At 67.3% G+C, this 57671-nt stretch carries 39 protein-coding genes (1 of these 39 running past the window's edge); 28 read left to right on the forward strand and 11 right to left on the reverse strand.

Going from position 1 to position 57671, the window contains the following annotated elements:
* The first annotated feature begins 237 nt into the window (after positions 1 to 237).
* Complete coding sequence (locus JOD27_RS00005) at positions 238 to 2637, forward strand: GIY-YIG nuclease family protein (protein WP_204760028.1); 2400 nt, start codon at positions 238 to 240, stop codon at positions 2635 to 2637.
* A gap of 236 nt (positions 2638 to 2873) precedes the next feature.
* On the opposite strand, the gene JOD27_RS00010 is transcribed toward JOD27_RS00005, so the two are convergent.
* Positions 2874 to 4661: a DUF262 domain-containing protein gene (locus tag JOD27_RS00010; RefSeq protein ID WP_204760029.1), complete on the reverse strand. Its 1788-nt coding sequence runs from the start codon at positions 4659 to 4661 to the stop codon at positions 2874 to 2876.
* Positions 4662 to 5138: 477 nt separating this feature from the next.
* Here JOD27_RS00010 and JOD27_RS00015 point away from each other — a divergent pair, with 477 nt between their 5' ends.
* The 8 genes from JOD27_RS00015 (at position 5139) to JOD27_RS00050 (ending at position 18285) form a co-directional block, all read left to right on the forward strand.
* Positions 5139 to 5654 (forward strand): hypothetical protein, encoded by a 516-nt coding sequence (locus JOD27_RS00015; RefSeq protein WP_204760030.1) that lies wholly within the window; start codon positions 5139 to 5141, stop codon positions 5652 to 5654.
* On the forward strand, positions 5651 to 6331 hold the full coding sequence (locus tag JOD27_RS00020) for a hypothetical protein (RefSeq protein WP_204760031.1): 681 nt from the start codon (positions 5651 to 5653) through the stop codon (positions 6329 to 6331). Before JOD27_RS00015 ends, JOD27_RS00020 begins: the two co-directional genes overlap by 4 nt.
* Before the next feature lie 436 nt (positions 6332 to 6767).
* Positions 6768 to 7448 (forward strand): vWA domain-containing protein, encoded by a 681-nt coding sequence (locus JOD27_RS00025; RefSeq protein WP_204760032.1) that lies wholly within the window; start codon positions 6768 to 6770, stop codon positions 7446 to 7448.
* 55 nt (positions 7449 to 7503) lie between these two features.
* Positions 7504 to 8880: a protein kinase domain-containing protein gene (locus JOD27_RS00030; protein WP_204760033.1), complete on the forward strand. Its 1377-nt coding sequence runs from the start codon at positions 7504 to 7506 to the stop codon at positions 8878 to 8880.
* On the forward strand, positions 8877 to 12293 hold the full coding sequence (locus JOD27_RS00035) for a DEAD/DEAH box helicase (RefSeq protein ID WP_204760034.1): 3417 nt from the start codon (positions 8877 to 8879) through the stop codon (positions 12291 to 12293). Before JOD27_RS00030 ends, JOD27_RS00035 begins: the two co-directional genes overlap by 4 nt.
* Positions 12294 to 12351: 58 nt before the next feature.
* Complete coding sequence (locus tag JOD27_RS00040) at positions 12352 to 13854, forward strand: hypothetical protein (RefSeq protein WP_204760035.1); 1503 nt, start codon at positions 12352 to 12354, stop codon at positions 13852 to 13854.
* Positions 13855 to 13871: 17 nt separating this feature from the next.
* Positions 13872 to 16217 carry an AAA family ATPase gene (locus tag JOD27_RS46340; RefSeq protein WP_204760036.1) on the forward strand — a complete coding sequence of 782 codons (2346 nt, stop codon included), beginning with the start codon at positions 13872 to 13874 and terminating at the stop codon, positions 16215 to 16217.
* A 277-nt stretch (positions 16218 to 16494) separates the two neighbouring features.
* Complete coding sequence (locus JOD27_RS00050; protein ID WP_204760037.1) at positions 16495 to 18285, forward strand: DUF2357 domain-containing protein; 1791 nt, start codon at positions 16495 to 16497, stop codon at positions 18283 to 18285.
* A 724-nt stretch (positions 18286 to 19009) separates the two neighbouring features.
* On the opposite strand, the gene JOD27_RS00055 is transcribed toward JOD27_RS00050, so the two are convergent.
* Positions 19010 to 19921 (reverse strand): AfsR/SARP family transcriptional regulator, encoded by a 912-nt coding sequence (locus tag JOD27_RS00055; RefSeq protein ID WP_204760038.1) that lies wholly within the window; start codon positions 19919 to 19921, stop codon positions 19010 to 19012.
* Between the two features lie 146 nt (positions 19922 to 20067).
* Here JOD27_RS00055 and JOD27_RS00060 point away from each other — a divergent pair, with 146 nt between their 5' ends.
* Positions 20068 to 20511 (forward strand): hypothetical protein, encoded by a 444-nt coding sequence (locus JOD27_RS00060; protein ID WP_204760039.1) that lies wholly within the window; start codon positions 20068 to 20070, stop codon positions 20509 to 20511.
* 842 nt (positions 20512 to 21353) lie between these two features.
* Here the strand turns inward: JOD27_RS00060 and JOD27_RS00065 are convergent.
* Entirely contained in the window at positions 21354 to 21965 is a 612-nt protein-coding gene (locus JOD27_RS00065) for a MarR family winged helix-turn-helix transcriptional regulator (RefSeq protein WP_204760040.1), read from the reverse strand.
* A 98-nt stretch (positions 21966 to 22063) separates the two neighbouring features.
* Positions 22064 to 22195 (reverse strand): hypothetical protein, encoded by a 132-nt coding sequence (locus JOD27_RS45740; protein WP_275591539.1) that lies wholly within the window; start codon positions 22193 to 22195, stop codon positions 22064 to 22066.
* Positions 22196 to 22603: 408 nt separating this feature from the next.
* Here JOD27_RS45740 and JOD27_RS00070 point away from each other — a divergent pair, with 408 nt between their 5' ends.
* From JOD27_RS00070 to JOD27_RS00090, 5 genes are all read left to right on the forward strand, one after another.
* Positions 22604 to 24058 (forward strand): family 43 glycosylhydrolase, encoded by a 1455-nt coding sequence (locus JOD27_RS00070; protein WP_204760041.1) that lies wholly within the window; start codon positions 22604 to 22606, stop codon positions 24056 to 24058.
* Between the two features lie 150 nt (positions 24059 to 24208).
* Positions 24209 to 25690 carry a family 43 glycosylhydrolase gene (locus JOD27_RS00075; protein WP_204760042.1) on the forward strand — a complete coding sequence of 494 codons (1482 nt, stop codon included), beginning with the start codon at positions 24209 to 24211 and terminating at the stop codon, positions 25688 to 25690.
* 38 nt (positions 25691 to 25728) lie between these two features.
* A complete protein-coding gene (locus JOD27_RS00080) occupies positions 25729 to 27108 on the forward strand; it encodes a glycoside hydrolase family 43 protein (protein ID WP_204760043.1) in 1380 nt (459 codons plus the stop codon).
* A 200-nt stretch (positions 27109 to 27308) separates the two neighbouring features.
* Positions 27309 to 27662: a hypothetical protein gene (locus JOD27_RS00085; protein WP_204760044.1), complete on the forward strand. Its 354-nt coding sequence runs from the start codon at positions 27309 to 27311 to the stop codon at positions 27660 to 27662.
* A 106-nt stretch (positions 27663 to 27768) separates the two neighbouring features.
* Positions 27769 to 27990: a hypothetical protein gene (locus JOD27_RS00090; RefSeq protein WP_204760045.1), complete on the forward strand. Its 222-nt coding sequence runs from the start codon at positions 27769 to 27771 to the stop codon at positions 27988 to 27990.
* On the opposite strand, the gene JOD27_RS00095 is transcribed toward JOD27_RS00090, so the two are convergent.
* Both JOD27_RS00095 and JOD27_RS00100 read right to left on the reverse strand, forming a co-directional pair.
* Positions 27959 to 29014 (reverse strand): TOTE conflict system archaeo-eukaryotic primase domain-containing protein, encoded by a 1056-nt coding sequence (locus JOD27_RS00095; protein ID WP_204760046.1) that lies wholly within the window; start codon positions 29012 to 29014, stop codon positions 27959 to 27961. The genes JOD27_RS00090 and JOD27_RS00095 overlap by 32 nt on opposite strands.
* A gap of 190 nt (positions 29015 to 29204) precedes the next feature.
* The gene (locus JOD27_RS00100) at positions 29205 to 29477 is read right to left on the reverse strand and encodes a hypothetical protein (RefSeq protein ID WP_204760047.1); all 273 of its coding nucleotides are present in this window, start codon (positions 29475 to 29477) and stop codon (positions 29205 to 29207) included.
* A 391-nt stretch (positions 29478 to 29868) separates the two neighbouring features.
* Between JOD27_RS00100 and JOD27_RS00105 the strand changes: the two genes are divergently transcribed.
* Together JOD27_RS00105 and JOD27_RS47085 are read left to right on the forward strand one after the other, a co-directional pair.
* Positions 29869 to 34938, forward strand: coding sequence for a PDDEXK-like endonuclease domain-containing protein (locus JOD27_RS00105; RefSeq protein ID WP_307829766.1), 5070 nt, complete (start codon positions 29869 to 29871; stop codon positions 34936 to 34938).
* Positions 34939 to 35502: 564 nt separating this feature from the next.
* The gene (locus JOD27_RS47085; RefSeq protein ID WP_372441667.1) at positions 35503 to 35925 is read left to right on the forward strand and encodes a TetR/AcrR family transcriptional regulator; all 423 of its coding nucleotides are present in this window, start codon (positions 35503 to 35505) and stop codon (positions 35923 to 35925) included.
* Positions 35926 to 36063: 138 nt separating this feature from the next.
* Here JOD27_RS47085 and JOD27_RS00115 read toward each other — a convergent pair whose 3' ends face one another.
* Positions 36064 to 37032 carry a hypothetical protein gene (locus tag JOD27_RS00115; protein WP_204760050.1) on the reverse strand — a complete coding sequence of 323 codons (969 nt, stop codon included), beginning with the start codon at positions 37030 to 37032 and terminating at the stop codon, positions 36064 to 36066.
* Positions 37033 to 37859: 827 nt separating this feature from the next.
* On the opposite strand from JOD27_RS00115, the gene JOD27_RS00120 reads away from it, so the two are divergent.
* From JOD27_RS00120 to JOD27_RS00165, 10 genes are all read left to right on the forward strand, one after another.
* The gene (locus JOD27_RS00120) at positions 37860 to 38075 is read left to right on the forward strand and encodes a hypothetical protein (protein WP_204761199.1); all 216 of its coding nucleotides are present in this window, start codon (positions 37860 to 37862) and stop codon (positions 38073 to 38075) included.
* Positions 38076 to 38185: 110 nt separating this feature from the next.
* Positions 38186 to 40645 (forward strand): TIR domain-containing protein, encoded by a 2460-nt coding sequence (locus JOD27_RS00125; protein ID WP_204760051.1) that lies wholly within the window; start codon positions 38186 to 38188, stop codon positions 40643 to 40645.
* On the forward strand, positions 40642 to 43266 hold the full coding sequence (locus JOD27_RS00130; RefSeq protein ID WP_204760052.1) for an ESF1 family protein: 2625 nt from the start codon (positions 40642 to 40644) through the stop codon (positions 43264 to 43266). Before JOD27_RS00125 ends, JOD27_RS00130 begins: the two co-directional genes overlap by 4 nt.
* Positions 43267 to 43269: 3 nt before the next feature.
* Positions 43270 to 43713 carry a J domain-containing protein gene (locus JOD27_RS00135; RefSeq protein ID WP_204760053.1) on the forward strand — a complete coding sequence of 148 codons (444 nt, stop codon included), beginning with the start codon at positions 43270 to 43272 and terminating at the stop codon, positions 43711 to 43713.
* On the forward strand, positions 43713 to 44324 hold the full coding sequence (grpE, locus tag JOD27_RS00140; protein WP_204760054.1) for a nucleotide exchange factor GrpE: 612 nt from the start codon (positions 43713 to 43715) through the stop codon (positions 44322 to 44324). The genes JOD27_RS00135 and grpE overlap by 1 nt, the downstream gene beginning before the upstream one ends.
* A gap of 11 nt (positions 44325 to 44335) precedes the next feature.
* Positions 44336 to 46273 (forward strand): Hsp70 family protein, encoded by a 1938-nt coding sequence (locus tag JOD27_RS00145; RefSeq protein ID WP_204760055.1) that lies wholly within the window; start codon positions 44336 to 44338, stop codon positions 46271 to 46273.
* Positions 46274 to 46299: 26 nt separating this feature from the next.
* A complete protein-coding gene (locus tag JOD27_RS00150) occupies positions 46300 to 47697 on the forward strand; it encodes a serine/threonine-protein kinase (protein ID WP_204760056.1) in 1398 nt (465 codons plus the stop codon).
* On the forward strand, positions 47664 to 49577 hold the full coding sequence (locus JOD27_RS00155) for a tetratricopeptide repeat protein (RefSeq protein ID WP_204760057.1): 1914 nt from the start codon (positions 47664 to 47666) through the stop codon (positions 49575 to 49577). Before JOD27_RS00150 ends, JOD27_RS00155 begins: the two co-directional genes overlap by 34 nt.
* Positions 49578 to 49582: 5 nt before the next feature.
* The gene (locus tag JOD27_RS00160) at positions 49583 to 49801 is read left to right on the forward strand and encodes a hypothetical protein (protein ID WP_204760058.1); all 219 of its coding nucleotides are present in this window, start codon (positions 49583 to 49585) and stop codon (positions 49799 to 49801) included.
* Positions 49794 to 51353, forward strand: a complete 1560-nt coding sequence (locus JOD27_RS00165) for a tetratricopeptide repeat protein (protein ID WP_204760059.1) — start codon at positions 49794 to 49796, stop codon at positions 51351 to 51353. Before JOD27_RS00160 ends, JOD27_RS00165 begins: the two co-directional genes overlap by 8 nt.
* 25 nt (positions 51354 to 51378) lie before the next feature.
* Here the strand turns inward: JOD27_RS00165 and JOD27_RS45745 are convergent, their stop codons facing one another.
* On the reverse strand, positions 51379 to 51504 hold the full coding sequence (locus JOD27_RS45745; protein WP_275591540.1) for a hypothetical protein: 126 nt from the start codon (positions 51502 to 51504) through the stop codon (positions 51379 to 51381).
* Between the two features lie 805 nt (positions 51505 to 52309).
* On the opposite strand from JOD27_RS45745, the gene JOD27_RS00170 reads away from it, so the two are divergent.
* Positions 52310 to 55144 (forward strand): right-handed parallel beta-helix repeat-containing protein, encoded by a 2835-nt coding sequence (locus tag JOD27_RS00170; protein ID WP_204760060.1) that lies wholly within the window; start codon positions 52310 to 52312, stop codon positions 55142 to 55144.
* Here the strand turns inward: JOD27_RS00170 and JOD27_RS00175 are convergent.
* The 3 genes from JOD27_RS00175 to JOD27_RS00185 form a co-directional block, all read right to left on the reverse strand.
* A complete protein-coding gene (locus tag JOD27_RS00175; RefSeq protein ID WP_204760061.1) occupies positions 55131 to 55331 on the reverse strand; it encodes a hypothetical protein in 201 nt (66 codons plus the stop codon). The two genes, JOD27_RS00170 and JOD27_RS00175, sit on opposite strands and share 14 nt — an antisense overlap.
* Before the next feature lie 260 nt (positions 55332 to 55591).
* Positions 55592 to 56644 (reverse strand): LacI family DNA-binding transcriptional regulator, encoded by a 1053-nt coding sequence (locus JOD27_RS00180; RefSeq protein WP_204760062.1) that lies wholly within the window; start codon positions 56642 to 56644, stop codon positions 55592 to 55594.
* Positions 56645 to 56981: 337 nt separating this feature from the next.
* Positions 56982 to 57671 carry the final stretch of a glycogen debranching N-terminal domain-containing protein gene (locus tag JOD27_RS00185; protein WP_204760063.1) on the reverse strand. Its footprint extends 1383 nt past the window's final position, so the window shows 690 of its 2073 coding nt (coding positions 1384-2073); the start codon falls outside the window, past its right edge — the gene reads right to left on this strand; the stop codon is at positions 56982 to 56984.

The raw sequence follows: 57671 nt of genomic DNA on the forward strand, positions 1-57671 counted from the left end.
GGGTGGACCCCGAAGTCTTTGGCGATCTGCTCGACGGTTACGCCGGGCTCGCGGTCACGGGCGACCCGCACGACATCGTCGCGGAACTCCTGGGGGGTAGGGCTTGGGCACAGCGACATCCTCCCAGCTCACCATCACGGCAAGCCAACTCAGATGTCACTATCGGTGCAGCAGACCCACCCGGCGGGGATCGTTCCCGTGTTGGGCGAGCCGGCGTTGGTGCGTGCGCTTCTAGTCATGCGGATCGCTGCTCTCGCCACTGGCGGTCGTTCAAAGGACGACATCGTTCAGTTGCTGACGAACAGTCCTGTCTTCGTCGGACCAGGACCGGAGCCGGAGCAGTTAGCCAACTTGGTGGCGAAGATCTGTCGGCAGATTGAGTACGGCGGAATCACCGGCTTGGTCGGTCCGCTTGGAAGCGGCCTTCGCTCCTGGAGCCCGGAAAGCACTTACCTGTTCCTGCTGGAGATCTGGTTGTCGCGGCGTCTCGGTTTGGCCTCCCGCGCCCAAGTCAGGAAAGAGTTGGCGCGGTGCTGGGGTGTCCAGGATGCCCACTGGTTCGAAGCCTGCTTGTCTCGTCCGCTTGCTCCGTTGCAGGGCTACCCAGATGTGTGGGCAACGCTCAAGGCTGAGCCCGATGCCCGAGTCGGCAATGTCGCGGCGCTTGGTCTCACAGGGGACTCTGCAGGCAAGCAGGTCTGGGAGCGGTGGGCAGACCGCCTGCCGTTCGACGCCTCGCAGGTCGAGCACCTGTTCACTGTCGGCGGCGACCTGGTCAACAGCACCCAGGCGCGGCGGTACCTGCGTCACCTACACGACCGCGTGGACCGAGACCTGCACAGGCCAGTGGCCCGCGCCCTGAAGATCATCGAGGATCAGATTTCCTGGGTGACGACAGCGATCAACGGTCTGAGCACCTTCGAACGTGAGCTGCTTCGTGAACGCAGCAACCAGGAACACCTCGAGGACTGGTGTGTTGCGGCCTTGATGAACTGGTCGCGCGGCGGCGAACCTGGGCCTGGGCTCCACGGCTGTGACACAGCGCATGGCATGTGGGGGCCACTGCCCTGGTGGACCATGACCATGCGCAACGGCGACCAGGTGCGTGCTGCCACCGCGGCTCTGGCCGAGGGAACATTGCCTCTCGGCTTCGAACGTGACCCGGCCGAACCGGATCGCCTTCAGCTGATCTGCCGCCGACCTCGGACGAGTTCACCGGGTCTGCGTGCCTGCTTCAACTTCGACCTGACGAACCCGGTGCATGCCGGTGAGTTGCTGGTGATCGGCCGACGGGGCGACATTTGCATTGATGTGCTCAGTGAAGCTGATGACGAGCAGGACGACCCGACGCCGATTCTGCTGGGCACGCTGCGCGTCACTGCTCATTGCGAGCTGGCGCACTACCTGACCGACGTCGCGTCAAAGGCGCTGAAGGATCTCTTGCCCGACGGATGGGAGACCGACGACAGCGTCGGACTCGTGTCGTTCGGGGACGCGCCGTGGCAGGTCGAGAGATACCACTTCCGACCGTGGCCGTCCCCGCGTTCGCTCCTGGTCGCCGAGCCTGGAGGTACGGCGGGAGAAATCGCTGTGGAAACCACGGACCCTCCGGCGACCGTGTCCACCTTCGCCCCGGTCGCACGCAGGAGCGGGCACTTGTCCCCGCACGCCGTGCCAGCAGCGGTGCACGCGCCCTGCAAGAACGGTTTTGTGTACGTCCAGCGGAATCCAGCCATTCCCGGCATGGTCAAGATCGGCTTCACAGAGCTGTTGTCGGAAGACCGGGCCGACGACCTGTTCGACACCTCGGTGCCCTTCCCGTTCGAGGTGCTGCACCGCACCCTCACGTCGCGCCCTCGTGAGGTGGAGCAAGCAGCCCATCGGCTGCTCGCGGTCCACCGGGTGGCCGCGAACCGCGAGTTCTTCCGCGTGGACCAGCAAACCGCGGAGGAAGCGATCCGGTACTGCCATGAGCTGGTGACGGGAATCGCCCGCTGGGAGCCAATACCGGTAGTGCACCGACTGCGCGCGGGGGACCGGGTCACGTTGCCGCTGAAGGCCGACCAGGTCTTCGTCGTCACGGCTTACCCGGACTTCTTGAAGTTGTTGTCCGATGCGTCGATCATCGACATCTGGCAGGCGCACACGGACGGCGACATCCTCGAGCTTCACGTCACCGCCAACCCCCAACATGTCAGTGGCCTGAGCGACAACGATCCTGGCGCGCACGAGGACCCGGTACCGTTCCTCAACCGGGACAACACCGAACCCAACGGAACGCTGATAGGCCGGGAACGCCTCATGGCCGGCGACCGACTCAGCTGGCTGTCAGACCAGGACGGCACCGGCCTCTGCACCAATGTGGTCTTCGAAATCCAGGACTTTTGCCAAGTCACCTGCCGGACCCGGAACCTGAGGACAGATTCCGAAGGCATGCCACTGCTGCTCAACCATGTAATTCGGCCGGCGTCCCCGACCATCGCAGCTGCGGTCCACGAGGTACTCGCGCTGGGTCCTCCCCGAAGCTGGGCACCCCGCAACCCCAATCTCGAAGATGACTGGGTTCGCCCGGCAACACTTCCACCTGGGCCGGAGCACTGGCTGACACAGCTGTCGCCCCGCCGTCATCGCCGCTGACGGTTGCCAGCTAACAGCGCTCGTCGAGACGGTTCGCTTGATCGAGTGAGTCTCGGCGCCGTGCTGGGTATGCACGCCACCTGGTCGACTTCGGATGTTTCGGGAGCGGCACCGCCAGTCGGCAGTTCGCGTCGACAGTGTGCACGGCCCGCGTGGTGATCGGCCCGCGTCGGACAAAGCCAGCTTCTTGCGTGTCAGGGCCGCCCGCCGCCCAAGATCCAAACGGAATCAATCACCTAGTTCACGTTCGTGTCGACCTGCACGTCTTTGCCCATGGCGGCGCTGATCAAGGAAAGCAACGCGACCTCGCGGGCGGTTATCGCCGCACGGAAGTCGTCGGTGCGCAGGGCCGCGGGAGAGATCTTGTGTGATCGCACGTTGAGGTCGACTTGCTCGGGTGTTGTCTCGGCGCTCTTGGCCAGGCCACGTAGGTACGCGGACGGTGCCCGTCCGCCGATGATCCGATTCGTGCGGGCGGTCAACGGTGTCTTGTTGAGGATCGAGTTGTAGTCGGCGGAGGGTATGCCCTGCTTCTCGCACCAGGCTTTGGGGAAGACGTGGTGGATGTCGACCGCGTTGTCGAAGTAGTTCTCGTCGGACATGTCGGATCCGGTGCCCCAGTCGACGGGTCCGTCCTGCAGGAGCAGGGCGTAGAGGCCCTTGTACGCCGCGGAGCCGCGGGTGCGCAGTGTCCAGAGGCGGCTGGAGAAGAACTGCGCTTCCTGCACAGTCCTCGGCTCGGTCCCGTGGCCGGTCACCCACGCGACGAGCTCGGGAAGGTCGCGTGCGAAGCGGGTCTCGGTCGTGCCGCCGTAGAGCTCTCCGAAGACTCCAGACCAGTACCAGCGGGAGATCTTCTGCCGCGCGCCGACGGTATCGGCCTTGGTACCCAGCAGCGCGAAGGCAGCCGACAGCGGGATGAGCTGGCTGCCGTAGGGGAGGAAGCGGGTGTCGAAGATGTGCTGGGAGTGCAGGAACTGCGCGGCTGTCTTCAAGCCGGCGGTGACGGTTGGCGCCCACTTGCGGTACTCGGCCAGGGTGAGGTTGAGCATGTCAGTTCGCCGGCACCCGATGCGTGGAGCGTTGGTCTCATCGCGCCCGGACTCAATGGCCGCCCGGTGGCGTTCGTACGTGCCGAGCAGAGTCACCGCCTGGAGAAAGTCGGTGTTGGCGACCTCGGCCAGGATCGGGTACTTCCCGCCCGTCCATTGCGTTTGCCGGTCCATCCAGTCTTGCCGGAGGTCGAAGTCGTCCGCTGCGAACGTCGCCGTCAGCAGCTCGAAGACGGTCAGCGTCACGCCGCCGGTGTTGACCTTCTCGAAGACCTGGCACACCGCTTGGCGGGGTGTGCTCTTGCCCAGTTCGATCACCGGAAGCTGGTACTGCTCGAACCGCTTGACGACGGCCTCGTGGAAGTGGCTCCACAGCTGGAGGTTGTCGCCTTGTTGCTCCGGGGAGTGCTGGACGAAGCCCATCATCCACTGCATCGAGTTGAACACCGCGGCGCACGGGAACATCCGTTCCGAGTACTCCAACGCCGGCGTGGAGAGGTCGAGCAATGCTTGGCCGCGGAAGTCCACGCGGATCTTGCTCTCCGGGACGAAGACCACGGCCTCTTCGCGCTCGGCGTCACCGAGCAGCGCCTTGTGCATGTCGATGTAGAACCAGCCGCGGACGGGCTTGCCGCGGCTGTCGTGGGTCTCCACCGGCTCGTTGCGGAACAGCGATTGGTACAGCGAGGTCAGGCGCTGCTGGCCGTCCAGGATGAGGCGGTCGGGAGTGGAGGCGGTGGCAGGTGCGCCTTCCACAGCTCTGGTCTTGAAGCGGACGTCGCCACCGTGCTTCAACATCATCACCGTGCCGGCCGGGTAGCCGAGGGAGATCGAGGCGATGAGGCTGGCGATGTTGCGGTCAGGCCACACCCAACCGCGTTGAAACTCAGGGAGCTTCGCCTCGCCCTTGTCCACCTGCGTGAGCAGATCCTTGAGGAACTCCTTCTCGATGCCGAAGGCCTCAACACCCATGTGATCTCCTGACTTGCGGCGGTGTCGAGAGCTCTATCGCGAGGCAAGCAGAAAAGGTTTCAGTGCCTCGCAGGCATCCGGATCACGTTGGTGGCTCGCTTGATGAGCAGATGCTCAGGCTTGAGATAACGGTGGTCCGGTTCAGCGCGATGCATGCAGTGCTGGGTACAGCGTGTCCAGCGGGCGGTGGTTGGGCGTGATGTGTCTGCGATAGACCGAGGTGATCATGGATCGGGCGGCATCATCCCGTGTACCACAGTGATCGAGCGCTACCGCAAGGAGGATCCGCGGCATTTGTTCACGAGAAGTGCAAGGTGCACCACTGCTCTTCGCTCCCGTGACCTGCCGGCGTGGATCGCCGCGCCAGGCCGTGGTCGGCTCGTCAGGCATCGGCTGACCGCCTTGATCGTGTAATCGACTGCATGTACGCGAGATTGATGGTACGACTGAGCGAGCATCAGCTGGTGAGGGGGCTTAGTGGATCAGACAGAACTGGTTCAACTGGAAGCCGAGCTGCGGGGCATTGCGACTGAAGCGCAGCTGGGCTGGGTTCTGGCGCAAGTAGATGAGATGGTTGCGCAGGGCGTCGCCGAGGACCAGTCAGAAGAGGACTTTCTGTCGAAGGAGCGCGTCGACAGCTGGTCGGCGTTTGACGTGAATGCACCTGCACTGAAGAGTGTGAAACCTGGTTCAAGTCGCACGTCCGCGGCAGTCGTGAACAGGCCTTGGACTGTTAGGGAGCGAGTGCTTACTCTCCTCGAGGCACTGCGGAGAGTGCTGGTCGAGCTACCACTAATCGAACAGGATACGCTCTCTCGCCTGTCGGACATATCTACTGATAAAGTTGCTTCGGTTCAGCGGGTCACATTCGAACCTGATATGGACGTCATTGGGTCGGAAAAGCAATTGGTTAATGCCTCCGAGGAAAGTCGGCTACAGCAGGCGAAGATCAAGCGGTTGCTCGATGACCTTCGGGGAGAGGTTGAGTCGTGACCAGGGTTGGCGACCTTTTGTCCGAGCTGAGGGCGACGCTCGGCGTGCATACCGTCTCGTACAGCAGTGCATCGGCCGCCAATGACGTCTACGAGGGCTTCGTGTTTTCGTTGGTTGTGGCTACCGCTGCAGAAGCCGGGGCGGTAGTGCATTACGAGGACGTGCGCAAGCGTGCCACGGGCGATCTGGTGTTCCGCACCAGTCCAGGCCGCCTGCACTCAACCACTCGGCCCTATACGCACGCCGTTGTGCAGTTCGCTGGCACGCCAGCGCTCGAAGTGCATGTTGGCGTTTTCGTGCAGGGGAACTCGCGGGTCTCTCATGAATGTGATGTGCTGGTTTTGCATGGCGACGAAGCCGATGAATGTCGCCGCACCGGCATGTTGCCCAGAACTCGCAAGTGTGTACTGGCGATCGAATGTAAACACTACGTCGGCCATCTTCCCCTGGGGCAGGCCCGAGGCTTTGTTGGACTCGCTGATGATCTAGGTAAGACTGCCTCGGTATTCGTCACGAACACGAGTTCTGACAGTGTGGTCAGATATCTCAGTCATCGCGGTGAGGGGTGGGAGCATCACGTCGTTCCGACTGCTCCGCAACTTGATCATCTGCGCTCTACTATTCGTATGGCGTTCCGTGACCACGTCAGCAAGCATAACCCTCGCTTGCGAATCTGAATCGCCTGGTTTCGTCCGTGATCGCCTGGAGCTGTTGGCGTTGATGGGGGAGCCGTCGCGCTTGCTACTTGGCCTGTTCTTGGGGTCCGCCTGGACTTCTGGCAGTGGATCTTCTGCGGCAAGGGTGGGCTCAAGTGTGCTGCGGCCGGGTTGGAGCGGGTTGGACACTCAGATGTTCATGGAATTCGCTGTCAGGTGTCATGGTGAACCATGAAATTGAGTCTCTCTGGACGGCGGCTGGTGCTTCGCGGCGGTCTGGCAGGTTGAGGGCCATGCAAGCGCGGGCCCGGAGGAGATTTCCTGGAGTGGAATGTGAGCCCTCCGCGCGTTCATGTTAGCCCATTCGTAGGATTGTTGAATCGGATGCGGTCTTGGATCCTGACCTGTTCCGCACGGGTCGGACCGAGGCGGCAAGAGCACCTGGAGAAGCAGGATTTTGTACGACACTGACACGGACTCGCCGTTCTTCGGAGTCCAGCGACCGCGTCCGCTACCCGTGGTGGTCCTCGCCGACGCCAGCGGCAGCATGGGCCAGGACAACAAGATCGAGACCCTGAACGCGGCCATCGAGACGATGGTGCGCACGCTCGCCGTCGAGGAGAGCAGCACCGCCGAGGTCACGCTCGCGGTCATCGCCTTCTCGCACACCGGTGCCGGCGTGCACCTGGCACCCACGCCCATTTCGGAGGTGAAGTGGGGCAAGCTCGGCGCCGACGGCCGGACGCCGATGGGTGAGGCCTTCGCTCTACTTGCGGAACTGCTGGGGGACGAAAAGTTCCTACCGCGCGACGCGTACCTCCCAACGCTGGTGCTCGTGTCCGACGGGAAGCCGACCGATCCGTGGGAGCAGCAGCTTCGGCAACTTCTCGACACCAAGGCGGGCCAGGCGCTCCGGCTCGCGGTGTCGATCGGTTCGGACGCGGACGCCGAGTCGCAGCGGGTTCTCGCTGCTTTCGTGGCCAACCCTGCCTACCCCGTGGTGCGCGCTGAGGAAGTGGAGAAGCTGTCCGTTTTCTTCCGAGGTGTGACCAGGACGATTTCCACGAGGGTACGCAGCACTCGGCCGGACGACCTGAGCGCGCTTGACGTGGAAGATCTGCGAGGGCTCGTCGACTGAAATGACGTTTCACACGGCTGACAACAGCAAAGTTGTTCTCGCCCCAGGTGTTCGAGTGCGCGATGAGCTGCAGAACGAGTTCGTGCTCCAGGAGAGGATCGGCAGCGGAGGCCAGGGAGAGGTCTGGTCGTTGGAGGGCGGCCGCGCTGCAGCCAAGTTCCTCAGGTCCGCGGATTCAGCCGCGCGTGACGAGTTGCGCGCCCGCCTCCGCCAGATCGCTCGGACCGACCTGCACGGCATTCCCCTGGCCACGCCTCAAGCTCTGATTGACGGGCCTCCTGGCTACATCATGGAGCTGCTGGAGGACATGGTCTCCCTGGGAAGTCTGTTTACATTCCCCAAGACCGGTGACCACCGCGCCTGGTACCGCGACACTGGGGGGCTGCGGCGGCGATTGGTCGTTCTGGCCAACATGGCCGATGCTCTGCACCGGCTGCACTCCAAGGCCATGGCCTACTGCGACCTGTCGCCGGCGAACGTCCTCGTTCCTCGCTCCGCTGCCTACGACCACATCTGGCTGATCGATCCTGACAACCTCAGCGCGGAGTCCGATCGCTCGGCGCACTCCCTGCACACGCGAGGCTTCGGAGCGCCGGAGGTGGTTCGCGGCGAGCGGGCCAACGACACACTCAGCGACTTGTTCTCATTAGCGCTGATCGTGTTCCGAGTCCTGGTGAACAACCACCCGTTCGACGGGGATGCCGTTCGGTACGACTCGGCGCTGGCTGACAAGGCCTACAGCGGCGGTCTGCCGTGGATCTACCACCCCACTGACCACAGGAACAAGCTGTCCAAGGGCATGTCGCGCGATCTGGTACTCACCGGTGCGTTGAAGCGGCTGGCGGGCCAGGCATTCGAAGCTGGTCTCGACGACCCGGCGAAACGTCCCACGGCAGCCGAGTGGCGTGACCAGCTGCTGCGGGCCGCTGACTTCACCTACTTGTGCTCTGGTTGCGGCAATACGGCCTATGCCTTCGATCGAACCTGTTCGTGGTGCGGTGAAGGCAGGCCTCCGTTGATGTTCGCGCACATGATGGCTCACATGCCGCGTCACGCCGCCGCACCTGATCCCGTGGCGGGTCTGGTCGCGCTCTCCCACATCGTCGTGCTCACCCGCGGCAAGGCGTTCGCGGTCGACGCTCGGCGCGCGCTGCTGGTTCTGGACCGGGGGCACGCGGTGTCGCCGGTGAGTCCCGGTGAACCGGTTGCCGAGCTGGTCTGGCACGACCACGACGATGTCGAGGTGCGCCGGATCGGACATCACCCAGTCGTGCTGGTTAACCGCGAGCACTCCAGGTCCATCACCCTCAAGCGGTCCGAACGCAGGCCGCTGCCACACGGCGCGTCCGGTGCGTGGGACGTCCACTTCGGCCATCCCGACGAACTTCACACCGTGTTCCGCGTCAGCCGTGATCCGAGGGAGGTCCGATGAAGCCAAGCCTCACTGTGCCGCAGACCCTCGCCGACAACCTCAGTGGTGAGGCTGATTTCTTCTGGATCACAGGTCCGGCGGAACGCCTGGACTCAGTGCAGCTTCAGCACTGTGAAGTCCTGCTGTCCGACGACGGCATCGGCACCACCGCAGCGATCTTCGGATCTGATCGCACTCTGATCGCGGAGTGGCCGACGCGGGCCTGCGACTCCAGGTCAGATGCGATCTTGAGGCAGGTGACGGGTGGCTCTGGCGCCATGGTCGCGGTGGTGCACAAGCTCATGTCCGCCCAGCGGCACGGTGAGCAGCGCCTGCAGATCCGAGTGCACCGCTTCCGCGCGGTTCATCTGTGGGAGCCCCTGACCGCGGGTGTCACCGACGCCGCGATCACCAGTGCGTACGACCTCGGCAGCGGCAGGACCCCCACAGAGGCGGTCGACTGGCTGACCAAACAGCTGTTGCTGCCCGCCGCACCTGGCGAGCCGGCACCCAATCGCGTCGTCGCCACTGCACAAACGACAGGAGATTGGAGTTCGCCGGTCGCCTGCGTACTGCGCGGACGTGACTTCGAGGCCTTTCTCGACCAACGGCAGGGCGAGTGGTGGATCACGAGGGTGCGCCGCGTCAGCGCCGGTCGCGACACGGGACTGGTGCTCCTGCATGTGGACTTGCGTCTGATGGACAGGTCCACAGCCACCGAACTCAAGCAAGACCTTCGCGCCCGGATCACCAGGCTCGGCAACACCGCGCCCGGCCAATCCTTCCTGCGGCGGTGGGAGGAGTATCAACGAATCGAAGATGAGCAGGCCCTGAGAGAGGTCCGCACGCTGGGGTACCTGGAGTACTCGTCGCGGCGACGGCTGGACTCCAGCCTCGGCATCGTCCGCTTCGAGATTGCACCCAACAACGATTTGGCGCTGCTCCACCACCTCGCAGGCCTCCGGGACTCCGATCCCGTGCAGATGGAGGCCAGCGAGGTGAAGCCGGCGGTTCTCGGCGGTCCGTCGGGAGCGGTGACGGAGGGGTTGCTCCAGCATGAACTCCAGCGCAGGCAACCGATCGGCGAGGTGTACCGCGTTGACGTCCCAGGGCGGTTCATCGAACTGAAGATGTTGTCGCGGGCCGACTCCACCTCCGACGACTACGACGGGAACCCAGACGACCTGCCGCACGCCGGATTTCTCTTCAAGTCCTTCCGCGGCGACTACCGCAGGCTTCAGCGCCGGCAACGCGCGATCGAGCGCGTGCGCCGCGGCTTGAACCCGATGGACAACCTGCTCGCCGTGCTGGAGGGAGACCCGAAGCGAGGCCCACGACGCCGGTCGCAGCCGGCGATCAGCCAAGGCGTCCGCAAGGTCTTCGACGGGGAGCTCAACGACGCGCAGGAGCGAGCCCTGGACATCGCAGTGAACACTCCGGACTTCGCCGTGATCCAGGGTCCTCCCGGGACCGGGAAGACGGAGCTGATCGCGGCGCTCCAGGTGCGGTTGGCCGAGCTCGGCCGGTCGACTGCGGTCATGAGCCGCAGCATGATGCTGACCAGCTATCAACACGCGGCGGTCGACAACCTGGTCGAGCGGACCAAGGTGTGGGACCTGCCCGCCATGAAGCTCGACTCGCAGGACCGCGGGTCGACCACGCACCTCGAGACGTGGCGCCGTGACGCGGTGGAGCACCTTCGGCTCCGCCTCGGTCAGAGCCCGGACGGTGGCCTCGCCGAGGCCACAAGGGCGGTGGCCCGTGCCGCCACTGCGTATCGCATCGCGCCGCTCAGCGCACTCGACACCGCGAAGTTGCTCGACGGATTGCGTGCACAGGTGGCAGGCCTGGTCTCGGACGATGTCGCCCGTCGGCTGGATGACCTGAGCAACAGCTTGTCATCGGTGCGTCAGTCCGCGGCACTGGGTTCGTCGTCACATGTGGAGAGCATGCGCCGCGCCGTCATGGCGCTGCGCTATCTGCCGGTGTCGTTCGGGGACGACGGCGCGGCGATGGCGATGAAGCTGTCGTTGCTGCTGGATACTCCCGAGTTCGCCGAGCTTGACCCGGACATCGTCGCCGTCGTGCGGCGCGCCTCGGAGTGGATCACCGATACCACACCGGACTTCCTCGACGAGCTTGCTGACGCCAGAGGGCGCCTGCTCGACCTGCTAGGTGGCGGGGCGACGACGCTTGCCCGGCCTACGGCTCGCGAGGATGTGCTCGAACTGTTCCAGGACATCCGCCGGGACTTGGCCGAGCATGCCCGCACGCCCGCGTTGGGTGTGCAGACCGCGTTGCTCGACTACCTGGAAGACCTGAACAGTGACCCGGAGTCGGTGCTGGCGACGCTCAGCCTTTACACGACGTCAGTCGGCACGACTTGCCAGCAGGCGGACTCGCGAAAAATCCGCGAGGCCAAGCAGCTCGGGCAGCGGGAGCACGACGCCCGCGTCGAGTTCGACACCGTTATCGTCGATGAGGCGGCCAGGGCCAATCCACTTGACCTGATCATCCCTCTGTCCATGGCGGCTCGAAGGATCGTGCTTGTCGGCGACCATAAGCAGTTGCCGCACATGCTCGAACCTGATGTCGAGCGCGAGCTCAAACTCCGTGAGCAGGAGTGGGCGGCCCTGATGGAGGAGAGTCTGTTCGAGCGTCTCTTCCGGCTGTTCAGCAACGAGGAATCGCCACGGGCGTGCACCCTCAACGCGCAGTATCGGATGCATCCCGTGCTCGGGAAGTACGTCAGCGACACCTTTTACGAATCGGCTCTGAAGTCGCCCCGGCCAGCCGGGGACTTCGCTCACTCGTTGCCTGGGTACGAGGAGGTTTGCGCCGCATGGCTGGACGTTCCCCACGAGCGCGGCGGAGAACAGGGACGCATGAGCAAGAGCCGACCAGCCGAAGCCATAGTGGTCGCAGCGGAACTCGCCAGGTTGGTCGAGGCCGACCGCGATCTCACCTTCGGTGTGATCAGTTTCTACTCGCACCAGGTACAGCTCATCGTCGCGGAGTTGGTTCTCCTCGGGTTGGTGGAGCGGACTGACAGCGGGTGGCAGCCGCTGGGGGCGGCCGCTCGCAACAGCGCGGGCGAGCGGGTGGACCGGGTCCAGATCGGCACCGTGGATGCCTTTCAAGGCAAGCAGTTCGACGTGGTGCTGCTGTCGCTTACACGGTCCAGTCCGATTCCGGGCCCCAACGATCGGCACAGCACGATCAGCCGCCGGTACGGGCACGTTCTGTCCCCTAATCGGCTGTGCGTCGCAACGAGCAGGCAGAAGAAGTTGCTGATCGTGGTGGGAGACGAGGCGATGGTCAAAGAAGGATTGGCGCCACCAGAAGTCCAGCGCCTGACCAACTTCTGGCGACTGTGCCGCGATGACGCGGCGGGCCTGGTCCGGCCGGCGGGGGTGCCCCGTGCGACTCGATAACCGCACCGTCCTGGTACACCATGAGCCTGGCGATGAAGCCGAGTTCCTCCTGTGGCCGGTGCTCGTGTACCGAGTGACCGCGCCCACCCAGGTGATCCGCAAGATCGACATCTTCGAACGGGTCATCCTGGCACTGTGCGAGGCGGGCGTCCGCCGCAGCGATTCACTTGCGGACCACACTGGTCTGCACATCGAGCTGTGCGAGCACATCGTCGAGCAGATGATCGACAGCGGAAGGCTCACCGGCGCGCGCGAGCTCACCGCGGCAGGACGTCAGGTGCACCGCAGCGGGCAGCTCGCGGAAACACCTGAGCTACTGGTGACCCACGTCTTCCAGGACGCGTTCTCCGGTGAGCTTTGGCCACGTTCGGCCAGAGAGCTCTACTTCCGGCCGGTCGAGGCCGAACGCGACGGGCTCATGAGCGTCCGGCTGGGCCGGCGCGGCGCGCCGCGCGTGATCGCTGCGACCGTGGTCCACTGCGCGAAGCCGGTGACGTGGCCTCCCCGCCCGGAGGCAGTCATCAATGCGATCGCGCGACACCGTGTGACAGCGACGAAGCACCGCGGGGAGAAAGCGCAGGGGGAGCTGCCGGACCTGTTCGGTGTCCACGCCGAGGAGGAGCTTTCGGAGGTGGAGCGCTTCGAGTACCTGCCGGAGGTGCATCGGGTAGTCGACATAGGTGAACCGCGGCTGGAGTACCTGCTGTGCTCCCTCAACGTCAGCGGCTCGCTCGTGGGCGGTGAAGACCCACCCGACCCGTTCGGTCTCGGCCGCAGTCCGATGCTCCGTCAGCTGTTGCGGGTGCGCAGCAGCTCCGACGAGCGGTTCGCTTCCTGGCTCGCCGACGTCCGGTCCGAGGAGGCCATGCGGCTGCAGGAACGGCTGCGGGCCGCGTCGCTGGACTGGGCCGACCACGTCGAAGCCGATCTGGTGCACCGGCTCGGGGAAGGTTTGTTCACCCATCCGCAGACCTTCGACCTGCTCAAGAACGTGCACGAGCAAGCGGGAAGGAACGACTCGGCGTCCGCGGCAGAGGCGGTGCGTCGGGAGGCGTATCGGCTGTACGAGTACTTGTTGCGACGCTTCATCGCCGTCTTGCCTCCGCCGGTCGAATGGTCGGGACGGCCCGCCGGGGAGCTCAGGCGCGATGTCCGCGGGCAGTTCGAGAAGGTCGTGAAGAGCCAAGCCTGGGAGGTCTTGATCGAGCTGGCCACCGATCTGGGTTTCAACCATCTTCCAGTGGAATACAAAGGCTCCGTCACGACTCTCCTGTCCGGGCCACCCAAGATCGGGGATAGCACCAAGGTTTGGGAACTGCTGTGCTGGGCGATCGTCAGCGCCGCGGATCCGTTGAGCCCGCACGTGAGTGGTCATCCGCTGCGCGACCTCGCCAAGCAGTGCCCGAATCTACCCACGGACCTCGTCGCGCTCGGAAAGCTGCGCAACAGCGGGTCCCACGCGGATCGTGACCTGGCTGCTATCGGCAGCACCGAGTGGAGCGTGAGCCTGGCGATGGAGGCCGCCCGCGCCGCCCTCCAACTCCCACCCGAGATCTACTGAAACGGAGCTGTTCCACCGTGGGCAAGAACCACCGCAAGACGGCTACGGCGCGTCGGCGGCCGAGCACCGCACGCCAGTCGGCGACGGCCACGACCAGTGCGCTGCCTGACCAGGCGATTGAACTCGCCGCCGCGGAAACCGAGGCCGCAAAAGAACTCGGCCTGCCCGTCGATGTCGGGGACCCGGCGCAAACCGAGGAGACGGGACTCCCCGACCTGCGAACGGCATACGACGCCGCGCTCAAGGCACATGTGCTGGCCGATCGGAGGAAACGGCAATGGGAGGAGGCCACCGAGCGGCTGACGAAAGAACGTGAGTCGCTGGCGGCCGAGCAGGCCGAAGTCCGTGAAGCCAAGGCTGAGCTTGCCACTGGCCGGAGTGAGCTCGCGGCAAGCCGCAAAGCACTTGACGAACGCGAGGCGAAACTCAATGCCTTGCGCGACGAAGCCGAATCCGGCTTCGCGTCACTGCGCGAGAAGCGGCTGGGCAGGCTGGAGGAAGAGCTCGACAGCCTCCGTGTGTCGTGGGAGGAGCGGCGTGCCGGCAGGCTCGTGGAACTGGAGCGGCAACTCGCCGAGCGTGAACAGGACGTCGCTGCCCGAATTGCCGAGTCCGAGCGTTTGCTCAAGGAGCGCGAGCGTCGAGCGGCAGAAGTCGAGGCGCAGCTGGCCACGCGGGAAGTCGAAGTACGCCGAGCTGAGTTGAAGGCCGTCGCGCATGAGCAGATCATGCGACAGCGAGAAGCCGACCAGCGGATGACGCTGGAAGACGAGTACCGCAACGACTTCGACCGGTTGACGCACGAAGCGGACAGCTGGCGGTTGAAGTTCGAGACGCTGGACAAACTTTCCAAAGAGCGCGCTGCCGAGATAGCCCAGCTGCGCGCCGCCCACGCGGTGCTCGGGGATCGGCCGGAGCAGGTGATCGAGGAACTGCGACGACTGAGGCTGGATAACGAACGGCTCCAGCGAGAGATCACCAGTGCGACGCCGTTCGACCAGGAGCGCTACGCGGAGTTGGTGCGACGTGTGGAGGAGCTGGAAGCCGAACGCACGGAGCTGGTCCGCCGCAACGCCGAACTGAAGCGCGGCGCGGAGCTGAACCGGATCAGCGTCGCCGAACGTGAAACCAATCGGCTCGTGACCGAGTCGCTCAACAAGCGGTATGCGGTGTTGAAGACCGCCCACGACGAGCTGCGGCTGGAGATCGACCAGTTCCAGCAGCGCAAGGAGGGCCAGTCCCCGTTCCAGGAGTGCATCCTGATGGATGCCAACCCTCAGCTGCAGGCTTCGCCCCGCCTCCCGGCACCTGCCCCCGCGCTGCCCGACCTCGTCCACCGAGTTCGGCACCGGATCGGCGCTCGCGGCCGTTATTTCTCCGATCACGACGTGCGGTGCTTCCTCGGCGGCCTCGCCATGAGTCGCCTGCACCTCCTCCAGGGGATCAGCGGCATCGGCAAGACGAGTTTCCCCCGCGACTTCGCTGCGGCCATCGGCGCCGACTGCGTCGTGGTTCCGGTGGCAGCCGAGTGGCGCGGTCCGCAAGATCTGATGGGTTATTACAACCCGTTCGAGCGCAGGTTCTATGAGAGCGCGTTCACCAAGGCGTTGTATCGCGCCCAGCAGCCCTTGCACGTCGACAAGCCGTTCCTGATCGTGCTCGACGAGATGAACCTGTCCCACCCGGAGCAGTACTTCAGCGACGTCCTGCACGTCCTGGAACTCCGGCGCTCCCACGAATCGGAGAAGCTCACCCTCGAGTTGATGACTGGCCGGGTCGAACCGGCGCCCCGGCTGCTGCAGGACGGCCACAAGATCGTCATTCCGGACAACGTGTGGTTCATCGGGACGGCCAACCAAGACGAGACCACGGTGGCGTTCGCGGACAAGACGTACGACCGTGCCCACGTCACTGAGCTGCCCGCCCGGCCGAAACGCTTCGAGGCGGAGCAGGTGGCGCCGATCGATCCCTTCTCCACCAGGGCGCTCGAAGAGCGGTTCACTGCGGCGCAGCGAGCGCACCACGAGGAAGTGGGGGTGGTGAGCGGATTTCTTGACGAGCTGGTTGAGTTCACTCGCGACGAATTCGGGCTGACCGCCGGTTCTCGGGTGGGGCGCCAGCTGGAGCGTTTCGTCCCTGTGGTGGTGGCGTCAGGCGGGTCCCCGGCCGAGGCAGCGGATCACCTGATCGCAACCAAGCTCCTTCGCAAGCTCCGCGGCCGGGTCGAGATCCGCGGCGACCGGCTGAAGACGCTGCGTGACCACCTGAAGGCCGAGTGGGGCCGGTTCGGCGCGGACGCCTGGCAGCCGGCGGAGTCGTCCGCGCTGCTGAACGAAGAGATCCGCGACCGTGGCGGGTGGTGAGGCGGTGCACGACAAACTCACCGGGCTCGATGCGGCGTCACCTCCCGCGATGCTCGTCCTGGGGCGTTACGGCACGCGGGACACCGGCTGGTGGGAACCCATCGTCAGTTCACGGCACGGCTGGCCTGATGCCGAACGGCTCGCGGAGTGGGCGGTTCCAGATCAGGCGTTTGTCAACCACGTCGTGCGGCTCCGCCGGGACCTGAACGACATGGAGCCGGCGAACCGGTCGTTGCGGCGGTGGCTCGACCTGTCGCCGTTGCTGGTCGGAGAAGACGTGCGGGAGGCACTCAAACCACACCGCGTCGAGAAGGCACTCGACGAGTGGCGTGGCGATCTCGCGGCGGTGTGCCGTTCACCCCACACCCGGCTGCGCACCGAGCACCAACTCATGCCGGTGAGCATGGTCCGCCGGATCTCATCCAGGACGATCAATCACCTGGCGCAGCACAGCGAGACGTGGGCCTCCCGCGGGCGCACCGGCGTGCACCCCAATCGACTCCTCGGTCAGGTCACTGTGGCCGACACGGAGCTCGTGGAGAACCGGATCGTCGCGATGCTGCTCGACGAGCTTCTGGTGCACGCAACGGAACGCCTGGTGCGGTTGAGCCGGATCAGTTCGATGTTCGAGGACGTGCGGCGATTCCTGGACGACGCGTCCGCGCGGCCCTGGAAGACGCGCGTGGCGGCGTTCGAGCGCGTCGGCCAGGTGCTCCGGGACGTCCGCCTCGATCAGGAGCTCGATCAAGCACGTCGTCAGGCGGAGGCGTTACGCGCGGACCTCTCCGCACTTGGGCGTAGTCCGCTGCGGACCGGGGTCACGAGGCCGCTGAACCCAGGACTCCGCGTGCCTGGTACGAACCTCTTCGTCAATGATCCGCACTACCGTCGATGCGGATCGCTGTGGGAGGTCTGGGCGAGTGAGCAGGGACGCACCGCGACTGAGGAGGACCGTGTCCGACAGCTGAGGGACTGGTGTGACGGCTTCGACACCTTCGTGGCCCTCCTCGTCGTCCAAGGCCTGGCAAGGCTCGGTTTGCTGCCCGTAGAGGGTGCCGACGGCCCTCGCCGCGGCGAAGCTGTCCGCATGTTCTGCCTTGGCGACGATCTCTTCGAGGTGGGCTGGGACGTCGATGGATCCATCACTCTTGCTTGTGATGGCGCGCCGGTGCTGAGGGTGGTCCCGATTTCGCACTGCCTCACAGCGGCGCGAGATGCCGCCGATTTGCAGTCGACACTCGCGGATGCGTTGAGCACGGGCCCGGTGGGTGATGTCCCCATGGCGGTGGTCTATCCAGGCAACTGTGACGAGCGCGTTGCGCTTCCACCTGATCTGCAGGAGGCAGCACACGGCTATCGAACGCCCTCCGGCGGTGAGGTCTGCGCGGTGGTCCCAGTCAACCCCTTGGAGATCGACAGTGTGGACCGTGTGTCGCGCGCTCTGCGCTGGGCGGTGGACGGAAGCCTGCATCGGGTCTATCCGCCTGTCGTGACTGCGTCCGGTAAGGAATCGGCAGCACTGGCGCAGCTGCTCAGCTGGGTGCGCCCGGCGAGGCACGGCCTGGAGGCCTACCGGGCTCCCGCCGACGTGACGGAAGAGGCGATGGCGCGAGCGGCCATCACCGCTCTCCACCAGGTGCACGGCAACCGGCGCACGGCGGCTACCGAGGCGCGCGCGGCACAGCTCACCACCGACCTCGTGGCAGCAGGGTTGCAAGTCCGGAGCCTCACCACGTGCCCGCTGTGCCGTCAGCCCTCCATCAGGCCGGATCGCGCCCTGTCGGCCCGGGACAACTCGACCTACCGCTGCGTCTGCGGGAACTGCGGCGGCTCCTGGGAGACGCGTTTGTGTGTCTCGTGCGGCGACAGGTTCCCGGTACTGTCCACGCCGCAGGCGCAGGACCGGACAGGTGGTCCTGAAGACGTGGTGGAGAAGGAACTGTCGCACGACGTGCTGGCGTCCGCTTGCTGGGCCCGCCCTCGGGTCTACATCTGTTCCACATGCGGAACCTGCGACAGCGCGACCAAGGTTGACTGCGCTCGATGTGGCGCTGTCTCAAGCGATTGATCGGGCCATCCGGCAGTAGGTGTCATAGGAAGGCATCCGCTACGTAGCCGGTCGACATAACGAGTGTAGTTGTGCGAGACCATCCTCTGTGGGCGATCGACGGCGAGCCATGGGAGTGGGAGTTAATGGGAGGATCCATTGTGCGCCAACGGTGTTCGACTGTGTTGAACGGTAGCCAACGGCGCCGTCGCGGCCTGCGGCTTCAGTGTTTCCGCTGGTTGTGCACTTGACCGGACGGCCCTGGGGGTCAAGGGGTCGCAGGTTCAAATCCTGTCGTCCCGACGGTCTGAATCAGCCCGCTGATTCTGGGTGAAAGCCCAGGTCAGCGGGCTTTTTCGTGCGCCCGGAACGATCTTCGATTGATCATCATTTTCATGATCAACAGGCGGATGAAGGAGTGAAACTGGAGCCGCTGACTCCTTCGTTTTGACTAGGCGCAAATGGGGTCGCCGCGAACGGGTGAACTTGCCGAACTGCACTGAACAAGCGTCAACCTGTGCGAAACGACGTCATCGATAGCCAACCGAACCCACCTTGTGAGGTGGCGGCCTCCGGGTGCCTCGAAGTTGTGACTATGCCCAAGCTGTGTCGTCCTGACCTGAACTGCGCCTGCCATCCCACAACACAGCCCATCCGGGCTGAGGTGTTGTCTGCCGCAGTACGTCTGCCGCCGGCGAGAACGGCGCGCCGTCGTCTACTTTGGCCTACTTGCTAGCGCACAGGCTTACTGCGTCGAGCGATCAAGTGGCCATTCTGATTTGCCGAGAAGTGTGCAGGTTCGAATCCCGGGTGGGGCGAGGGCGGGGTCGGCAGTGAGGATGCGCTGGTGCAGCTCTTGTAGTGCCTTTCCGGGATCGGTACCCAGTTCCTCCACGAGCCGCCGCCGGATGTGCTGGAAGTGGGTCAAGGCGTCGGCCTGCCGCCCGATGCGGTACAGCGCGAGCATCAGCTGCCCGGCCGCGCGCTCATCCAGCGGGTCGGCCTCGCACCGTGCGGTCAACTCCGGCAGCACCTGCGGATGCCGGCCGCACGCCAGCGCCCAGTCGACCCGGTCGGCCTCGGCCGCGGCGCGTTCCCGGCGCAATCGTTCCCGCACCGCCCGCGCCCAGGCGGTGTCCAGCTCAGCCAGCGGTTCGCCCCGCCACAGCGCCAGGGCTTCCTCGACCATGCAGAGGGCCTGTCGAGGCTCGGGTGCCGCCCGGGACAGGTTGAGCAGCCGGTGAAAGCGATGCACATCGACGGAGTCGGCCTCGGCGAACAACGCGTAGCCGCTGCCCTTCCGGGTGATCGTGATCCCGGCCGGGGCCAGCGCCCGGCGCAGGTGGGAAAGGTAGACCCGCAACGCCGATCGCGCCGTGCCAGGCGGGCGTTCGCCCCAGACCCGGTCGATCAGGCCGTCCACCGGCACCACCCGGTTGGTCTCTACCGCCAGCACCGCAAGCACGGACCGCTGACGGGCGTGCCCTACGGGTTGCGGCCGGTCCTCCAGCCACACCTCCAGTTCACCCAGCACCCCCACCACGATGCGACAATCCTCCGCCACCGCGACCCCTCCCCACTCCTGCATACCGGCTGGGAGCAGGCGATACAACGGAGATTTAGCGGGTTTTTTGCGCGCGGCCGTGATGGTGGACATCACCACGACGGGACCCAACCGGATCCGCTTCGAGAGCGGGTACCCGCCCCAACAGGGCATCGTGCAGCAGAAGCCGCATGTGGGCGTGTCGTTCCGCTCGTGGCCAACTCGCGACAGACCGACCAATCCAAGGGGGAGGAACCATCTTGAAATCGATTGTCAAACCGCTCGCCGTGACGCTGGCAGCCCTGTTCACCGTTCTGACGCTGTCCTCGCAGGCCCTGGCCGCGCCAGGATCGACGGGGACGGTGCAGCGGGTGGGAACGCAGCAAGCGGTCAGCGTCCACAGTGTCGACGGCTACTACGACGGCTCCGTCGTCGTCAGCAAGAACGATGTCACGGCCAATGGCCACATCGAGGACACCGGGTTCCACCGTAAAGAGAGTGCGCTCTACATCAACATCACATCGAGCGCAGGTACCTACAACATCCCGTTCGTCACGGTGGGCAACAACAAGGGCTTCACGTTCCCGAACCGTCACAAGACATTCCCCGGGACGTTCATCCGGGGGACGGCCACCATGTGCTCCTGGAAGAACAAGGGCAGCGGCAGTGTGTGGGACTGCGGCACGCCGCAATCCCTCCGCTGATCCAACCGGATGGGCGCCGCGGCAACAGCAACCGCGGCGCCCATCATCGATCCCCAGTTGCGCGGCGTACCAGCCCACCAGACTGAGCGCCTCGGCTTCCCGCACTGGCTGGCCGACGGTGCGGTAGAGGTCGAGATGATGCGTGACGTCTCAAGACACACTCACCCTTTTGTTGTCGAGACATGCTTGACCACCGTGGCGCTGTGCTGATCATGATGTGTGGCTGATCAAGAAGCAGATGAGCTGTCCCGTAGCCGCTCGCTGCGGCGAACGAGTCTCGTGGCGTTGAGCGTCCTGGCCGTCATGGTCCTCGGCCTTGGAGCGTGGTGGATTGTGGGCGCAATCCGGCCGGAGCACCCCAAGCCACAGGGCGGCACATGCGTCGGCGTCGCCACGCCGGACGCCGACCAGCAGTGCCTCCGGCAAGCGCAGGACAGCGGCGGGCGCGCACCCATCACCGACGCGCAGCGGGCCGAGGCCGGGTCACGAACGCCTGACCTTGATCGCGTGATCCACCGTGTAGGACTGTGTCTCGATGCAAGCGGCAACCCTTGTCCGGGCGCCGCTGTGAGAAGGGCTGCGACCGCGGCTGATGCAGAGACCGCCCAGCAGCGCTTGAGAGAAGCCGGGTTCGGCGAGGGCTCGGTAGTGCGTGTCGCTCGCGAGGGAGACCCCGCTCCGATGGGCAGTTTGTTCTATGCGGCTGAGCTGCCTGCCGGCGCGTGCCTGGTTGGGCACATCATCGAGGTGCCGGGCGGAGCCGGAGCACGTGTTGTTGTTGGAAAGTTTCCGAGCGGGCGCTGCGCGGAGGCGTAGCTCGTCGACCGTGTGCGAAGAAGCACTCACTCAGGCCTCGGGCCACATCGTGATGTGCCACCGCTCGACATCCCGCACGTCCTGCTGGTGCTGGTGGTGCCGAGCGGCGAAGACTTCCTCACGTCCGGTGCAGCATTACCTGATAAAGACGCTTTGCCGATGAACTCCGCCCGCTCGTCACGCTTCAGCGGAGCCAGCACCTGCGACTGCACGGCCTCGACGGGCCCGGCCGACCTGTGCAGGGCGGCCCTGCCCGGAGTGGTGAGCTTGATCCGCATCCGCCGCCGATCGTCGGGCGCGGTTTCCTTGGTGAGCCAGCCGCCGGCACTGGGCCGGGCGACGACGTCGGCGGTGCTCGACGAATCCAGCGACGCGGCCTCGCCGATGCCAGACTGATCCGCGGTTCCGAGCCGGACGACCGCTGCGAGCACGGCGTACTGCGGCCCGGTCACCTCGCTCACGGTGGCGCTCCACAGCGTGGTGTGCACTTGCTGGGCGCGGCGGATCAGGTATCCGGGCGTCGCCCGCATCAGCAGCACGCCAGCCTCGTGCTGCTGGCCGGCGACGTCGGCCTCCTCGATGCGCGCCACCCGGCCCAGTCGCTCGACGAACTGCGGACGGTCGGCCGGTCGCAGCACGGCCAACACCCCTTGTCGACCAGTCGGCGCACCACCTCGGCGACCGTAGACTTGTCCAACGAGGCCAGTTGGCCCGCCCGGCGCTGGTCGACATCGTCTCACCCGGCGATCACCACCAGCGTCGCGTACTGCGATCCGGTGAGGCCCTCGGCCCTGGTAGCCCACAACTCGGTGTGGACCTGTTGCGCCCGGCGCAGCAGATGCCCCGGCGACAGCGCTGGTGATACCACGGCTATCGGCTCGGCAACTTGCCGCAGGTCACCTCGCGCCCGGCGGAGCTTAACCTCTCTGTCGCCACGGGCCCGATCATGCGGGCGTCGACACCGCGAGTCAGTGCAGTGTTTCCGCGTCAACAAGGGGCACCGGCGGGAGCACCCCTGTTAGCGCTAACAGGGATGTTGTTCGGATAGACCCTGGGTGAGCAGCACCGTTTGGTTCACCAAGGTGAATCCGTTGATCCCGCCACGACGTCGCATGTTAGCGAATGCAACGGATCGCTCTGAGTTTGGATACGACAATCAGTGCACGCTGGACCACCGGAAGGTGCAACTTTCTGGAAAGTAGGTCTTGAGCTGCACGGACGGCCACTGTTAGCGTTCACACCCCCGCGTCACCTCGACCCACGATGGAGTGGACCGATGAACGCTGCTGTTCCCAGGCGGTTTGCCCGCAGGCTCGCTGTGGTCGCGTTGGCGGTCGCGACGGCGTTCGCAGGCCAGGTGGTGGTGATGCCGGCGGCGCAGGCATCGCCGGGCGTGCAGTTCACGAATTCGTTGGCGGAGCACCGGGCGGACCCGCACGTCTTCAAGCACACCGACGGCTTCTACTACTTCACCGCGACGGTGCCGGAGTACGACCGGATCGTGCTGCGCCGGGCGACCACGATCCAGGGACTGGCGAGCGCGCCGGAGACGGTGATCTGGCGCAAGCACGCCAGCGGGGAGATGGGCGCGCACATCTGGGCGCCGGAGATCCACTTCATCAACGGCAAGTGGTACGTCTACTTCACCGCCGGGCGGTCCGACGACAAGTGGCGCATCCGGATGTACGTGCTGGAGACCTCCGACCCCAACCCGCTCACCGGCACCTGGGTGGAGCGCGGGCGGATCGTCACGCCGTGGGACACGTTCTCACTCGACGAGACCACGTTCGTGGCGAACGGCGTGCGGTACCTGAGCTGGGCGCAGGCCGAGCCCGGCGGCGACTCCAGCATCTACATCGCGCGGATGGGCGCCGACCCGTGGACGATCACCGGGACGGTGACGAAGCTGACCTCGCCGACGCTGGTTTGGGAGACCCGCAGGAACAGGGTCAACGAGGGACCGGCGGTGATCCAGCGCGACGGCCGGATCTTCCTGACCTACTCCGCCAGCGCCACCGACGCGAACTACTGCCTCGGCATGCTTTCCGCGTCGTCGACGGCCGACCTGCTCAACCCCTCGTCGTGGACCAAGAGTCAGACCCCGGTGTTCGCCAGCAACTCCGCGACGAGCCAGTACGGCCCCGGCCACAACTCGTTCACGGTGTCCGAGGACGGGCAGAGCGACATCCTCGTCTACCACGACCGCAGCTACCGCGACATCGTCGGTGACCCGCTCAACAACCCCGACCGCCGCACCCGTGTGCAGAAGATCTACTGGAACGCCGACGGCACGCCGAACTTCGGCATCCCGGTCGCCGACGGCGTCACCCCGGTGCGGCTCAAGTCGTACAACTTCCCGGACCGGTTCGTGCGGCACTGGGAGTACCGGGCCAAGGTCGAGGCAGGCGTCAACCCGCTGGCAGACTCGCAGTTCCGGATCGTGCCCGGCCTCAACGGCTCCGGCACGGTGTCGCTGGAGTCGACCAACTTCCCGGGCTACTACCTGCGCCACCGCAACTACGAGTTCTGGGTCGAGCGCAACGACGGCAGCGCGCTGTTCCGCAACGACGCCAGCTTCTTCCAGCGCGCGGGCCTGGCCGACAGCTCGGCGGTGTCGTTCGAGTCGCAGAACTTCCCCGGCCGCTACCTGCGCCACAACGGCACCACCGTCAACCTGACCACCGCGACCGACACCGTCGCCCGCGCGGACTCCACGTTCATCCTGGAGTGACGCTTCACCTGTCGTAGCCGAGCCTCAGGCGGTAGTCAGGCCTCCGGCCGCTCCACCCGACCGTGGAGCCGGTCACGCCTGTCCCTGTGTCGTGCAACGCGGCCGTGCGCGCCCGCACGAGTCCGAAACCCCGTGGCCTCCGGAGTGATCATGATGTCTTCCCGGTCCCGTCCAGCCTCGCGGCGTCTGCTGTCGCTCGTCGCGGCCTTCCTCGTGGCGCTGTCGTCAGTGCTGATCGGCCCGGACGTCGCGGTCGCGGCGCCCGGCCCGTCGTTCGTCAACCCCGTCGTGCCTCTGCCGAACAGCGCGGACCCCACGCTGGTCACCTACAACGGCGCGTACTACTACGTGGCTACGACGTGGACCTCCGATATCGTCATGCGCAAGTCGACCACGATCGCCGCCCTGCGCAGCGCCCCGGAGCAGCGGGTCTTCACGGCGACCCAGAACGACGGTTGCTGCACGATGTGGGCGCCGCACCTGGAGCAGATCAACAACCGTTGGTACATCTACTACTCGGTGCAGCCGAAGGCGGGGTTCGGCGAGCGCCGCACGCACGTCCTGGAGAGCGCGGGCAGTGACCCGTTGGGGCCGTACACCTACCGCGGCATCCTCAACCTGATGCCCAACGGCGGTTGGGCGATCGACGGCGCGGTGCTCAAGCTCAACGGCGCCAACTACTTCCACTTCTCCGCGTTCGGCTCGGACGGCCTGCAGTCGCTGTTCATCGCGCCAATGGACACGCCGTGGTCGGTTTCGGCGTTCGGCACCCGGATCTCCGCGCCCACGCTGGCCTGGGAGCGGCAGGAGGGCAACGTCAACGAGGGGTCGTTCGCGTTGCAGCGCAACGGCCGCACGTTCCTGACCTACTCGGCCAGCGCGTGCTGGGGCCCCAACTACAAGCTGGGCATGCTGGAGTACACGGGCGGTGACCCGCTGGCGGCGAGCTCCTGGTCGAAGTTCCAGAACCCGATCTTCGAGCGCAACGACGCGAACGGCGTGTTCGGCCCCGGCCACCACTCGTTCTTCACCTCGCCGGACGGCACCGAGACGTGGATCGCCTACCACGCCAACGACTCGGCGTCGCAGGGCTGCGGCACGACACGCTCCACCCGCGTCCAGAAGATCTCGTGGAACGCCGACGGCACGCCGAACCTGGGCACCCCGGTCTCCACCTCCACCGTGCTACAAGGCCCCTCGGGTGAGACCGGCGGTCCGGTGGCGCGCGTGCACATCAAGAACCGGCACAGCGCGCTGTGCCTGGACAACTACAACTTCGGTCTCAAGCCCGGCGCCGAGGTCCGGCAATGGACCTGCAACACCGCGGCCGTGCAGGACTGGTACCTCACGCCGAAAGGCGACGGCTACTACGAGATCTTCAACGGCTACAGCGGTCTGTGCCTGGACGACAAGGACTTCGCGACCGCGCCGGGTTCGCCGGTGCAGCAGTACACGTGCAACGGCCTGGCCGTTCAGCAGTGGCGGCTGACCACCACCAACGGCCGCACCACGCTGGTCAACAAGCACAGCGGGCTGTGCCTGGACAACTACAACTGGGGCACCCAGCCCGGCGCCGAGATCCGGCAGTGGACCTGCAACGGCCTGGCCGTCCAGCAGTGGGACCTCGCCTGACGCGGACACGGCAGCACGGATCACGAGAGGAAACGATCATGGTACGACTTCTCCGGCTGGCCGTGTGCTGGCTCGTCGCAATGGGGCTCGCGGTGAGCGTCGGCGCCACTCCCGCACAGGCAGCCGATGCCGCCTACGTGATGGGGTACTTCAAGGAGTCGCTGAACGGCTCGGGCAACGTCAACGCCGTCCACCTCGCCGTCAGCAACGACGGTCTGGAGTGGACTCCGCTCAACGACAACAACGCCGTCCTCACACCGACCGCGGGCACCAAGGGCATCCGCGACCCGTTCATCACCCGGCTCAACAACGGCACGTGGGTCGTGCTGGCGACCGACATCCCGGTGGGCGGCTCGTTCACCAAGCCCAACCAGAACATCCACATCTGGACCTCGCCCGACCTGGTGAACTGGTCGGCCGACCGGCTGCTCAACGTCAACTCGACCAACACCACCTCCTTCAGCTGGGCGCCCGCGCTGCACTGGGACCCGTCGCGCAACGCCTACGGCATCACGTTCTCGACCATCCCGCCGGGCGGCTCGCACGCGGTGATCTCGGTCGCCTACACCACCGATTTCGTCACGGCGACCGCGCCGGTCGTGTTCTTCGACCCCGGCACGGCCGTCATCGACTCCCACGTGATCACCAACGTCGACGGGATGAACTACCTGTACTACCGCAACGACGCGACGACCGGGATCATCGGCGCCCGCTCAACATCGCTGGAGCCGGGCAGCTTCACCCGCTACAGCGGCGCGATCGGCGACAACCGGTGCACCGAGGCGCCGACTTTGGTCAAGTCGCTGACCGCGAACAAGTGGTGGCTGTGGGCCGACACCTACTGCCCCAACGCCAAGTTCGACCTGTGGGAGGGCGACCTCGCCGCCGCGACGTGGACCAAGGTCGGCCGCCAGTCCTACACCGCGCCGTTGAACGGCAAGCACAACACGATCCACCCGATCACCGCTGCCGACCGTGACCGCCTGCTCGCCCGCTACGGCGGCACGACCTGGAACCTGGTCAAGTCGCTCAACTTCCCCGGCCGCTACGTCCGGCACGCGGACTCCGTCGGCCGCATCGACGAGCAGCCGTTCGAGCCGTACCAGGACTCGCAGTGGCGGCTGCGGGCCGGCCTGTCCGACCCGAACGCGGTGTCGTTCGAGTCGGTCAACAAGCCAGGCTACTTCCTGCGGCATCAGGGTTTCGAGGTCAAGCTCATGCAGAACGACGGGTCTGCGATCTTCGCCGCCGACGCCACGTTCACCAGGGTCGCCGGCCTCGCTGATGCCTCCTGGTCGTCGTTCCGCTCGGTCAACTACCCGACCCGCTACCTGCGGCACTCGGCCTACGTGCTGCGCATCGACGAGATCACGACCGCGACCGGCCGTGCCGACGCCACCTTCCGCGTCGTCTACTGACACCCGCGGACAGGTGTTCCGCTCACCACGAGCGCCCCGTCAGCGCCGCCGTCCGGCGGCGCTGACGGGGCGCGTAGTGATCAGACATGAGCGGAATCCGGCTGCGCAGCAAGGAGAAGCCGGCTCGTCCGAAAATCTGTCGTCGGATGTTGCGTGCCGCATGCGGGTTCGTCGGTGGGACACGGAGCCGATGGACCGAGGTGATCAGCCCGACTGCGGCTCGCTGTTGCGTGTCCGGCTGGACCGCGATCGTGAGGCCGCCGGCCTGCTACACCACCGCGCTCAAGAACCAGCAGAAGATCGCCTACGGCGAGGCCAGCATTCCCAACGCCGACCTGGAAGAGGATCACCTCGTGTCCCTCGAGCTCGGCGGCGCCCCGCGCGATCCCAAGAACCTGTGGCCCGAGCCTCGCGACGGTGCCGGCACCACGGGGAGCGACCGCACGGCCGAGAGCAAGGACAAGGAAGAGAACACGCTCAAGAAGCAGGTCTGCGCCGGCACGATCACCCTGGCGAGGACGCGGCAGCAGATCGTGGCCGACTGGGCGCGCTGATCGCCCTCAGACCGTCGTGGCATTCGCGGCCGTACCTGCTCAGGCCACCGGTAGCGGCATCCGGACATGCGCCTCCAGCGTGGCGTGCGCTGTGGTGAAACGGCGAATGTCGCGGCGGCTCGAGGTGGCGTACACCAATACCTCGTGGCCGTCGAGAAGAGTCTGGACTCGGCTGCTCGGCGAGCACTCCGAGATCATGTTCGTGGAGGTCGTCCACGGCCTTTCGCTGCGCGTGAGTCAGCGTGGCGGTGAACGTGAACTCCTGCGCCTCTCCGATCGGCCGTTCGTCGGTCACCTCAAGACGGCTGCCTACCTGCTCGACCAGTGACGCCACCGTGTCCGCCAGGCCCCGCGGCAGGATGAGTCCGCCGTCCAGGGTCTCGTCGTAATTGCGCAGGAACCGCGGTGTATCCAATGTGGACATTCGCAAGCGCTGGCGCTCGTAGAACAGCGGGTTCGGCATCGACGCCGCGTGTTTCAGCGTCGCGTGCAACGCGGGGGTCAGCTCGTCGGACTCCACACGGATCCCGGAGTTGAGCCGGGCGTGCACGATTGGAGACGCGGCGGCCCGGATCCGGGTCGAGACCGGGGCGTTGAGCCGACTGATGTTCGCGCCGACGGCGACTTGTCCGGCGCGACGAGCGACTCGGCTGACCTCTGCTGACCTCTGCTGGGCTCATCCGGCCGAGTAACGACAGCAGGGCGGTGCCGAGCCGACGGGCGGTCTCGGCGGGTACGGGCGCGGCGAAGAACACCCACGCGTGCGCGCCGACGCCCGAACGCGATACCTCCAGCGCTGCGGGCACCGACCACGTCCGGGCGGCCTTCAGATATGCCAAGGCATCGAGCATTGCCGCTTGCCCGTCGAAGTCGGCTGCCAGCCACCAGCACAGATCGCCGTCCAACAGCGGGTACAACCCGACGTGCGCGGCACCAGTCAGGTGGGTGTGTAGAACGTCCTTGTCGAGCGGCAGGTGGTCCGGGTCCTCGTGCCGCACGCCCTTGCGCCACCCGCCACGCACTGCCGGCAGCCATCCGGCCTTGCCAGTGCGGGTGTTCTCCCACCGGGTGGCATAAATGTCGGTCCGGGCGGCGAACAGGGCAGCGAAGAAGTCCACCTTCACATCCGGAGCCGACTGCCGGTCGACCGGGCCGGGATGGGCTTCGAAGAAGCCGGTCTGCGCCGGGCCGGGTGGCGCTGCCTGCTTCGGAGTCAACTCCAGCAACCGCAACAATCGTGCGTTCTCGGAACGCAATTGGGTCTCGCCCAGCTGCGCGAATGCCTGCATGACGAGTCGGTCTCGCCTTTGGCGATCCGTCGGCTGGTGCAGCGTCATCCCGACGGCGCGCATCTCGTCTTCCGTGCGCTCCTGCGCAAGCCCGGTTTTTCATGGTCGCGCGATGGAGAGAAGCTGCTTGAGCGCCACAAGAAGTCTTTCTTCGGGCATGAACCGGTACCAGGTGTCTCGGTCGTTGGTGAGCGCCTTACCGAACTTCTTCGGACGGCCAGGTAGACGCCAGCTGCACGCCTGTGCCACTTGCTCAAGCCTCGTTGTGCTTCTTGCCCCTGGTGGACGGCGTCGCGGTGAAGCCCGACTCGTCGCCCATGTGGATGAACAGGCGTCCGGTCAGCGTGCCGTTCTCGGCCAGACCGGCCCAGCCGCTGCCGCTGATCTGATCGCCTTCGTCGCTGCCTTCCCAGGTGAAATCGACGAACGGCCGACCATTGCGCTCGTTCCACCGGCAGTCCATCCAGCCCTCGACGGCGACAGGTGCTGACGGCCCGTACGCCGATGTCCACGTCGCCGAGCTCACGATCGAGGGTGTGTCGGCATCATTCGGAACCGGCACCGAGGTGCTCCCAATCAGGATGTCACCCGACCTGCTGAACTTCCTTCCTAGTGGTCAGGATGCCACTCACCGCGTCGTTACGCCTCGTAGGTAGCAGGCAACGCGGAGTGTTGCGTTGTCGAACGGACTGCGGCATAACGGTCTGGTGTCGGCTGTATCACCCCATGCCTCCTCCGCGATGTGCACCACGGTCTGTTCGGCGGTGAAGTAAGGGGGAACGGTCGTGGCGAATGGTTGGGCTGCTCCGGGTGCGCGGGGCACAACGGTTGATCGAGCGGTACGGCTTTTCCAGTTCCTCGCGCGGAGTCAGCAGCTCAAGTCCAATCCACCTCGCACTACCGACAGCTACGAGTCCGTGTTGTGGTTCGGAAATCTGCCCGAGCACCCCGCGATCCGATCCGCACATCGCGAGGTTGCACAGGCCACCAGCGACTTCCTGCTCACCGTCGACCGGGTCGCGCACCAGGATCCGCCCGAGCCCGCAGCGGAACTGCGGCCCTGGTTGGACGGCGAGTGGGACGACCCAGCCGCGCCGCCACGTCTGCGCGAGTCGATCGGCGAGGGAGAACAGCGCACCGCACTCGCCGACGCGGAAGGGATTCGGGAGGTCCACGAGGAGTGGGAGGCCCGCTGGTCCGAGTGGGCTGAGCGAGAGAAAACCGATCGAGCTGCACGGAACGTCTACAACGAGCTGTTCTCCGCCTACGTCATCGCAGCTGGACATGCCGAGGAACTCGAGCTGGTCCTCGGCGTCGGCTGCCTGTCGTGGGCGCCACCCGGCCACTATGTCGTGCGGCGTCACCTTGCGACTGTGCCCGCGGTGGTCCAGTTCGACGACAGCTCCGGGCGGCTGACCCTCCAGCAGGCCGAGGCCGCGGAAGGCTTGAACGTCGAGCTGGACATGCTCGACCCCGGTCGTGTGGCCGACCCGCAGCGTGTCGTCCAGATCAGGAACGAAGCCCGCGAGGTGACCGCCGCCGTTCTGCATCGCGACGAAGTTGGCGGCGTACTGCGCCGTCTGGTGCACGCCCTCGACGGCGAGGCGGCGTACCTCGACGAGGACGATCCGCAGAAGCCGGGTGCGCACGCTGTGGCGGCGTTCGCGCCCGCTGTCATCCTGCGCAGGCGTTCGCGGCAGGGGATCGTCGACATCCTCGACTCGGTCGCCGGGCAGCTCGGCGAGTCGGGCGTCGTCCCGGACGGGCTGCTTCCGCTCGTGGATCCGGATCACCGGCCTGCGGCGGAGAGCTCATCTGAGCCTGGAGCACTGGTCGAGCTCGACTCCGAGCATTTCCTGCCGTTGCCGGTCAACGACCGGCAGCTGCGCGTCCTCACCCAGGTCGACGCGAAGGCGCAGGTGCTTGTGCAGGGTCCTCCTGGGACGGGCAAGACCCACACCGTCGCCGCCCTGCTGTCACATCTCCTTGCGCAGGGCAAGCGTGTCCTCGTCACCGCGCATACCGACCGAGCCCTGAAAGAGGTGCGGGCGAAGCTGCCCGAGGCCATCGCGCCGCTGGCCGTCTCGGTCGTCGGGTCCTCGCGCTCGGACATGGCGGACCTCAAGGTCGCCGTGGAGCGGATCAGTCATGTGGCCAGCGAGTACGATGCCGAGGGCGCGCGCCGGGCGATTGAGGAACACATCGCCGCGATCGAGGACTTCCGCGTGCGCCGTGCCGGTCTGTACCGGCGGCTGCTCGATGCGCGCGGCGAAGAGGTCGTCGAGCACGAGGCCGGCGACTACCGCGGCACGCTCGCCGCCATCGCACAGCGCGTGGAAGCGGAGCAGGAGCGGTTCGGCTGGCTGGCAGACCTGGTCGCGGTGAACGGCGTCGTGCCATCCCCACTCCCCGCGAGTGACATCCTCGAGTGGCACCGCAGCGTCGTGGACGACGCACTGAACACCGACGAGCCCGAGGCGCGGCTCAAACTGCTGTCCCTCACCGACGTGCCCGCCCCCGAGGCGTTCTTCTCGCTCGTCACCGCGGAACGGCAGGCCGTCGCTGCCGAGGAGGGGCACGGCAACCTCACGCAGCACACCGCCTTCGAAGGCGTCCGGCGCTTGGACCACTCCACGCGGACGGTGCTTCGGCAGCGGCTCAACGGGTTCGCGCGCGAGGCCGAGGACCTGTCCCGGCGGCGCGAGGCGTGGATGAACGACGCGCTCTCCGAAGTGCTCGCAGGGCGTGCGAACCACTGGCGGTCCCGCGGACACCAGATCGCCCAGCTCATCGGTCGTGCCGGTCCTGTCGTCGACCGGCTCGGACCGCTCACCGAGGTGCAGGTCGGCTCCGCCGACATGGGCGCGCTCGTAGCCCTGGCCGGTGCGCTGCGCGCACACATCGGCGACGGCGGCAAGCTCAAGACCAACCCGGACGGCTCACCCAAGACTGGGGCGTTCGCCCCCAAGGCCGTGAAACAGGCCCAGCCGCTGTTTCAAGCGGTGCGAGTCAACGGTGTCCCACCCACAACTTCCGACCAGCTCGACGTCTTCCTGATGTGGGTCGAGGCCACCAGGACGCTGGACGCGCTGGACCGGGCGTGGCCCGACTCGGTGCACATCCCCGCCGAGGACACGCTGAGCGAACGGCTCCAGTGGCACGTGACCGAACTGGAACAGCTTCGCCGCGTGCTGGCACTCGGCGAAGCCCTCGAAGCGGAGGAACGCGGCCTGGCGGGGCTCGGCCTCCCGCGTCCGAACTGGACTGATCTCGACGCCGTCCAGACCTATGCCCGGCTCGTCGACGCCGCAGCCGCGTCCGATGCCCGCAGCGCAGCCACCGTGCCACTGCAGGAGATCGTGCGAACCATCGCCGACGTGGCTCAGTGGGCTGACGCCGCGCCGTGCGTGAAGCACTTGGCGCAGGCCGCAGAGGATCGAGACCACGAGTCGTATGCGGCCGCGTACGCCAGGCTGGCGCGTCTGACCGAGGTCGTGGGGCTGGCGCGGCGCCGTGACGAGATCGCGGCGAAGCTGGCCCACCTGATGCCACAGGTGCACCAGGCTGTCTCGGCGGACCCGCGCGACCCCGCCTGGCCGCAGAAACTGGCCGACTGGGACGCCGCGTGGGCGTGGGCGGTAGCACGGGCGTGGGTCCTTGGACGCGGTGATGAGGACGTCAACGCTCTGCAAGCCGAGGTGCTGCACGTCGAGGAGCAGGTGCGCGACCGGGTCGAAAGGCTGGCAGCCGAACGGGCGTGGGGCTACGCCGTGTCGCCAGAGCGGCTGTCCGGCAAGGCCCGCGCCGACCTGCTCCAGTACGCCCAGCTGGTCAAGCTGCTCGGCAAGGGCACCGGCGTCTACGCGAACCAGCGCCGGGCCGACATCAAGGCGGCCATGGACCGCTGCCGCCCCGCCGTGCCGGTGTGGATCATGCCCGTCTACCGGATCGCCGAGCAGTTCCGTGTCCAGCCCAACATGTTCGACGTCGTGGTAGTGGACGAGGCTTCGCAAGCGGGCCTGGAAGCGACATTCCTCCAGTACCTCGCACCCAAGATCGTGGTCATCGGCGACGACAAGCAGGTCTCGCCCTCGGCCGTGGGCACCGACCAGCAGCAGTTGCGCGACCTCGCCGAGCAGTACCTGTGGGACGACCCGTACCGCGCGTCGTGGCAGGACCCCAAGCGCAGCCTGTTCGACGAGGCCAAGATGCGCTTCGAGGGCATGATCACGCTCGTGGAGCACCGGCGGTGCGTGCCCGAGATCATCGGCTTCTCGAACCGGATCGCCTACGAGCCCGATGGCATCCGGCTGGTGCCCGTACGCCAGTACGGCGCCGACCGCCTGGAACCGGTCAAGCCGGTGTTCCTCGACAACGGCTACGAGCGCGGCGTGACGGACAAGGTCAACCCGGTGGAAGCAGACGCCATCGTCGACCAGATCGAGAAGTGCATCGCCGACCCGCGGTACGACGGGATGACGTTCGGCGTCGTGTCGCTGCTCGGTCGCGCCCAGGCGAAGAGGATCGAGAAGCGGCTGCTGGAGCGCATCCCGCCGGAGGAGTGGAAGGCGCGTGACCTCCGGTGTGGTGACTCCGCCGACTTCCAGGGCTCCGAGCGCAACGTGATGTTCCTGTCGATGGTCAAGGCCCCAGAGCCGGGCAAGCGGATCGCCTCGCTGACACAGGACATGTACGTCCAGCGCTTCAACGTCGCCGCGTCCCGCGCCAAGGACCAGATGTGGGTGTTCCACTCCCTGCGCCTTTCCGACCTCGGCAACGCCGAGGACATGCGGTTCCAGTTGCTGGACTACTGCTACGCGCTGTCCGGGCGCACCAGCGGTACGGATGACGCCAGGTCCTCGGTTGTGCCCGAGGATCGGAGAGTGGGGCCTTTCGACTCGCTGTTCGAGCAGCGGGTGTTCAACCGGCTCGTCGACCGCGGGTACAGCGTCGTCCCGCAGTTCCCGGCCGAGGGCTATCGCATCGACCTGGTTGTCGTGGGCGCGAAAGCGAGGCTTGCGGTGGAGTGTGACGGCGACGCGTGGCACGGGCCGGACGCGTACGAGCGCGACCTTGCCCGGCAGCGCGATCTGGAGCGGTGTGGCTGGCGTTTCTTCCGCATTCGCGAGTCCGAGTTCTACGCCGACCGGCCTGCTGTCTTGGCGCGGCTGTGGGATGCGTTGCACGAGCTGGACATCTACCCGTCCGGATGGACGCCGGAAGACGAAGACCAGCCGGCCACGACGCCGCCCCGGCTTGTGGCTGTCGTCGAACCTGCGCCCGATAACCCCGTCGCAATCTTTCCCGGATCATCCGTGTCCGGACTGGACATTGTTCACCCGGCTGCTCCGGAGCAGGTGGTGTCCAAGCAGGCAGTAGCCGAGCCAATCGGCCTGCCGGAATCCGTTGTGACCATTGAACTGTCGGAAGTCGCCGAGCAGATGGTCGTGGAGCACGAGGAGGCGTCGCTACCTGCCGCGGATTCAACGCTTGCCGCATACCGGCACTTTGACGGAACCGTGGTTCAGGTCGGTGAGGCCTCACGGCAGGACCTGCTCGGCGGTCTGATGCGTCTCGTTGACGCGGAGGGCCCCGTGCTGGGTAGCCGTCTGCACACCGCGTATGTCCGTGCTTCGGGCGCAGTCCGGGTCACGAAGCTGGTCGCAGGCGAGTTGAACAAGGCGATCTCCCAAGCAGTGCGCAAAGGCGAGCTCATCGAGGACAACCCGCTTGGCGAGAGCGGTATCAAGCCACGCACGTATCGGTTGCCCGACCAACCGGAGGTGCGCATGCGCCAGCTGGGACCGCGGTCCCTCGACGAGGTACCTCCGGCCGAGCTCGCAGCGATGCTCGACCACGTCGCCGCACGAGTCGGTGACGTCAGCGAGGAGGCGTTGCAGCGTGCTGTGCTCGAGTTGCTCGGCTTGAAGCGGCTCACCGACAACGTGAAAAGCCGATTCGCTGCAGTTCAAGCCCTTCGGAGTTGAGGCCTGTAGCGTGTTGGCCACCACGATAGTCCTTTTCGGACTGATGGGAGTGGCTGGGAGTGGGAGTTAAATGAGAGGATTCATTGTGCGCCAACGGTGTTCGACTGTGTTGAACGGCAGCCAACGGCGCCGGCGCGACCTGCGGTTTCAGTGTGGTCATGGAGGAGACTCGGGAATGGGTGCGAAGGCTGGTGCAGAGCGCAAGATGATCTGCGTGGTCCGACATCCGGAGGTGGAAAGTGACCGCCCGTCGGAAGTGCGGACGTCCGACTAACGCGGGCACGCCGTGCGGGGCGGTGGTTTGCCGGTTGGTGCCGCTGGGTTCGGTGGCGCCGACCTGCCGGAAACACATGACCGCGAAAGAGCGGCAGGAGCTGGCCCCCGCGGAGATCTTCGGTCGGCTGGCGGTGGATCAATCGACAGCGTTGTACGCCCTGCGACAGTTGCGGGAGGAAGGCAGGGCGGCTATGTGCCAATCGGGGCGTGCCGGAGAACGTGCAGACCTCAGAGCCGACCGACGCCGGCGCACGACGGGCAGCGCGACCGGGCGGCCGCAACGCTCGGGTGCGGTCGCAGATCCTCGCGGCGACGATGGAGCTCGTTGCCCGCGACGGCGTGACCGGCCTGCGCTACGAGGAGATCGGCGAGTTTGCCAGCGTCAACGGGAACAACGTCTACCGGAACTTTCCGGGCCGCGCTGAGCTCGTCAAGGACGCGTTGCTGCAGTACGCGGAGGACCCGCGCTCTGCACGACTCCGGCGATCTTCGCCGTGTCTGGTCGACTTTCTGGTGGCGCTGGCCGTGCGGCTGTCGAGCTCGGTCGGCCGCGCCCATGTTGCAGGCCACCGTCGCGGCCCCGGCGAACACGGATCTGGCCGAGGCGTGTCGCCGGCGGGGGAGAGATTCCGCCTGTCGACAGCTACTTCCTCACCGTGCTGCTGTCCGGGCCGGTGTACCTCTACGTCAACCAGCGGCGCCACCCGTTAACGCGCGAGGTGGCCGAGAAGATCGTCGTCGTCGTCCTGGCCGACATCCACGCCACCATGTCGTAGGCTCCGGCCGAGCGGTCGGCCCACCAGCTGAACCTGAGCAGGTTCGGCGGAAGTGACGGGACCGCCTTTGGTCTCAGCGCAGCACGAAGACGCGCAGGAGTCCCCACACCGCGGACAGCAGGAGGACGAGACCCGCCAAGCTCAGAGCCAGCCACCTCAGGTCGCGTTGCCGTTGCAGCCTGGTCGGTGCACGGGTGTCGTCCAGGTGGGCGAAGACGGGTGCGAGCTGCTGCAGCAGTGCCATCTCGAGGCTGGTGGCGCGATCGGTGCAGAGGCGGACCGGTTCCGCGGTCCAGTCCTCGCGGAAGTGCAGTGCTGCTCGGACCGTGTGGCCGCTGGCGTCGGGCAGTGGTGCGAGGTCGGGCAGCGGGTGCGGGAACAGGTCGGCCACGTCGGAGCGGAAGTTGTCGTACTCCCGGTTGCCGAACGGGAGCAGGACCACGACGCGGCGCGGGTCGACGGTTGCCCTGACCTGATCGAGCTCCCAGCGCAGTCCGTCACCTCGTCCCGCGCCGATGAGGACCAGCTGGGAGCGGTCGAGGAGCTCACGCACCGTCTCCTGCCAGTCATCGCCGACGTAGACACGGGGCGCACCAGCCGGTGGAAGCGGCTCGCCGGGCCGCCCGATCGCCACCAGTGGTCCGATCCGGGCGAACGCACGGGCGAGCCGCTCCTCCTCGGTCCGGAAGTAGTCCATTGCGGTCTCACCGGTGCGCGCCAGCAGATCGTCGACCAGGAACGAGCGCAGGTACAGCACGGGACGCCGGGGATCGGCCTGGAGTGCGGACCATCCGTCTGCCGAGGTGTTGCGCTTGAACCCGACCCAGCACCTGACGACGACATGCCTGCCGATCGGCTGGCAGATCAGGTGGGCCGCGAGGAGGCCGACGAAGTAAAGGGCACCACCGCCCAACCGGTCGGTCGTGATCGCCAACGCCACCACGACCGCGAGGATCAGCACGCAACCGGCGACGGCGCAGCAGAGGTACGCCGCGGCGCGCGGCTTCGACCGGCCATGCGTTCGTTCAGGGTTTTCGCTCACGTCCGCCCCCCGCGGCTACTGCTCTGTGCAGGAACAACCCGGCCGAGCTGTGACCCAGGACACTGCAGCACTCCTGGCTGTAGGGGACGAATCTCGTCCTCTTGGGTCGCGAGAGTAGACCCGCACACCCCACCAGGCCGGTGTTATCAAAGGAAAAGCGGACATGAATGAGTAGAACTCGGCAACAGGGTTGCCGTGGTGCGACCATGCGCCCGACTTAGTGGAGCCGTAAGTTCGGTCATGCCGTGGGGCATACCTTGTAGGTCTGCGCTACGGGGTGCATCGGGACGCCGGTGCGATGTTCGAGGCGTTGCCGAACCGGTTAGCCGGACCACTCGTAGGAGATATCGGCGACGCGCACCAGGCCGGTGCCCGCGGTGATGTCGTCCTTGATGACGTAGCGGCTGAGTCCGTCGAGGGTCCGCCGGGGTTTTCGCAACCTGCGTCCACAACTGGCCTGCCCCGCCCGTGTCCCGAAACCCTCACGCCCCGACCCCAGGACGCCCCGGCGGACTGCCCAACCGCCGGCCCGCCACACGCCATGACGTCCACACCGTCACCAGGACGAACAAGCACAAACCCAAGCGCGGCAAGAAGACCCAGTCGAGCAACCCACGACCTCGCCGAACACGTTAAAGCTCAAGCTAGTTGTGCTCCGTTGAGTCGGGCAGGGGGCTGGGCAGTCTGGTGCTCGTCTCCGAAAGCCCGGATGGTCGCGTTCTCATGCACGTCGCTGCCGAGATGGCGGTAGAGAAATGCTGACGCAAACGTCTGATCACCCAACCGCTGCCAACTGTGCAGTTGGCAGTCATGAGAGCGCGATCTTCATGATCGAAGCGCGGCTGCCTGCCGGCATCTCTCTCACCGTCACATCCCAAGAGATAGCTGCAACGGGTGTCGCGGCGAGCGGTGTCATGGTCGCGCGCAACCAGCGCCGCCGGGCCGCGTACACCCCGGACCAGGTCAGGGACCGGCTGCACGAGCGGTTCACCGAGGCTGCCGAGCAACGCGAGGCCGGTTTACCGGCCTCGCGTTTTTGTTGAAATCGGAACTGGCCTCTAAGTGTCCCCTTTTTGTCTATAGGTGCCCTCATCTGCCGGTGGTAGCGTGCGGACAACTTGGCGAAACCGGTCGTGAACGGGGGGTCCGCGAGGTGTTTGAGCGGGACGATCTGTCCCCGGTATTCGACGTGTTCATCAGCTATGCGGTCGCCGACAAGAACGTGGTCGCGCCCTTTGTCACCGCGCTCAAACGTGACGGTTTCAAGGTCTGGATCGACTACGAACAGATGGCGGGTGGGGTCCCGGTCATCGACCAGTTGGACGACGGGATCTCGCAGTCGGCCCACATGATCGTCTGCCTCTCCGACGCCTACCTCGACCGGCGCTGGACCAAGGCTGAGCTGGGCATCAGCGTGACGAGCGACCCGGACGCACGTGACGTGCGAACGATCCCCGCGATCCTGCGGCCGCTGACGGTGGAGATTCCGCGTTATCTGAGTCGGCTGACCATCTGCGACCTGACCAATGAGCGCAACGATTACGATCGGCAGTACGAGCTGGTCACCAGGATGATTCGCCGCCGGGTCACGTCGGCCGCCCCGGGAAAAGAGGCGGTCGCGGAGATCTGCGGTGCGCCGTTCGAGCACATCGACCAGCCGGAACTGGCGCTGTTCGAGGCGTATCGGGCGTATCGGGAATTGTGTCGCTTCTTGTACCGACAGAAAATCGGCGACATTCCAACGCATGTGGACTTCCGCTGGATAACGGACCGGCTGATGATGTTGCCCAGCCTGCCGACCCAGATCCGCGACGCGCTGGCCACGATGGAGGGCTACGGCCACCAGGTCGTGCCTGGCTACGTCGACGCGCCCGCGGTCACGGCCGCGACGATCGAGTCGCCGTTGAAGACGCTCGCGACGCTGACCGAATGGGTGTTCCCGGAATGGCGCCGGCCCGACGAGGCCGCGGACGTCTGGAACGACCTTCCGGTGAGCGAGGACGGATCCAGACGACTGCCCGGCACCGACTACGTGCTGCGCGCGCCCGCCGTGGGACGCGTCGCACTCGGCACGCTCTACGGCGCGCGCGACACCGGCAGGGACAAAGCGATGACAGTCGTACTCGTTGAACCACCGCCCGCGGACGAGCAGTCGTTCCGGCTGCGCGTCGCGCGGTTCGAGCACCGGCACCGGGGCGTGCTGGTCGCGGAGGACGGCGGCGAGCTGGTCGTCGGCGGCAGGCGACTGCACTACCTGGCGCTGCCGTCGGTGGACGGCGCCTGCGCCGAGAGCCTGGTCGCACAGGAGAAGCTGCCGCCAAGGGCCGCTCACGAGTTGGTGCTCGGCATCGCGGAGGTCCTGCGGGGACTGCACGAGGCCGATCCACCGGTCGTGCACGGCGACGTCGTGCTGGCGAACGTCGTCGTCGGCGCGCTCGGCACGGTCACGCTGTGCCCTGGGCGGCCTGGTGCCGATACCAGGGCAGGAGACCTCAGCGCGCTGGCCGCACTGCTGGAGGAGCTGGCGCCCGGCGAGGTCGCGGACCGCTTGGCGTCGTGCACCACGGCCGCGCGGGCCTGCCAGGTCCTCCGCGCCGCCTGCCGTGAGCTGCCACCGGAAGGCAGCCTCGGCTCGGTCTACCGGCGCCACCGCAAGACGACCGAGGAGAAGCCGCGCAGCGGTCGCGGGCCGCAGCTCATCGAGAGCTGCCCGATCGACAGCAGAGGGGCGTGGCCACTGGGCGACGGACGGCTCGTCGTGTGGGAGCGCGGCACCGACACGCTGGTCGTCGTGGAGGGTGAGGACACCCACTGGCGTGACACCGGACCGGTACTGGTGCGGCGAGTCGCGCACGGGCCGGCCGGACGGCTCGCCATCGGCGGCTGGGACGGCGGGGTGCGCGGGTTCGCCGGCGGGACGCTCGCCTTCACCGCGCGGATGGACGGCGCGGTCGGCGATCTCTGCTACGTCGGTGACGGCCTTGTCGCCGGTTCGTGGAAGCACCAGCTGTGGCGCTTCACGCCGGACGGCCAGCGGCAGGAGCTGCTCGACGTGAAGGCCGGGGTGCACCGCATCGCCGCGGCCGACGCGCACGACCGGTTCGCCGTGGCCGACCTGTCCGGCGGTCTCGCGATCTATAGCGACAACCGCACGGGCGCGAACATGCCCGCGGTCGGGTTCGTGACCGATCTGGCCTACGCGGGCACGCGGCTGGTCCTGCTCACCGGTGAGGTGCTCACGAGCGTGCGACTGGACAGCTCGATCGGCGGCAGTGAGGCCAGGCCCGGCGCGCGCAGGCTGCTGCGCGGCCCGGCGGCAGGTCACTGCACGCTCGTGGTCGAGACGACGGCGGGCGCGGAGACGTGGCTGATCGACGAGGCGGACCGGCACGTGCGCGACCGCGTCTTCCCCTCCGGACACCGGCTGGCCGGCGTGTGCGGGGTCGCCGGCCGGTTCATCCTGTCCGATCCGGACGGTGGCTACGCGTACTGGCGGGACGGGGAGCAACAGGCGTCGTGGCGTGACGCGACCACCGTCTCCCTCTCCAGGGACGGCAGGCTGGTCGCGGTCAGCAGGCCGGGAGTCGTCGAGCTCTACGAGGACCCCGCATGACGGCCACGGTGACGGAGGACACGAGAACGCGGCTGCTGGCGGCCATCGAGGACCTGCGGGCCCGCGAAGCCACCCCCGCGGTGCGGATCGCGCTGGCCGAAGCGGAGTTCCGGCTCGCGATCGACGCGGCGACCGAACCGGCGGAGGCGATCGAACGGCTGCGTGCCGCGATCGAGCAGGATCCGTTCAGCCCCAAGCTCTTCCTGCACCTTGGCCGGGTGCTGCACCTCGGCGGCAACCCGATCGCGGCGCTGCCGGAGTACCGCCACGCGATCCGCCTCGCCCCCGGCAGCCGCCGGGCGCACCTGCTGCTCGGGCTGGCGCTGCTGGACATGGGGCAGCCGACCCGTGAGCTCGGCAACCGGATGGTCGCGGCGCTGAACGAGGGCGGGCCCGCCGACCTGCAGGCCGCGGTCGCCGAGATCGACACCTGGGTGGAGGAGCAGAGCGCACCCGCCGCCGATCGAAAGTCGCGCAAGTCCGCGCTCAAGGCGGCCGCTCCGGACGCGTGGCGGATCGCGCTGTACGAGCAGATCACCTGCGGCGGCAAGACGCAGGCGAGCCAGCTGTCGGTGCTCCTGCGGACCGGGCAGGCGCGGGTGGCCGACGCCGACGAGGTCGCCGAGTACGCCACCGCGTGCGTGCTGATGCTGGCCGCCGGCCAACCGCCGAAAGCGGTGCGGGACTTCGCGAAACCCGTGCTCACCACACGGGCGGGCCACCCGGCCGTCGTGCTGCTCACCGCAGCGCTGGAGCTCGCGGAGGCAGGCGATCCCGCGGCGTTCGTCGCCATGGCGAGCGAGCGGCTCGAACACGGTGTCCTGCCGCTGGAACTGGTGTGCTGGTTGCACTTCACGGCGTACGGCCCGCATCGGTCAGGCCGGGCCGTGGACGCGTTGGCGCTGCTGGAGAGCTACCCCCGGCGGTTCAGGGACACCGACAGCTTCGACGAGCTGCGGCTGGCCGTGCTGGACGGCCACGCCCGCAACGCGTGGAGCGCGGAACGGTTCGACGAGGCCAGGTTCCTGTGGCAGGAAGCGGGTTCCATCGACCGGTTCCGGGTGCCGGTGGCGCTCAACCTCGCGCTGCTCGCGGCACGCACCAGGTCGACGCAGGACTACGGTCCCGCGTGGGAACGGCTGAGCGAGCTGCTGTACCTGCACGCGGCCGGTGCCGGTGACGTCCAGCTCCTGCTCGACGAGCGCAGGACGCTGCACCTCGCGCTGGCTCAGCAGGCCAGGCAGCGGCACTGCGAGTCGAGCGGTCCGCGCGACACCCCTGCCGAGGCGGAGATCGAGGCGTGGCTGGCCGACGAGGACGCGCTGACCGAGTGGCTGCACCAGTGGGATCTCCACTACGTCAACGCGCGCCTCGGTTTCCGGTCGCCGGCGCACCTGCTCGGTGTGCTCGACGACGCCGGTGAGGAGGACCGCGCGGCGGCCGCGACGGCGTTCGCCCGGCACGTGGAACTGGCGTTGGGCGGACGCGACTGGGCCGGTGTCGCCGTCTTCGCCGACCTGGCAGCCGCGGTGGCCCAGCAGGCGCACCAGTCGATCACCGAGACCCGCGACGAGTACTACGAACCGGAGCGAGCGGCGGCGCGCGCACTGGCCGAGGTGGCGCTGAACAGGGGACTGACCCTGCGGCGGATGATGATGGCTTTGCGGGACGCCCCGTCCGGCGCGCAGCTGCGGCTGGGCTACGACCTCGCGCGCAGGCAGCTGGCGCTGCCGTGGCAGGTGCTGCGGCCGATCTGTGTCGAGCTCGGCCTGCTCGGCGAGGACGTCGACCCGGTCAAGCTGTTCGAGTACGACCTGGTCAGCCTCGCCACGTTCTGGGACCAGCCGGAAGCACCCGCTGGCCAAGAGTCCATTTTGGACGGATGCGTCAAGCTGGTGCCGCACGACCTCACGCTGCGGCTGATGCACTGCCGGGCGTTGCGCGCCGCCGAGCGGCCTGCCGACGCGTACACGGCAGCCGTGGCGGCGCTGGAACTTCCGTCCTCGGACGACGAGAGGCGAGAGGTCCTGCTGGCCAGGCTGGTCGACGAGGTCGACATCGTCGGCTGGGAGGACATCCCCGAGTCCATCCGCACGACCGCGGGTCCTCCGCCCTCGATGTCCGCCGAGGACGTCATCGCGGTGATCCGGCAGGCATTGCAACGGTTTCCGCGCAGTGCCGTCGTGCGGCGCGAGCTCGTGCGGCAGCTGGTGCGGACCGACAGGGTGACCGAGCTGACCGAGGCGATCGACCTGCTGCGCGAGGGCATCACGCAGGCGTTGAACGCCGAACAGCGCGAGGAGTTCGCCAAGAGCCTGACCGAGATCGCACCGAAAGCGGCGAGCGCTCCGATCCGCGCGGCAATCCGCGAGCTGGTCGAACCCGCGCAGCAAGCCGCTCGCACCGCGATCGACGACTACATGCAAAACGGCAGCCCTGAAAGGAAAAAGGCGGCGCTCACGGCCGTGCGCTCGGCCATCGGCCCGATCACGGAGGGCCGGCGGATGGCCGAGCAGGCCGGGCTCGACGCCGAACTCTCGGCGCTGGACGAGTCGCTCGCCCAGCTGAACCGGCTGGCAGAGCAACTCGGCGACGCCGAACCTCAGGACGGGGAGGGCTGAACCATGTTCATGATCGATCTCGGGGGCGACTCCCACTACTCGCGGCTGGGAGTGGAGCCGGACGCGACGGCCGAGGAGATCCGGCAGGCGCGGGACCGGCTGATCCGGGAGCTGAAGGAGCAGGTGCGCCGCGAGCCTGGCCGCAAGGCGGAGCTCACCGAACGGCAGCAGCGCATCAACGGCGACGCCGACGTGCTCGTCCGTCCGGCGAAACGGGCGCAGTACGACCAGGAGCACGAACACCTGCGGTTCTTCACGATCAGGTCGGCCGCCGCGCCGATGTTCACCAGCGCACCGGACCGGATCGACGTGCTGCACCGGGTGCTGAGCGCGCACCTGCGGGCGGCCGGGGTGCACCTGCGCCCACTGTCCGATGTGGATCGACACGACTTCGACGCCGACATCACCCCCAACACCCTTCTCGACGAACTGATCGGACAGCGCTGATGGACACGGCTTCGGACGCCGCCACGACGCAGGCAGACCCCACGACGGAACCGGAAGCGGACCCGGCGATCGAACGGCTGGACCGGATCGGGACGCTGCTGGAGGAGGTCGTCGACGACAACACCGCCGTCACGACGTCGATGAACCAGCTCGTCCAGTCGCAGCGCGCGCTCAGCGCCGACCTGTCGAGGGAACTCGGCGAGCTGCGCAAGGACATGTCGGCCGGTCTCGTCCACCGGACGCTGAAAGACCTGTGCCTGCAACTGATCGGCCCGCTCGGCGCGATGGAGGCGATGCTCGACCGCGCCGACTTCACCGACCCCGAGATCGTCTCGGGGCACGTGAAGAGCCTCGTGGTCACGCTGCACGGCGTGCTGAACCGGATGGGTGCCGAACGCATCACCGTCGACGTCGGCGTGGAAGCGTTCAACCCCGCCAAGCACCGGTGCGTGAACGTCGTCGGGCCGCAGGACTCACCGTTCCCGGACGCGCCGCCGCGCACCGTGGTCCGCATCGTGGAGGACGGTTACCTGCTCGCCGATCGCCTGCTCAACCCGGCCGTGGTGGAGATCATGGCCGACTCCGCACCCGCCTCCGCCTCCGCCGAATAGGAGCAAGTGTCATGCCATTCCACAAGGTCATCGGCATCGACCTGGGCACCACCTACTCCGCGGTGTCCATCTGGGACGGTAAGGAAACCGTCATCATCGAGAGCGCCCTCGGTACCAAGACGGTGCCGTCCGTGGTCGGCCTCGACCCGGAGGGGCAGGTGATCGTCGGTGCCCCCGCGCAGAACAACCTGGCCAGCGATCCGGAGAACACGGTCATCGAGGTCAAGCGCGACATGGGCGTCTACCTCAAGGAACCGACGGGGCCGGACGAGCCCGGCGAGCCCAAGCGCGTGCGGTTCCGCGGCCGCGACTACCTGCCGCAGGAGATCTCGGCGTTCATCCTGATGGAGCTCAAGCGCCAGGCGGAGGAGTTCGTCGGCGAACCGATCCACGACGCCGTGATCACCGTGCCCGCCTACTTCCGCGAACCGCAGCGCGGCGCCACCGAGGACGCGGCCAAGATGGCCAGGCTGAACGTGCGCAGGCTCGTCAACGAGCCGACCGCCGCCGCCGTGTGCTTCGGCGCGGACAAGATCGAGGACGAGGACACCCACACCTACGCCGTCTACGACCTCGGCGGCGGCACGTTCGACGTGTCGATCATCCAGGTCAGTCCCGGCAACGTCAGCGTGGTCGGCACCGGCGGCGACCCGAGGCTGGGCGGCGGTGACTTCGACGACCGCATCACCGGCTACGTCCTCAAGCAGATCAAGGAGAAGCACGGCGTCGACCTGACAGGCGACCAGGCGGTCTGGCAACGCGTCAAGCGCGAGGCCGAGATGCGCAAGCGCGACCTCTCCGTCGCCAACGCCGCGACCCTGAACCTGCCGTTCCTCACCAGGGACCTGTCGGTGAACGTGCCGCTGACCAGGGCTGTCTTCGAGTCGTTGATCAAGGACCTGCTCGACCACTCGCTCGGCTGCCTCGACGAGGCGATCGCGTCGGCGCGGGAGAGCAACGGCATCGAGCGCGACGAGATCGAGCAGGTGCTGCTGGTCGGCGGTTCCAGCAGGATCGCCTGCATCCGCCCGATGCTCGCCGAACACCTCGGCCTCGACCTCAAGGACATCCGGTCCGACATCAGCCCGGACGAGGTGGTGGCGCGCGGCGCGGGCATGGTGGCGCGCGACTACCCCGCGGCCGACGGCTACGAGGGCATGGACATCGCGATGGCCCCCGTCGACGGGGAGGGCGGGCTCGACATCGGCATCGGCGGTGAGGACGGCGGCGGGATCATCCTGCAGGACGTCACCAGCCACACGCTGGGAATCCTCGCGAACAAGTCGGACTTCGTGCCGATCCTGCCCAAGGACAGCCGGATTCCCGGCAGCGAGACGCAGGACAACTTCGTCAACGGCGGCAAGGGGAAGCAGCTCGTCGTCCGGATCTTCCAAGGCGAGAACCCGGTCGCCTACGAGAACGACCTCATCGGCAAGGTGCCCATCGAACTGCCGGAGGCGCGCGAACAGGGCTACTACCGGTTCGCCGTCACGTTCTCCATCGACGAGAGCGGGCTGCTCGACGTCTCGGTGAAATGCCTCAACGACGACCAGATCTGGCGCACCCAGCTGCAGTGCGACGTGCGCGCGACGCGGGAGGAGATCGAGAAGAGCGCGGCACACCTGAAGGAAGTGATGGCGGGCGGGAGCAGCGGGCTGCCGGAACCGCCCGGTGCCACCGAAGCCGTGCGCGAAGGTCTGCCCACACCGCCGCCGGCGGAGGCTGCCGAGGACGAGTCCGCTCTGCTGCCACCACCGCCGGAGAACACGCCCGACGAGTTCAAGAGCGTGGCCAGGCGGTCGTACAAGCTCGTCTCGCAGCTGCCGGAGGAACGGCGGGCCGAGCTCGAGTCGGCCTACCTGACGTTCGTGATCGCCGTGCGCAACGGGTCCAGCGAGGTCGAGGACCTCGGCGACCGGCTCAGTGACGTCTTCTACCAGTACAAGTAGTCATGCAGGGACCACCGGGAGTCGAGATGGTCGCCGCGGTCGGCAGCACCGACCGCGGCGAGTTGTGGCGTGCCAGCAGGCACACGCCGAACGACCGGATCGTGCGCATCGTCGAGCCGCGGTTCGCCGACGGGGCGTTCAAGCGCGCGGTGGGGACGCTCGGGCAACGCCAGCTCGCGGCGATGGTCGAGATCACCGGGCACGACTACACCGCCGATGGCCGTTACTACATCGAGTACCGCACCGATGCCGACTGGCTGACCCTCGCGGAACGACTGGCCGTGCTCACGGACTGGCAGGATCGCGTGGCGCTGCTGGAACGGATCTGCTCGCTGTTCGCCCGCTGGCAGCGCAGCCCGGTGCACCCGCTCGGTCTGAGCCTGCACAACATCGTCGTGGTGGCGGAGGATGATCGCTGGCTGCCGTGGCTGCTGCCGTGCCCCGCCGTCACCTACGGCACGCCGTGCGATCTGTTCGGAGTGGACAGTTCGGTGGTCGCCGCGCTGGCACCGGAGGTAGTCCGCGGTCTGCGGCCCGGCAACCGGGCGGTGGACTGCTACGCCATCGGAACGCTGGTGGCACAAGCACTTGGTGACACCACCGTTGCGACGATCACCGCCGACGAGGACAGGGTGGAGGCGCAGGCGCGCGGCCTGCTGTGGCCCGCCCTCACGGCGGGAACGCGGATTCCGAGCACGTTGTGCGGCACGCGGGAGGGGCAGGACCTGTTCCGTGTCGTCGAGCACTACCGCCACGCCACGCCGACCGCCCGGCCGGCGGACGCGGAGGAACTGCGCTCGGCGCTGGACGCGGTGGCCGATCCGGTGTCGATCGCCGCCGGTCTGCGGCGCACAGATCCGGTTCGTGCCCTGGAACTCCTGGAACTGGTACGCGGGCACGACGGGGAAGCACGTGTCCGTGCTTGCCTGCTCGGTACGGAGATCGCCGCCGAGCAGGGCGACGGTGAGGCCCAGCTGCGTTACCTGCACGAGGCGGTTCAGCTCGCGCCACGCCGGTTCGACCTGCGTCAGCGCCGGTACGAGGCCGCGTGGCGGGTGTTCGAGTCACGGCCGTCGGATCGCGTGCTGGGCAAGGTGATCCTCGACGACATCGCCCTGCTCAAGCAGGTCGGGTTGGAGGAGGACGAGTCGGTGCTGTACCAGCGCGCGGCCGAGGTGCACCTGCGCCGCGGCGAGCCGGCCGCCGCCGCGCGGGAGGCCCACGCGGCCGCCGCCCGCGACTTCGGCGACCTGGCCTCGCTGTTGCTGTACGGCCGCTGCTGGATCGAGCTCGGCGATCTGCACAACGCCAGACTCACCGAAATCGAGGGGCGGCGCCGAATCGAGCGCTTGGTCGCCGCACAGGATCTCACCAAGGGGGAGGCACAGCAGTGGTACGAGCGGTTCGCCCGGCTCTTGTCCTGATCACCGCCGTTGCCGCCATGATGCTGGCGGCACCGGCACTGGGTGCCCAGGACGACCCGACCGTCGTCCTGCCCAGCGGCACCGTGCTGCCGCCCGGCCGCCATCAGGCCCAGATCAAGACGCCCAACGGCATCGTCACGGCCGACATCGTCGTGCCGGGCGCTCAGGGGGTGACCCAGCAGCCCTCCGCGCAGAACCCCACCACCGGACAGTCCACACCGGACAGTTCGCAGGCACCCTCCACCCAGACTCCCGCGCAGGCCACCGGTTCCTCCGGCATCTTGACGGCACTGCTCGCGATCCTCGGCACACTGCTGGTGCTCGCCGGCGGTTTCGTCGGCTATCGCAGAATCCTGGTGCCGCGCAAGCAGGTCCGCGAGTACCGCGACGTCGTGGACCTGATCAAGCGCGGTGAGCACGCGAAGGCGTTGCCGGAGCTGGACCGGCTCGAACGCCAACTGCCCGAGAAGCAACGGGCGGAGGCCGGGTTCTTCGCGGCCTTCTCGCTGTTCCAGGTCGGCTCGGTGGACGAGGCCGAGTACCGGCTGGCCGCACTGCACCGGGAACGTCCCGACGACGTCGACGTCGCCTACCTGCTGGCCCACCTGCGCGTGTCGCGCCGTGACTACGACGGCGCGGAACCGGTGCTGGAGGCCATCGAGAAGGCGGGCGGGATGAGCAGCACGCGAGCCCGCAAGCTCTACGGGGTCGTGGAGTTCCACCGTGCGCTGGAAGCGTTGCGCGACGGCAGGGTCGACGCCGCGGCCGTGTTGTTCCAGAAGGTCGAGAAGCTCGGCGACTTCGCCGACCGGATCCCGGCGGATCTACGCAACCAGCACGTCGTGCTGGGCGCGCAGGCGTTGTTCGACCGGGACCTGGTCGCGGCGCGCGGTCAGTTCGAGGACCTGTCGCGGGCGGCGGAGGACGTCGAGCCCGAGCAGCGGGAGTCGATGCTGGCGTCGGCGGAGATCGGCCTCGCGCTCGCGGGCTGGCTGGAGAACACGCTCCCGTCGCTGGCCAAGGTCGACGGACTGCTGACCAGTGCGGCGAAACGGCTCGATCCCGCCGCGGACACCGAGCCGGAGTGGACCTACGAGCCCGACGAGGACAGCGTCGCCGAACGACTCGTGGCGCTGACCGAACGTCAAAGCAGGACAGCGGATCTCAACGAACGCGACCTCACGCTGCGAGCCGTGCACCTGCTGCGCGCCGCGGTCGTCCTGCGCCTCTGGGCGGCAGGCAAACGCACCCCCGCGGAAGATGCCGCACGGCTCGCGGACGTGCTCAGCAGGCTGGCGTGCGCACGCCGGTACGACCCGGAGTTCGGTGACCCGTACCTGGTCGCAGGTCTGCTCAAGTGCTACCTGGCGACGACGGAACGGGAGAGCGCGGACGGTGTCGCGTTGTTGCGCCAGGCCCAGCGGCTCGGTGTGCGGGAGCCGGACGTGGTCCGCATCCTCAACGAGGAGGCACGCCGCGGGCAGGCGCGGAGGGACGCGGCTGACCGGTACCTCCAGGTGCTCGACCAGTACGTGGAGAACCCGTCGGTCCGCCACGAGGTCAGGGTCAGCCTGCTGGACCGGTTGTCGCGGTTCAGCAAGGTACGCCCGCTCGACCGCCGTCCCGAGCTCGCGAAGGCACGGGTCGTGCCGGTGACGGTGGACGAGGTGAACAACCGCGCCGAACTGCTCAAGGAGCGCGTGGTCCAGCTGATGGCGGCGCGTGGCGGGGACGCGAACCTGGCGGCCGCCCAGGAACTGGTGCACAACCTGGAGAACGACAGCAGGCGCCTGGCCGAGCAGGCGCAGTCCGTCGAGACGAAGGAAGCCGACCTGCTGGTGTACATCGGCGACTGGTTGCTCGGCGACAACGAGGGGTGATGTCCATGCTGCGCAAGCACCTGAGCCCGGCCGACTGCCTCGGCCAGCTCCCGGAGCCCGAGCTCGAGTTCACCGACGAGGCGACGGGGGACACGATGCGCAGGATCGAGCTGCGCCGGTCGATCCTCGCGATCGCCGAGCTCGACCACGCCGCGCAGACCGCGCTGGTCAACGCCGTGGTCGCGAAGCAGCGCAAGGAAGGCAGGGCACAGCACCGTGGATGAGGAGGAGCAGGGTCTCGCGTTCGCGCCGGCTCACGACTGGGATTCCGACCTCGTCCGCGAGGCGGCCAAGGCGTTCCAGCCGGAACCGCTCGACCTCGGCAACCGGGTCGGGTTCGCGCCGGAGCACAAGGTCGACCTCGGCGGGATCGGCGACCGGTTCCGGCCGGCCGACGACGAAGGTCTTCGGATCGGCGGCGACGCCGACCGGCTGCGCGAGGATCTCGCGCGGCTGAAGGAGCACGAGGCCGACCTGAAACTGCGTGCCCTGCTGGAAAAGGCGGAGCGCGCGTTGACGGCCGAACGGTTCACCGACGCGTGGACGCACGTCGAAGCCGCACTGGAGATGGCACCTGCCAACGTGTCCGCGCTACTGCTCGGCGCCCGGTGCAAGTACTCGCTCGGCGAACTGGGCACGGCGTTGAACCTGGTGAGCACGGCACGTCAGCACGCGACGGACGCCGCTGAGGTCACGCTCGCGGCGCGGCTGCGCGACGCGTGCGAAGAGCGGCTCGTCGACGAGGTCAGCGCGATTCTGGGCGACATGCTGGAGGACGAGCAGCACGACTCGCTGGCGATCGAGTTCGCCGAACAGTGGGTGACCAAGCACCCGGAGGTGCTGGGGCTGCACTACCTCCACGGCGCCGCGCTGCTCTACATCGGCGAGGCCGTGCGCGCGCGTGCCGTAGTCGAAGCGGTGATGGCCGGCGCCGGCGCAGACCTCGAGATCTTCGCCGAGATGCACCGTTCGATCCTGGCCGCGGTGCACGCGCCGCAGGTGGAACGCGCCCGCCAGTCGTTGCGCGTCGGCCGGCCCAAGGTGGCGATCGAGCAGCTCGCGGAGTGTGCGGAGGCGCTGGAGGCCGAGCCCCGCTACGCACGGCTGTGGTCCTACGCGCACGAGCGCTACGCGAAGAGTTCGAAGATCCCGTTCGTCGGCTGGCGGCGCACCAAGCGCGCGAACGTCGCGCCGCTGGACGTCGACGGTCTGCAGGACGTGCTCTCGTGGGTGCTCCGCGAGGAGCTCCAGGATGCGCTGAACGCGTTCTACGCTGGCGACTTCGAGACCGCGAGCAGGCGTTGCACCCGCGCGGCGGCCATCGACCAGCGCTGCGCCGTCGTGGCCTACGTGCACGCCTCCGCCGAGACGATCTCCGCCGACATCGCCCTCGAACGCATCGACCTGAACACGCTCGCGGTCGCCGAAGGGCATCTCGCCACCGCCGAGGAGATCGTCCAGCGCATGGCCGCCGACCCCGAGTTCGTGGAGCAGCGCCGCAACCTCGGTGCCAAGATCACCGCCGAACGCGCCGAAGTCGCCAAGCTCACCAGGTTCGTGAGCAGCGTGACGCGGTTCAACGACCTGATGGCGCGCTACGAACACCGGCGCATCACCACGCACAACGAGCTGTACAGCGTCCGCGGTGAGCTGATCTCGATCCGGTCCACGGCTCGCGTGGCCGTGCGGGAGCACGACGCGGACTCGCATGCAGGGCGCACGCTGCGGCAGGTGCTGGACGCGGTGGACGCGACGCTGCGGCAACTGCGTCCGTAACGTTTCGCGAGCTCTCCCTGATGGCTCAGGATGAGGCGTAGGCCACCCAGGCCGCGACCGCCACGAGTGCCGCCGCCACCAGAGCCGTGCCCCGCACCGCTTCGGTGAACGTGCCGGCGGCCGCCCATGCGGACAGCACGGTGCCGAGCACCGCGATGCTGAACGATCACTGCAGCTCAACGGGCGGCGCAAGGTTATGGCACCCCACAGGAATGTCGAGTATGACGGCAGTGGCCAGCCGATCGACTACGAGAACGTAGAGCCGTTCGCGACGATGGACGCCGCACTGTACGAGGCCCGCGGCGTCGTGTTCGGCGCTTACCGTCGAGCGTCGGCAGATCGACGGCGTAGGTCCAGGTTCCGTGCTTGCGGTTTGCCAGCTTCGGGCAGCGGGCGCCGAGCTGGCGGCCGTCGGTGCCGCGGCAGGCACAACGGCGGTACACGCGACCACGGTTCGGGCTCTTCATGGCAAGCTCCTCCGATCTCCTTGCTCAACCTGCTCCTGGTGAGCAGCGCAGGACCGGAGCGTGGGCCGCGTGCGACCACTACGCGACCACAAGCTGCATCGTTGCTGGTCTGGTGAATGCCACTTGTGACTCTGACAACCGGTCGTGCTGGCTGGGAAGACGTGTCCACCCCTGTCATTTGCTCGCTGTGAGTGAGGGTCGTGGCGGGATCTTGCCATCACGTTGACAAAACATCGGAGCAATACGCATCGTCTCTTGGGGTCGTGCCTGTTCGCTGGGTAGGTAGCGATTCAAACATCCGAGCACAAGGTGGTGGTCGATGTGGCGTTACGTAGTGTGTCCGTAGTGGCGGCGGGTGTCGTGGTTGCCGCGACGGTGGTGGTTCCCAGTCAAGCGGCGGCCGCGGCCGAGCTTCACGCCTCACCTGGGGGCTCCGGTACGGCGTGCACGGTGTCGGCTCCGTGCAGTCTCACGGGTGCACGGGACAAGGTGCGCACGCTGGTTGCCGGGATGACCGGTGACATCGTGGTGAATCTGGCCGGTGGCGTCTATCGCCTCGGTGCCCCGCTGGAACTGACCGCGCAGGACTCCGGGCGCAACGGGTTCAAGGTCATCTATCAGGCCGCTGCGGGGGCACGTCCGGTGTTCAGTGGTGGGCGCGCGGTGACCGGGTGGCAGCTGGTGGATGCTGAGCGCGATCTGTACCGGGCGTCGGTTCCGGCGGGTACGTGGTCACGGCAGCTGTACGTGGACGGGGTTCGCGCTGTGCGTGCCCGGTCCGTGGAGAACCCGGCCGGGCTGACCAAGAACGCCACCGGGTTCGCTGCGGCCGATCCTGCGTATGCGTCGTGGGCGAATCCGATGGATGTGGAGATCGTCAGCCGCAACTCGTGGAAGCACATGCGGTGTCCGCTGGCGTCGATCACACCCAGCGGCGGCGGTTCGCAGCTCAACGCCGTGAACCAGTGCTGGGCCAACACGGGTATCCCCAACCGCCCGAACTACTACTTCCCCTACAGCGGCAGCGGGCAGCGGGGTATCGACAGCGTGGCGTGGCTGGAGAACGCGTTGCCGCTGCTGGACGAGCCGGGGGAGTGGTACCTCGACCGGGCGGCCGCTCAGGTGTACTACAAGCCGCGCGCGGGTGAGGACCTCGCGTCGGCCAGCGTCGAGCTGGCGGTGGCGGAACGGCTGGTCGACCTCGCGGGCACGCCCGGCCACCTCGAGGTCGTCAACGACAACGATTCTCGTGCCGCGTACAGCGGGTCCTGGGCCGTGAAGACGAACCGGCCGTTCGGTGACGTCAGCGACGACGTGCACTACACCACGGCCAACGGCGACTCCGTGACGTTCACCTTCACCGGTACGGGAGTCGACGTGCTGGGGGAGCGGTTCACCGACCTCGGCGACATCGACTTGTACGTGGACAACAAGTTCGACCGCACGGTGAGCGCGTACGGGGCGGCGCCCCGGTTGGCGCAGCAGGTGATCTACAGCCGCACCGGCCTGTCGAAGGGGTCGCACACGGTGCGGTTGGTGAAGAAGTCGGGCCAGTTCCTGGCGATCGACGGATTCTCGGTCGTGTCGGAGGTGATCTCGCCGGTGCACGACATCGCGTTGCGCGGCATCACCTTCGGCTACGCCACGTGGCTGCAACCGTCAGGACCGGAGGGGTACGCCGACAACCAGGCGGGTGTGGTGTGGGTGGGCACGCCGCAGCGCATCGGCCGCACGCCCGGCGCGGTCCGGGTGACCTGCGGCCAGCGCATCGAGATCTCGGGCTCGGAGTTCAGCCGACTCGGGGGCACGGCGGTGGACTTCGCCGATGGCACCCAGGACTCGACCGTCGTCGGCAACCGGATCACCGACATCTCCGGCGCGGGTGTGTCGGTCGGCGAGTTCGACGACCACTGGCTGAGCGACCCGAACCGCCAGACGGCGCGCAACACCGTGTCGGACAACCACATCAGCCGGATCGGCCGGGAGTTCGAGGACGCCGCGGCCGTGTCCGTCGGCTACACCCGCGACGTCCGGGTGGAGCACAACGAGATCACCGGGACTCCGTACACGGGCATCTCGCTGGGTTGGGGTTGGGGCTGGGATTCGCCCTACAACACCAAGAACGAGCGGCGCGGCACCAACTACGCGCGGGGCAACCGGGTCGTCGGCAACTACGTGCACGACGTGATGAACGTGCTCTCCGACGGCGGCCACCTGTACACCCTCGGCGGTCAGGGCGACGGCAGCGTCCGGTCGGTGGCGGCGGGCAACGTGTTCAGCAAGGGCGGCTCGAAGGAACCGAATTCCAAGGCGCTGTACCACGACGAGGGCAGTTCGTGGTGGGACAGCTACGACAACGTCGTGAGCCAGACCGGCGAGCTGTGGACGCACGAGTGGATCAACTCGATCCACGACATCACGATCCACGACAACTTCACCGACGACCCCAGGCAGATCAACAACGGCACCAAGGTCACCATCACCAACACCACCCTCGTGACCAACGGCGCCTGGCCGCAGCGCGCCAAGGACATCGTCGCTGTCGCCGGCATCCGGGCACCGCACCGCAAGACCGTGCTGCCCGAGGAACATCTGGTCAACGACGGTGAACTCGGCCCGCTGCTGTCGCCGGCGTCCATTACCTACACCGGAACCTGGAACGTCTCCCGCAACCGGCACTTCGGCGACCTCAACTGCGACGTCCGCCACACGTCGACCGACGGCGACTCGGCGACCATCACCGGCACCGGCACCGGCATCCAGATCCTGGGTGAACGCAACAGCGACCAGGGCCGCCTGACGGTCACCCTGGACGGCGCGCCGGTCGGCACCGTCGACACCCACTCGCCCACCCGCATCGCTCAAGCCGTGATCTACCAGGTGTCCGGCCTGACCCACGGGCAGCACACCCTGAAGCTGACCAAGTCCGGCGGCGCGGTGGCGACCCTCGACGGCTTCCGGCTGGACCGTTCGATCGACGAGGACGACCCGGCAATTGTCTTCGAGGGCAACTGGTTCACGCACGGCAACCGCGGCTACGGCGACTTCGGCAACGACGTGAGGGCGACCACGGCGAACGGGGACTCGGTCACCGTGTCTTTCACCGGCACCCGCATCGACGTCCGCACCGAGACCAACAGCGACCAGGGCCCGGTGGACGTCTACGTCAACGGCCGCTACCGAACGACCGTCAACACCTACGCCCCTACCCGGTCGGCGCAGCAGTCGGTGTTCACGACCGATCTGCCCGCCGGCCACCACACCCTGCGCCTGGTGAAGGAATCCGGTCAGTACCTCGTGGTCGACCGCTTCACCATCCGCTGAACCCGGTCGGCGCGACCGGCACCCAGGGCGCGGCGTGCCGGTCCTTGCGGAGCGGCCGAACCGGCTGAACAGGGCGGCGTCCGTGGAACAACCCCACGGCACCGTCCTGTTCGGCTTCGCCACCGCACCCCAATTTCCCGCGGTTCACGCCGTCCGGGCCTTTGAGGTCCTCCCGCATGTGGTTCATCCGGGACAACGGACGGTTGCCACATGACACCAACCCGACGATGTGTTGTGCGAGTTGTGGGGACCGTTGCGACTCGTCGCCGGCTTGGCCATGCCCACACCACCGCAGGTACGGCGTTGGCGCGCTGGCGAACAGAGGTGTGGCGGTGGAGATCGTTTGGCTTGGCGGCAGCGCCAACTGCCGGGTGGTCCGGCGCCGCACGCCTGGGCTACCCACGTCACACTGCGGCAGCTCCGTGCCATCGTCGCCACAACCGTCCGTCAGCGGCGGAACGACCTGTCCGACGATTTCCGCACGACCAGGCGAGGGGCGAGCAGACGCCCCTGGTGTGTTCGGCCTGGCGATGCGCTGAGTTCGTCGATGAGGAGTTCCATGATGGCCACGCTCACCTCGGTGAGCGGCTGGCCGACGCTGGACAGGTTCAGCGCGTACGCCGTCGGGGTGTCGTCGAAGCCGACGATCGCGATGTCTCTGCCGACTTCGAGGCCGCGTGCGGAGGCGGTGTGGTGTGCGCCGACAGCCAGGGTGTCCGAGGCCGTCACCACAGCGGTCGGTGGTTCGGGGTCGTCCAGGAAGGAGTCGAGCGTGTCGGCTCCGGCGTCCATGGTGTCGTCGACGCGGCGGTCCAGGTCGGTGGGCAGGCCGTGCCGCTGCATCGCGTAGTGCCAGGCGCGGGCGCGGCGGACGCCGACAGAGAAGCGCTCGGGCCAGCCGATGTAGGCGATGCGGCGGTGCCCGCGGGCGACGAGGTGGTCCACGGCTTCGGTCACGCCGGCTTCGTCGTCGACGTCCACCCAGGAGTACCCGGCGGTGCCGGTGGTGGTGCGACCGAAGGCGACGAACGGCACCCGCGCGGCCAGCAGCGCGGCGGGACGGGGGTCCTCGGCGACCACGTCGTAGAGGACGACGCCGTCCACGGCGCCGGTGCGCAGCAGCTGCGACGCGGTGACCACTTCGCTGTCCGCGTCGTCGGCGGTGAACAGCAGGACGTGCCGTCCGGCCGCACGGGCCGCTTCGCCGAGCGCATGCAGGAAACGGTCGTGCAGCGACCCTACGGCCTGGGGCGCGGTCGGCACGATGCGGAACCCGATCATCTGGGACGCGCTGACTCGCAAGGCCCGTGCGGCCCGGTTCGGCTGGTACCCGAGTTGGTGGATCGCCGCCTCCACCCGCTTGCGCGTCCTGGGCTGGACCTTGTCGGGGCGGTGAAGCACGTTCGACACCGTTTGGGCGGAGACCTTCGCCAGCCGGCCGACGTCGGCCAGGGTCACGGCGGGCTGGGCATCCTCGCGCTCAGCCCTGCTACCGCTCATGTGGATCCTTCCTGGCTCAGTTCAGCGAACAGAACAGTAGTGGAACGCTCCCATCATCGAGGTCGCACCGCGTGCGTGGTCGTCGTCGCGGATCGCGGCGGTCGGCCGAACAGCGACTGGAGGTCGTCGGTCAGCTGAACTCTCGGCACGGCGGCAGATCGGGGTACCCGAGGTCGGGCGTGCGGAACCACGAGTGGTCGACGGGTCTGCTCGGGCACCGTGCCCTGGAGGCGCAGCTCCATGCACGCCATCGGTTGGAAACTGGTCGAGATACCCCAAGGGGCGCTCAGCAACCGGGGCAGTGCGTGGCGGCCTGGTTCGGCTCACAAATCGCCTGTCATGTGACGACGGTGAATCCTTGTGGCGCCCGAACATCGAGCACCGTGCCGTCTCGGTCGATGGAGATGTCGAGCTCCTCGTCTGCCAGCCGCAGCCCGCGGACCTCGAGCGCGCCGACAGCACTGTGGGCGGGGGGTCGGACGGTGATCGTCCGGCGCGGTACGTCGACCTCAAGGCCGAGGAACGTCTGCACCAAGGCGATGGCCGACGCCGAGGACCACGCCTGCGGCCGGCAGGACGCCGGATACGGCACCGGACGGCCGGTTTCGCGGGGTCCGTAGCCCGCGAAGAGTTCGGGCAGTCGCCAGTCGAAGCGCTGCGCGGCGTGCAGGAGCTGTTCGGCGAGCGTGGCGGCCCGCTGCTGCTGTCCGGTCCGGGCCAGACCGCGGATGACGATCGCGGTGTCGTGCGGCCACACCGATCCGCAGTGGTAGCTCAGGGGCGAATATCCCTGCGCGCGCCGTGACATCGTGCGCAGCCCGAAACCGCTGGCCATGTCGGGTCCCACCAGGCGCGCGCCGATGGCCTCGGTCTCAGTCTGATCGATCAGTCCGGTACCCAGCAGGTGACCGATGTTGCTGGTCGGCGTGTCCACCGGGTTCTTCGCGCCGTCCAGGGCCAGGGCGGGAAACGGGCCCGCCTGGTCGCTGACCCAGAACTTCGTGCGGAAGGACGTGGCGAGGCGGTC

Source organism: Lentzea nigeriaca, from assembly GCF_016907955.1.
In the GTDB taxonomy this organism is placed as follows: Bacteria; Actinomycetota; Actinomycetes; order Mycobacteriales; family Pseudonocardiaceae; genus Lentzea; species Lentzea nigeriaca.

Excerpts from the sequence above, each read along its gene's own strand:
- JOD27_RS00010 (WP_204760029.1), bottom strand. The coding sequence starts at position 4,661 with ATGGGTGTTGAGGCCTTCGGCATCGAGAAGGAGTTCCTCAAGGATCTG.
- JOD27_RS00070 (WP_204760041.1), top strand. The coding sequence starts at position 22,604 with ATGAACGCTGCTGTTCCCAGGCGGTTTGCCCGCAGGCTCGCTGTGGTC.
- JOD27_RS00005 (WP_204760028.1), top strand. The coding sequence starts at position 238 with ATGCGGATCGCTGCTCTCGCCACTGGCGGTCGTTCAAAGGACGACATC.
- JOD27_RS00055 (WP_204760038.1), bottom strand. The coding sequence starts at position 19,921 with ATGTCCACCATCACGGCCGCGCGCAAAAAACCCGCTAAATCTCCGTTG.
- JOD27_RS00175 (WP_204760061.1), bottom strand. The coding sequence starts at position 55,331 with ATGAACCACATGCGGGAGGACCTCAAAGGCCCGGACGGCGTGAACCGC.
- JOD27_RS00120 (WP_204761199.1), top strand. The coding sequence starts at position 37,860 with ATGATCGAAGCGCGGCTGCCTGCCGGCATCTCTCTCACCGTCACATCC.
- JOD27_RS00160 (WP_204760058.1), top strand. The coding sequence starts at position 49,583 with ATGCTGCGCAAGCACCTGAGCCCGGCCGACTGCCTCGGCCAGCTCCCG.
- JOD27_RS00180 (WP_204760062.1), bottom strand. The coding sequence starts at position 56,644 with ATGAGCGGTAGCAGGGCTGAGCGCGAGGATGCCCAGCCCGCCGTGACC.
- JOD27_RS00135 (WP_204760053.1), top strand. The coding sequence starts at position 43,270 with ATGTTCATGATCGATCTCGGGGGCGACTCCCACTACTCGCGGCTGGGA.
- JOD27_RS00090 (WP_204760045.1), top strand. The coding sequence starts at position 27,769 with ATGTCGCGGCGGCTCGAGGTGGCGTACACCAATACCTCGTGGCCGTCG.
- JOD27_RS00130 (WP_204760052.1), top strand. The coding sequence starts at position 40,642 with ATGACGGCCACGGTGACGGAGGACACGAGAACGCGGCTGCTGGCGGCC.
- JOD27_RS00035 (WP_204760034.1), top strand. The coding sequence starts at position 8,877 with ATGAAGCCAAGCCTCACTGTGCCGCAGACCCTCGCCGACAACCTCAGT.
- JOD27_RS00080 (WP_204760043.1), top strand. The coding sequence starts at position 25,729 with ATGGTACGACTTCTCCGGCTGGCCGTGTGCTGGCTCGTCGCAATGGGG.
- grpE (WP_204760054.1), top strand. The coding sequence starts at position 43,713 with ATGGACACGGCTTCGGACGCCGCCACGACGCAGGCAGACCCCACGACG.
- JOD27_RS00095 (WP_204760046.1), bottom strand. The coding sequence starts at position 29,014 with ATGCGCGCCGTCGGGATGACGCTGCACCAGCCGACGGATCGCCAAAGG.
- JOD27_RS00075 (WP_204760042.1), top strand. The coding sequence starts at position 24,209 with ATGATGTCTTCCCGGTCCCGTCCAGCCTCGCGGCGTCTGCTGTCGCTC.
- JOD27_RS00150 (WP_204760056.1), top strand. The coding sequence starts at position 46,300 with ATGGTCGCCGCGGTCGGCAGCACCGACCGCGGCGAGTTGTGGCGTGCC.
- JOD27_RS00145 (WP_204760055.1), top strand. The coding sequence starts at position 44,336 with ATGCCATTCCACAAGGTCATCGGCATCGACCTGGGCACCACCTACTCC.